We start from the raw sequence: 57,671 nt of genomic DNA on the forward strand, positions 1-57,671 counted from the left end.
GGCTTGCCGAAGACGAGCGCCGCGATACCGCCTGACCGGTTTCGCAACAGTCACTCAGAGGAGGCCGGCGTCGCGCACCTTCATGGCGACCTGCACGCGGTTGTCGGTCCCCAGCTTGGCGAAGATCCGGGTGACGTTCGCCTTCACGGTCGCGACGCTCATGTGCAGGCAGGCGGCGATCTCGGCGTTCGAGCTGCCGCGGGCCAGCTCGGTCGCGACCTCGCGCTCGCGCTCGGTGAGCCGGTCGATCTCCCGCCGCGCCTCCGGACTCGGTGACCCCTGTCCGCCCGCGGCCGCGGCGATCACCTGCCGTGCGACGCTCGGCGAGAGCACCGGCTCGCCCCGCGCCACGGCGCGGACCGCCTCGATCATCTTCGGTGGAGGCGTGTCCTTCAGCAGAAAGCCGTCGGCGCCGAGCCGCAGCGCCGACAGCACCATGTCGTCGGCGTCGAAGGTGGTGAGCACCAGGATCCGCGGCGGGTCCGGCCGGGCCAGCAGCAGCCCGGTGGTGGTCAGCCCGTCCTGCCCGGGCATCCGGATGTCCATCAGCACGACGTCGGGGGCGAGATCGCGGATCACCTCCATGGCGTGCAGACCGTCCCGGGCCTCGCCGACGATCTCCAGGTCGGGTTCGCCGCCGAGGATGAGCCGCAGCCCGGTCCGGACCATCGGGTCGTCGTCCACGAGCACCAGTCGGATCATGACGTCAAGCCTGCCACGGCAACCGGACATCGAGGACGAACAACCCGTTGTGTACGGAGTGCCGGAGAGTGCCGCCGGCCATCCGGGTCCGCTCGGCCAGGCCCACCAGGCCGAGCCTCCCGCCGGGGCCCGCGGGCGCGCCGGACGGCACCGGATTGCTCACCCGGATGCGCAGGCCGTGCCCCGGCCGCCCGCCGAGCTCGGCCGTCACCCGGCTGCCCGGGGCGTGCTTGCGCGCGTTGGTCAGGGCCTCCTGCACGATCCGGTACGCGTGGCGGCCGGTCTGCGCCGGGAGCAGCTCCCGGCCGTCCACGGTGTCGGCCACCTCGACCCGCTGACCGGCCGCGCGCACCTCGCCGAACAGGGTCTCCAGGTCGTCCAGGCCGGGCTGCGGAGGCTCCGGGGAGCCGTCGCGGCGGAGCGTGCCCAGCACGGTGCGGAGCTCGTTCAGCGACTGGTGCGCGTTCTGCTGGATCGCCAGGGCGACCTCCCGGGTCTCCTCGGCGGTGAGGTCCTTCCGGTACGCCAGGCCGCCGGCCAGCATCGACAGCAGGGAGATCCGGTGGGCCAGGACGTCGTGCATCTCCTGGGCGATCTTCACCCGCTCCGCGAGTCTGGCCTGCTCGATCCGCTGCGCCTGCTCGCGCCGCGCGGCCAGCGCCGTCTCCCGCCGGGAGGCGGCCAGGTCGCGGCGGCCGCGCAGGTACAGGCCGAGGACGGTCAGCGCGCCGAGGATGACGGTTCCGGTCGTCACGGAGATGACGGTCGCCTGGTCGTGCACGCCGCCCCAGGCGGTGGCGTACACGACCAGGCCCGCCCAGGACACGGCCGCGACCACGGCGATCCGGCGCCACCGGCGGTGCGTGCACAGGGACACGTACGCGACGTAGGCGGGGCCGACCGCCGTGGCGGAGAAGGCGGTGAGCAGGGCGGTGGCCAGGGCGACCGGCCACGGGTGGCGGCGGTGCCACCCCATCAGGACCAGTCCGGCCAGGCCGAGCCCCACGTCGGCCAGCGCCGCCGCCAGCCGGCCGGGGTCCTGGTGGGCGAGCACGACCCGGATGAGGCCGTGGAACAGCATCGGCGGCGCGGCGCACAGGTACGGCAGCGCGACGCCGAACCGGTCCAGGGGCGGCTGGTCCTCCGTACGGTCGTGCACGTCCCACAGCCTAGGAGCGGCCGGACGGGTCCCATAGCGACCAGGGTCGACCTCCGGAGCGACCAGGGTCGACTTCCGGGTGGCCGCAGGTCGACGGCCGGGGCGCCGGACCGCGCCCCGCGGCCGGTGGTCCTCGACCCCGGTCCGATGACCGGCGGCGCCGCGTCCGGTGGACTGGACGCATGATCGAATTCAACCGGGTCGGCAAGTCCTACGGAGGCGTGCGGGCACTCGACGACGTGTCCTTCACCGTCGGGGCGGGGAGCATCACCGGTTTCCTCGGGCCCAACGGCGCGGGCAAGTCCACGGCCATGCGCGTCCTGGCCGGGCTCTCCCGGCCGTCCTCGGGCGCGGCCACCGTGCTGGGCCGGCCGTACGCCGAGCTGGACCGGCCGGGCTCCCAGGTCGGCGTGCTGCTCGACGCGAGCGCCCAGCATCCCGGCCGCACCGGGCGGGAGGTCCTGACCCTGGGCGCGATGATGCTCGGCCTGCCGGCGTCACGGGTCGACGAGGTGCTCGACCTGGTCGGGCTGACAGGGCAGGAGGCCCGGCGCAGGGTCGGCGGCTACTCGCTGGGGATGAGGCAGCGGCTCGGCGTCGGGCACGCGCTCCTCGGCCGTCCCCGGGTGCTCGTCCTGGACGAGCCCGCCAACGGTCTCGACCCGCAGGGCATCCGGTGGATGCGCGGGCTGCTCCGCGGCCTCGCCGAGGCGGGCTGCGCGATCCTGCTCAGCTCGCACCTGCTGCACGAGGTCGAGCAGGTCGCCGACCGCATCGTGATGATCGGCCGCGGCCGCGTCCTCGCCCAGGGCACCCTCGCCGAGCTCGGCCGGGGCCGCAGCCTCGAACAGCTCTTCCTCGACCTGACCGCGACCACCGATCGGAGCCCGGCATGACCGCCACCGCGACGCCCGGCATGACCGCCGCCCCGACCCCGTTCCACCGGCTGCTGGCGGTCGAGGCCCGCAAACTCGTCGACACCCGCAGCGGCAAGGCCCTGGTCCTGGTCCTGGCCGGACTGGTCCCGGCGGCCGTGGCCGCGCGCGGCGCCGTCTCCGGCCCGGAACTGCAGGCCCTGGTCAACGCCGCCGGGATCGGGCCCGGGACCCTGCTGCCCGTGCTCGGCATCCTCACGGTGACCGGCGAGTGGAGCCACCGGACCGCCCTGACCACCTTCACGCTCGAACCCCGGCGCGGGCGCGTGCTGGCGGCCAAGTTCCTGCCCGCACTGGCCGCGGCCGTGGCGGCCTGCGTGCTCGCCGTACTGGCCGCGGTGCCGGCGACCGCCGTCACCGCCGCGGTCCAGGGCGTTCCGGCCGTCTGGGAGGTCGATCCCGCCGCCCTGCTGGGCTGGGCCGGGGTGCAGGTCCTCATGGTCGCGGAGGGACTGGGCATGGGCGTGCTGCTGCTGAACGCGCCGGCCGCGATCGTGATCTGCCTGGCCTCACCGATGGTGTGGGCCGTGGTCGGCAGGCTCGGCAGCGCCGGCGCGACCCTGGCGGAGTGGTTCGACCTGAACACCACCACCGGGCCCCTGATGTCCGGCGACCTGTCCGGAGGCGGAGCCGCCCGGCTGGCCGTGTCGGTGCTCGTCTGGATCGCCGTCCCGATGGCGGCCGGCGCGGTGCGGGTGATCCGCGGGGAGGTGCGCTGACGGGGACACCGGCCTGTCCGGGGCCTTCCGGCCGCGTCCCCGGCCCCGTGTCCCGGCGGATCGCGGACCCGGTGCGGGGACGGGGCCGGTGCGAAAACGGAACCGGGCGGCGCCTGGTGGGAGCCGCCCGGCGAGAAGGGATGTGGTCCCGGGCGGCGCCTCGTGGGAGCCGCCCGGGACCGTGCCGGTTCAGTGCCGGTTCAGTGCCGGTTCAGTGCCGGCTGAGTTCTGGTCGAGTGCCGGTTCAGCGCCGGTTCAGCGCCGGCCGATGGAGAACCAGTAGAAGCCGTGACCCGGCAGGGTGAGCAGGTACGGCAGCTCGCCGATGACGGGGAAGGGCACCCCGCCGCGGGCCTCGACCGGGGTCATGCCCTCGAAGCGCCGCAGGTCCAGCTGGACCGGCTGCGGGTACTTCGACAGGTTGTTGACGCAGAGCATCACGTCGTCGGCGTCCTCGCGCAGGAAGGTCAGCACCGCGGGGTTGTCCGACCACAGCTCGATGTACTCGCCGGTGCCGAAGACCGGGTGATGCTTGCGGATCCGCAGCATGTTCCGGGTGAAGTGCAGCAGCGACGAGCCGCTCTTCTGCTGCGCCTCCACGTTGACCGCCTGGTAGCCGTAGATCGGGTCCATGACGGCCGGGAGGTAGAGCCGGCCCGGGTCGGCGGTGGAGAAGCCCGCGTTGCGGTCCGGGCTCCACTGCATCGGGGTGCGGACCGCGTCGCGGTCCTCCAGCCAGATGTTGTCGCCCATGCCGATCTCGTCGCCGTAGTACATGACCGGCGAGCCCGGCAGGGAGAGCAGCAGCGCGGTGAACAGCTCGATCTGGTCGCGCTCGTTCTCCAGCAGCGGGGCCAGGCGGCGCCGGATGCCGAGGTAGGCCCGCATGCGCGGGTCCTTGGCGTACTCGGCGTGCATGTAGTCGCGCTCTTCCTCGGTGACCGTCTCCAGGGTCAGCTCGTCGTGGTTGCGCAGGAAGATGCCCCACTGGGCGCTGTCCGGGAGCTTCGGCGTCCGCGACATGATCTCGGAGATCGGCTCGCGGCTGCCCCGCCGCACCGCCATGAAGATGCGCGGCATCAGCGGGAAGTGGAACGCCATGTGGCACTCGTCGCCGCCGACGGCCGGGTCGCCGAAGTACTCGACCACGTCCTCGGGCCAGCCGTTGGCCTCGGCCAGCAGCACCCGGTCCGGGTAGAGGCGGTCCACCTCGGCGCGGACCTTCTTCAGGTAGGCGTGGGTCTCCGGCAGGCCGGAGCAGGTGGTGCCCTCGCGCTCGAACAGGTACGGCACCGCGTCCAGCCGGAAGCCGTCGATGCCCAGGTCCAGCCAGAACCGCAGCACCTCCAGCATGGCCTCCTGGACCGCCGGGTTCTCGTAGTTGAGGTCCGGCTGGTGGTGGAAGAAGCGGTGCCAGTAGTACTGCCTGCGGACCGGGTCGTAGGTCCAGTTGGACTCCTCGGCGCCGACGAAGATGATCGGCGCGTCGGGGTAGCCGGTCGGGTCGTCGGACCAGACGTAGAAGTCCCCGTAGGGGCCCTCGGGGTCGTGCCGGGAGGCCTGGAACCACGGGTGCCGGTCGCTGGTGTGGTTCATCACCAGGTCGGTGATGACCCGCAGGCCCCGCTTGTGGGCCTCCTCCACCAGCTCCACGAAGTCGGCCAGGTCGCCGAAGTCGGGGAGGATCTTCATGTAGTCGGAGATGTCGTAGCCGCCGTCGCGGAGCGGCGACTCGTACAGCGGGAGCAGCCACAGGCAGTCCACGCCGAGCCACTGGAGGTAGTCCAGCTTCTCGATCAGGCCGCGGATGTCTCCGGTGCCGTCTCCGTTGGAGTCCTTGAACCCCCGGACCAGCACCTCGTAGAAGACGGCTCGCTTGTACCACTGCGGATCGGCGGACACGAAGTCCTCGGAGACCGAATCCGGGCAGGGGGATGCGTTCATCATGTACTCGCTCACAATGAGGAAGGGCAGGACGAAGTCACCGGGTGCCCCGGCTGAATGATGTTTGGTGACCGCGCCGGCGGGAGCCGTCATCCCCACGAGCTCCATGCCCCCGGCCGGACCGAATTCGTGGTTCGGTGCCGGCCGTTGTAGCGCTTTCTGCGGCGAACACTACCAGCCGAGTGGATCGTGGGAAGCCCGATCGGAATCTCCGTCCGGACCGCCGGCCCGGAACCCGTGCCGAAGCCACGTAATCGCCCTGTCACCTGGTGTTTTCGCCGGTGAAACGCCGCAGGTGGACCGGTCCCGGCGGGTCCGGCCCGCCGATCGGATGGCGGGGACCTGTCCCGCCGACACGGCGCGGTATCCCCCGCACCCGGAAGCACTCATTGCCGTGTGTGTTCTTCCGCCTTCGTAGGGTAAAGCAGTATGGGAGTGTTGCTCCATGGGTACGGCGAGCCATATGAAAACGACTGTCGATATTTCCGACGGCCTGCTCCATGAAGCCCGGCGGCTCGCCCGGAGTGAGGGGACCACGCTGCGTGCTCTGGTCGAGGAGGGATTGCGCTCCGTCCTCGCCCGTCGTGCGGAGAAGGAGGGGTACACGCTGCCCGACGCCTCCGTGGGCGGGCAGGGCCTGCAACCGCAGCTCCGCGACGCCTCCTGGGAGGACGTGCGGGCACTGGTCTACGGTGATCGCCTGTGATCGCGGTCGACACGAACATCCTGGTCCACGCCCATCGCAGGGACAGCGAGTTCCACGCTCGCGCCGTGCCGAAGGTGAAGGCGCTGGCCGAGGGCCGGGCGGCGTGGGCGATCCCCTGGCCGTGCGTTCACGAGTTCTTCTCGGTCGCGACCCACCCGCGGGTGTACGCCCCGCCCAGCAGCACGGCGGATGCGATCGGTCAGATCGACGCCTGGCTGGGATCGCCGTCCCTCGTGCTCCTCGGCGAGGCGGAGAGCCACTGGCAGGTGCTCCGGAAGTCGCTGGAGGCGGGAAAGGTGACCGGTCCGCTGGTCCATGACGCGCGAATCGCCGCACTCTGCGCGGCGCACGGGGTCCGTGAGCTGTGGAGCATGGACCGGGACTTCAGCCGCTTTCCGGAACTGACCGTCCGCAACCCGCTCCGAGACTGAACCCGGGACGGGCCGGTCGCCGACCGAGGCTCATGTCGACCTTTCGATCCCGCGATCACCGCGCAACCTCCTTTTCCGCAGTATCCGGAGATTGTGCGGTGACCACGGCGGTGAAGCCTCAAGCCGGAACGGCGTGAAACATCATCGGAATGTCAGCAGGGGTCGGCGTGCTTGGGAGTGGCCGCGCCGGACAGGCGCACCGTCCCGGGCTTGTGGATGACAATCTTCTTCATCTGAGACTCCTTCGAACGCGAGAAATGATCATCGGCGATCGCCTGGAGAATAGTCTTTTAAAAGATCGTAGATGTCAATAGATGGAGATCCCCGAATGCGGGGAGCGGGTGGTCCTCAGAGGCCGGGTCGCGCGGTGACGGTGGCCAAGAAATCGGCGACCCGCTCCTGTTCCGGAACGCCGAGCGCACGATAGGCGCCGAGCGCCCATTCCAGCTCCGCGACGGCCGCGCCGGTGTCATCCGCGATGCGCGCGAGGCACCGGCCGATGCCTTCCGCCGCCCGTGCCTCCTCATGCCGGCTACCGGTCTCGCGAGCGAGACCGCGCGCCTCCTCATAAACCGCCATCGCATTCCGCGGTGTGTTCTCTCCGTCCAGGTACACCCGGCCGAGCCGGTTGAGCGCTTCGATCCGGCCGAGCCGGTCACCGGTTTCGGTGAATATCGCCAGGGCCTGCCGGAGCGTGTTCACCGCGGTCTCGTGGTCGCCGGTCAGATGGTGGACGAAGCCGAGTTCGCGCAGAGAGTCGGCTTCGCCGACCCGGTAGGGGAGCGCGCGGGCCAGCTCCAGCGCCTCGGCGGCGGCGGTCCTCGCGGCGGACGGCGCGCCGGTGAGGTACCGGACCACCGCCAGGCAGTTGAGCGCGTTCACCTGCCCCATCCGGTTCCCGAGTTCCCGGTAGAGGTCCAGGGACCGCGTCAGAGCGGCGGTGGCGGCGAGCTGGTCGCCGGTCAGCTGAAGTGTCACTCCGATGTTCTTCACCGTGTTCGCCTCGCCGAGCTGGTCACCCAGTTCTACGAAGAGAGCGAGTGCCGAGTCCAGATGACTTCTGGCGGCCGGGTAGTCGCCGGTCAGGTAGAGCACGAAACCGAGATTCTTGACGGCTTTGGCTTCTCCATGCCTATCATCTAGCTCGCGGAAGACGGCGAGTGCGCTGCCGAACGCTTCAATGGAGCCGGCGCAGTCGCCGGTGAGGTGCCGTACGGTGCCCAAGCTGTCGAGCGCTTCGGCTTCCCCCAGCCGATTTCCCGTTTCGCGATAGATGCCGATGGCGGAAAGTAGTTCGTCGGCCGCGAGCAGTGAATCACCAGTCGTGTAGCGAACGAGGGAGAGTTCGGTGAGCGCGTCCGCCTCACCGGCCCGATCATCTGCTTCCCGGAAAAGCGCCAGGGCCCGGGTGAGCGTCTCTCCGGAGAGTTTCAACTCTCCCGTCTTCCGCTGAGCGGCGCCGCTGTCCACGAGAGAGCGGGCGTATGAGCGCTTTGCATTTATTTCCATCTTGTCCTCGAGATTAACCGGTGGACGGGAATTGGATTCTAGCGATATGGTCCTCCATTTTGTAGGCTGAGTGATCTTCGGTGACGAAAGGTGATACCGCATGCCCGCAGCGCGGTCGCTCTGGCGGCATCGGGACTTCATGCTGCTCTGGGGCGGCCAGTCGGTCAGCATGTCCGGGACGGAGCTGAGCGCCCTGGCTCTGCCATTCGTCGCCATGACGGTGCTCTCGGCCTCGCCGCTCCAGGTCAGCCTGCTGAGCGCGGTCGGCTATCTCCCCCATCTGGTCGCCTCGCTACCGGTCGGCGCATGGTTGGAACGGCGGCGGCGGCGTGTGCTGATGGTGTGGTGCAACCTCTGCCAGGCCGTGGTGCTCGGGTCGGTCCCCCTCGCTGCGGCGGCCGGCGTGCTGAGCTTCACCCAGCTGTGCGTGGTGGCGCTGGCGGCGGCGCTGCTCGCGGTGGTCTTCGACACGGCGTACCAGAGCTACCTGCCGACCCTGCTCCGCGGCGACCAGCTGGTGGAGGGGCACGGCAAACTGGGCGTGTCGATGTCGTTCGCCACTGTCGCCGGGCAGGGCGGCGCCGGAGCCCTGATCACCCTGATCGGAGCCGCCCGGGCGGTGGCGGTGGACGCGATCTCGTACTTGGTCAGTGCGGTCTCCCTGATGCTGATCAGGACTCCCGAGCCGCCTCCGCCGCCGAGGCCGGCCGGTTCCCGGCTTCGCACGGACATGGCCGAGGGCCTGCGGTACGTGTTCGGTGACCCGTTGATGCGTCCCGTGGTCATCGCCAACGCCTTCGTGTCGGCCGCCATCGGCGGGGTGTGGGCGCTGTGGATCGTGTACGTCCACCGCGACCTGAACTGGACCGCAGCCGAGACCGGCGCCTGCATGGCGATCAGCGCTGCGGGAGGGATCGCCGGGGGACTGCTCGCCAGGCGTCTGGCCGACCGGCTGGGGCTCCCCCGCCTCATGCTGCTCGCGGTGACCGGGTACGCGCTCGACCTTGTCCCCACCCTGGTCGCCGGGCCGGGGACCGGAGGGTATCTGCTGGTCACGGTCGGTCACTGCCTGGCCATCGCCGTGCAGATGCTCTACATCACCGCCAACCGCAGCTTCCGCCAGCTCATCTGCCCGCCCGGGCTCATGGGCCGGATGAACGCCACCTCCCGCTGGCTGGCGCTGGGCTGCAAACCGCTGTTCGCCCTGCTCTTCGGCCTGCTGGCCACCTGGCTCGGTCTCTGGACGGCCCTCGCCGCCGGAGCACTGCTCTTCTCTGTTCCCACCGTCGTCATGGTCGCCTCGCCGCTGCGGTCGCTCCGCGAGGTGCCCGTCCACCCCGAACACGTTCTCCGCTCCTAGGAGGGAATCCACGATGCTGCTCTCGGTCGATGCCGACGGACGCTCGCGCGGCGTCTACCCGGTCGCCGCCGCCCTGGCGCACGCCCTGGTGCCCGCCGCGATGGAACGCCACCCCGAGCTGGTCACCGCGCACGACGTGGAGCTCCGTGCCGTCGCCCCGGACCTGGGCGTCCCGGCTCGCCGCCGGTCCATCGCCGCGCAGCTCTCCAGGCCCGAGCGGATCCTGGTGCCGGGCTCCCGGCACACCCTGCGCATCGCCAACGGCCTGGCGGAGTTCGTCCGCGACCACCTGACGGCCGTCGGGGGTGCGGTGACCCTGGCCGTCGGGAACATCGACCGCGCCGACGCCACCGACCGGGAGTTCCTCGAGGTCGCCGGAAGGCGGGTGGACGGGAGCCTGCTCAGGGTCATCGAGGGCGGGCCGGTGCCGTACGAGCCCCTCACCCCGGCCGAGCACGACGGGCGAGCCGACGAACTGGAGGCGTCCGGGTCGATCCGCCCGCAGTTCGGAGAGATCGCCTTCCACCGGGAGCGGGGGAGCGATCGTGGGCTCGCGGTGAAGGCGCTGCGGGAGGCCATGAGCCGCTGCCTCATGGAGGGCTTCCACCACGCCGCCGCGGATCGCGGGGAGCGCGCGCTGGAGTTGCTCACTCCTGATACGGACCTGGACGTCTGGTGGCGGACCGCGTACGGCACGGCACTGGCCTACTCGGCGATCGACCGAGAGGAGGAGGCGCGGGCGCTGCTCGACGAAGCGCGCAGAAGGGGCGTCGAGCCGAAGGCCCGCGCGACGGCGGCCTACGCCACCGCGATGCTGCTGGTGCGCCATCACCTCCCCGCCCGCCGGGACCCGGAGGAGGCGATGGCGTGGATCAACGAGGCGGTCACCATCACCTCGCTCCTGCCCGACCGGCGTGAACGGGCCTTCCACCTGAGCTTCGACCTCAACGGCGCCGCCCTGGTGCAGCTGCGCCGCGGCAGACTTCCGGACGCGCTCGAACTGGTCCAGGAGGCGGTCGAACTCGCCGAACGCGACCTGGAGGAGGGAGAGCACCCGATCCACCGCTTGGTGCTGAGAGCCAACCGGGGGAGTCTCCTGGCGATGGTGGGAGAACCGGGGAAGGCGCTGAGCGACCTGGACGCGGCGATCGCCGCAGACCCGGGGTACCCCGACTACTACATCGACCGCGGCAACCTCCTGCACCGGCTGGGACGGACCGCCGAGGCCGTGGCCGACTACGAGACCGCGGCGCGGGTGGGGCTGCCCTTCCCCGAGCCCTACTACAACCGTGCCGAGATCCGCTTCGAGGAGGGCGACCTCGGCGGAGCGCTCGCCGATCTCGACTACGTCCTCGAACTCGATCCGGGCTTCGTCGACGCCTACGCCAACCGGGCCGGGATCCGGGCGGCACACGGCGATCACGAGGGGGCGCGGGCCGACGCTGTACGCGGTCTCGAGCTGGATCCGCGCAACGTCCACCTGCTGTCGGCGCTCGGACAGGCGGAGACCGCCGCGGGCCGCCACGCGGAGGCCCGCAGGGCCTTCGACGCCGCCCTGGAGATCGACCCCCATGCCACGGCGACCCTGGCCAGCCGAGGCGCGCTCGCCTACGAGTCCGGCGATCTCGAAGCCGCGCTCGCCGATCTGAGCTGTGCCATCGACCTGGAGGAGAACCCCGCCTATCTGTTCAACAGGGCCATGGTGCTCCGCGACCTTCGCAGGATCGGGACCGCCCGGCGCGATCTGGTACGCGCCGCCGCGCTGGATCCGGATGATGAGGACATACGACGGGAACTGGACAGGCTTCGGACGGTATGAAGGGAGGACCGCCGTGCTCGGTGATCCGCTGCTGCCCGAGGCCGTCGCTCGCGCGCTGGGGCAATACCGGGCGCTGCGCGACCGGCACGGGGTGTGCTGGGGAGAGGAGCTCATCCCGTACGTCGGGGAGGTGCGCACCAGCGAGTACCTGATGGGAGGTCACGACTACTGGAGCGCCTGTTTCGCCCAGCTGGGCGGTGCCGCACGCCGCGACCTGGACGCGCGCATGGGCGAGCTGGACCTGGACCGGGTGGTGCGCGACGCGCTGGCCGGTGACGTGCCGGACAACCTGGCGGTCCTGCGCCTCACCCCGGACGGCGCCGTGCTCCGGGCCGTGACCGCGGTCGTGCTCGACGACACGCCGCTGGAGACGACGCTGCTGCTGGACTCCGGCAGGGACGGGCCGGTCACGGTCCTCGTCGACGGCACGCCGTACGAGGTGGCGCCGCACGGGGCGCGGCTGGTCGGGATCGACGCCGCCGCCCGGGTGGTCGTCGAGGGGGAGCGGGTGGACCTGGGCGTGCTCAGCCGGCGCGCGGACCGGGCGAGGATCAGGCTGCGCGCGGGCTTCCCGTGCCGGTGGAGCGTGACCGGGGCGAACGGGCAGGGCTGGTACCCGCCCGGGGCGCCGCGCGCGCTCGACCACCACCGCAGGCCGTACTTCCACGGCGACGACCTGCTGCTGGACGTGCCCGCCGAGCAGATCACCGTGGCGGTGACGCGGGGCATGGAGTACACCACCGCCGAGCTCGCGCTCCGGCCCGCGCCCGGGGAGGAGCGGCTGGTGGAGCTGCGTCCCGAGCGGCTCTACGACGCCGCGGCCCGCGGCTGGTACGGCGGAGACCTGCACGTGCACCTCAACTGGATGGGCGACGAGCCCGCGGCGCCCGCCCGGGCCGCGGCCGTCCAGCACGGTGAGGACCTGCACGTGCTGAACCTGGTGGCGGGCAACGTCGCGGGGGAGCGCGTCTACGACCGGGAGGCGCTGGCGCACTGGGCGGGCGAGGACCTGCCCTGGTCGGACGAGCGGCACCTGGCCAGGTTCGGCGTGGAGTACCGCAACGACCTGCTCGGGCACGTCACGGCGTTCGGGCTGTCCGCTCCGCCCGGGCGTTTCCACTCCGGGTTCGCCGGCGGGCCCGACGCCGAGCCCAACAGCGCGGCGCTGGAGGAACTGCGGAGGCTGGGCGCCGTCACCGGCTACGGGCACCCCTTCCACACCGACCTGGCGGAGGACGACCCACCGGAGCGGGGCGTGGCGGCCGGGCGGAACTGCTCGGCGCGCGAGATCGTCGCCGACGCCGCGCTCGGACTGGTGGACGCGCTCGACGTGCTCAACCACTCGTCCATCCGGGCCACGGCGGTGGTCTACCGGCACCTGGTCGGAGCCGGCTGCCGCCTGGCCGTCACGGCCGGCAGCGACTCGGTGCTGTCCATCTCGCGTCGCGGCACCGCCTCCAGCCCGGCGGGCTGGCAGCGGGTGTACGCCCGCGTCGAGGGCCCGCTCACCGCGGAGTCCTTCGCCGAGGCGGTCCGCCGGGGGCGGACCTTCGCCACCACCGGCCCCTGGCTGTGGCTCTCGGTCGACGGGCACGGGCCGGGCGACACGCTGGAGCTCGCCGCGGGCGACCGGGTCCGGATCCGGGCCGGGGTGATCGGGCCCGAGGCGGAGCGGCTGGAGATCCGCACCGGCGACGGCGTCCTCGCGTGCGGTCCGCCGGACGGGCTGACCGCCGAACTGGTGGTGCGCGAGCCGACGTACGTGGTCGCGGTCGCCACCGGGGGACCGCATCCGCGGTCGTGCCATCCGTCCGGCGCCTACGCCCACACCAGCCCCGTCTACCTCGACGTGGCGGGCGCGCACGTGGCCAGGCGGGCCGACCTGGAATGGTGCCTGGGCTGGCTGGACCGGCTCGGGACCCTGCTCCGGGAGGACGGCCGGTTCGCCTCCGACGAGCAGTACCGGGCCCACCTCGACCTGTACCGCCGGGCCGGGGAGGTCTACCGCTCACGGCTCGGACACCGGTAGCCGCACCCGCCGGCGGCATCGGACACGCCGCCTCCGCGGACGGTCATTTCCAAGCGCGGTCAGCGGCCGGAGCAGGTCTCCCGCCTGCGCCGTTGGTAGGCCAGCGTGGCCAGTCCCAGCCCGATGCCCCACGGCAGCCAGAGCAGCGCGGGGGCGCCGCTGCCCGTGACGGGCAGTCCGTCGAGGACGATCTGCCGGTACGGCGCCATCCCGGCCGTGATCACGGCGACGGTCACGACCGCGGCGGGGACCACGGCCGGTGCCACGGGCACGCGCCGGCCGCCCAGGTAGGGTACCCACTCCGGCAGAACCGTGCCCCAGCGCATGGACAGCCCGAGGGTGAGCAGCGCACCGGCCGCGGCGGACAGGGGAAGGCCGTACACGACCAGCGGCCCGAGCGCCTTCGCCTCCAGGTCGGCCAGCAGGTCGTGGATGAAACGCCGGTCCACGCCCAGCGGAATGCCGAGGACCCACACCGCCCGTTGCACCGCGTACGGCAGTGGCGCGACCACCGCCACCGCGGTCGCCCAGCGGCCGATCCGGGCCCAGCGCGCCGCCGCACCCGGCGCGGCGTGCGGCCGGTCGCACCGCGGGCACCGGGGGCCGCTCAGCAGCGACGCCGCCGTACCGGCGAGCAGCGCCCCGCCGAGAGCGCACAGCAGCTGGTTCACCACCGGCCAGTCCACGAGGCCGACGTATCCCTGCAGCCCGTAGGCCATGCTCTGGAGCACCCGGACGTCGGGCACCACCAGCAGCAGCGGGGCCGCCGCCGCCAGGAGCACCGCGGCCGCCGCCCGGCGCGGGATCCGGCGCGTCTGCAGCGATCGCCCGCCCAGCGCGGCGACCAGGCCGGCCGCGCAGCCGAGGGCGATGACGAGGCCGGTCGGTCCCGGCTCGGCGGCGGCCAGCCAGCTCCCCATGTCCTCGGCCCTGGGGTCGCCGACGCCGAGAGGGAAGCCGGCACCGCCGGACGCCCAGTACACGGCGAGGGTGCCGTAGGCCAGGCACCACAGGGCGGCCGCGTAGGGGAGCAGTCCCCCCAGCCGCTCCAGCACGCGGCCGCCTCGCCGCGCGGTCACCACCTCGGCCGCGGTCATCGGCGTCCTCCGAGCCGGGATCCGAGCGGAGCGCCGGGACGGCACGCCCCGTGGGGCGGATGCGAACGGGTCATGTCTTCTCCTGAGGTCTGCCGCCGCCCCTGTGAGCGGCACGCATTCCGGAGAGTCGCAGCCGTCCCGGTGGCCGCGGTATCCGCCGATCGGCAGATGTGGGCCGCGCCGGGCACGCTCTATGGTGGGTCCGTGATCGACAGTGGCGTCACCGGTGAGCCGGAGCGAGGGGGCGTCGAACGCCTCGCCACGCGCGTGCTCCTGACCGCCGCCCCGCTGGCCGCCGCCCTCGCCCTGGCCTTGGCGCTGCACCCCGGCGCGGGCCCGCTGCTGACGGTGCCCGCCACTTCGGCGCTGGGCGCGCTGGGCGTGCTGGTCGCCGGGGGGCCGCGCGTCCGGCGGATCATCGGTACGGCGGTCGGTGCGGTCTGCCTCGTCACGATCGTCTGCGTCACCGTGTGGTTCACCGGCTCGCCCTCGGGCCCCGGCGGTTCGTGGCCGCTGCTGCACGCCATGGCGCTGACGGTCATGGCGGCCCTGGTGTGCCGGTGGTCGCCGGTCCGGGAAGTCGCCGCCGCGGGCACGCTGTCCGTGCTCGCCTCGGCGGCCCTCGGCCTCCCGATCACGGGCCCGCCGCGGGGGATCTGGTGGGAGCCCATCGCGGTCTGCGCGTTCTGGTCGCTCCCCGCGGTCGTGGGCGCCGGGGCCGGCGGTTACCTGCGCTGGCTGGACGCGCGCAGGGTCCAGGCGGTACGGCAGGCCCGCCGGGCGCAACGCGTCCAGCTCGCCGGCGACCTGCACGACTTCGTGGCCCACGACGTCAGCGCCATGGTCGTCCAGGCCCAGGCCGCCCAGGTGCTGCTCCGCGGGGATCCCGACGAGGCCGCGAGGGTGCTGCGGCGGATCGAGTCGGACGGCACCCGCGCGCTCGCCTCGATGGACCGGACGATCCGGATGCTGCGCGAACTGGAGTACAGCGCGGGCACCGGCCGTACGACGTCGCCCGGCGCGAGCGAACTGCCCGAGCTGATCGCGCGCTACGCGGGCAGCGGCGCGGGCCCGATCGAGCTGGACATGGCCCCGGGACTGGACCGGGCACTCCACCAGGAGGCGAGCACGGCCGTTTACCGCGTGGTGGTCGAGGCGCTCACGAACGTGCGCCGGCACGCCCGCCCCGGCTGCTCGGTCACCGTCGAGCTGACCGGGTCCGCGGGAGCCGGCGTCGTGCTCACCGTCACCGACCAGGCGGGCGACTCCGACCGGCTCCCGCGTGACCTCACAGGACGGCGCCGCGGCGGAGTGGGCCTGGCCGGTCTGGCCGAGCGGATCGAGGCGCTCGGCGGCGTCTTCACCGCCGGGCCCGTCCCTCCGGCGGGCTGGCGGGTCCGCGCCGAGCTTCCCGCCGCTCACCTGGAGCCGGTGCCATGACGATCCGGGTGCTCATCGCCGACGACCAGGAGCAGGTCAGGTTCGGGTTCCGCACCATTCTGGGGGCCGCTCCGGACATCGAGGTGGTCGGCCAGGCCGCCGACGGCGTGGAGGCCTTGGAGCTGGCCGGACGGCTCCGGCCCGACGTGGTGATCGCCGACATCCGGATGCCGCGGATGGACGGGCTGGAACTGACCCGGCTCCTCTGCTCCCCCGACACGCCGGTGGGCGCGCGAGTGGTCGTGGTCACCACCTACGACCTGGACGCCTACGTGCACACCGCGCTGCGCCACGGCGCCTGCGGCTTCCTGCTCAAGCACTCGGGTTCCGGGCTGCTGGTCGAGGCGGTACGCGCTGCGATGACCGGTGACGCGCTGATCAGCCCGTCGGTGACGGTCCGGCTGCTGCGCGAGCTGTCCGGACGGCACGAGGAGCCGGGCCGGGCGCAGCCGCTGACCGACCGGGAGCTGGACATCGTCTCCCTGGTCGCCGACGGCCGGACCAACGCGGAGATCGGCGCCGAGCTGTACATCACCGCCGGGACCGTCAAGACCCATCTCGCCCACATCCAGCGCAAGCTCGGCGTGCGCAACCGGGTCGGCATCGCCGCGTGGGCCTGGGAGACGGGCCATCGGCAGCCCGGGCACTGACCGGCTCCGGTCCAGTCGCGCAGCCGGCGCCGGCGGGTCACTCCCAGGGCGGGGTGAGGTCGCCGGCCCGGTCGGCGCGCTCGTCCAGCCAGGCGCCGAACAGGACCAGGCTCCGCACCCAGAACCGGTCGTTCCAGCCGTTGAAGCGGGCCAGCGCGTCCGGACCCTCGGCGACCACGGCGTGCAGGTGCTCCGAGAGCAGCGACGGCACGGCCTGCGCGACCCGGGTCAGCATGGCGTGGCCGTAGCCGCGGGCCGGCGCGGCGGCCGAGCGGAGCGGGACCCGCTGGAGCGGCTGCTTGACCACGTTGGTCGAGGGCAGCGCGGCCACGCGGGGGTTGGCGGCGTACAGGACCTCCCGGTAGAACCGGCCCTTGTCCTTGCGGGCGACGCCCACCGAGAGCGCGGCGTCGAAGAAGTCCGGATGCGTGAACGGCGCCGCGAACGAGACCTCGGGGCCGACCAGGTTGACGGGGGAGCGGGCGATGCCCCGGGCGGTGCGGGTGTGCAGCACCGACAGCGGCAGCTCGGCCCGGTGGCCGTTGAGCATGGAGGTCGACTGGGCGAACGCGGTGCGGACCGAGTCGGAGATCCACTCCGCCGCCCGCTCCGACAGGAACGGCGCCGAGGGCGCGCCCAGCGCGAGCGAGCCGAGCAGCGCGGCCTTGCGCTCGGCCTCCGTGGAGGCCTCCAGCGCGGCCCCGCTGACCATGAAGTTCTTCAGCAGCGGCCCGCCGGCCAGGCCGTCCACCAGGGTCCGCCCGGCGCGGTGCACCTCGCGGGCGAACGGGGCGTACCAGGCGTGGTGCGGGGTGAGGAACTCCAGCCTGCGGGCGACGGCCAGCGCGTCGGCGGGGTAGGCGGCGGGGTCCTGGGGGATCACCCGGTGCCGCACGCCGAGCTCGCGGGTGATCGCGCGGGCGAAGGCGATGTCGGTGTCGGTGCCGTCGTCCGGGCTGGTCGTCCACGACTCCACGTCCGCGCCCCGGGCCACCGCCACCGAGCAGAGCAGCCGCGAGTCGTATCCGCCGCTGACCGGCACCAGCAGCGGCCGGGAGTCGAACTCCTTGTAGACCTCGTGCAGGATCTCCAGGATCTCCCCGGCGCTGCGGCCCGCCTCGAACGGCTCCTCGCGCAGCCAGCGGGGCAGCCGCCGCTCGACCGCGATCCGCCCCGACCGCTTGCCGAGGACCAGCGCGCTGCTCCCGGCCAGCCGCTTGACCTGCGCGTACGGGGTGTCGTCGCGGAGCGGGAAGGTGAGCTGGACGATCGCCGCCCAGGCGTCCCAGTCGACCTCGTACGGCGTGCGCGCCAGTGCCAGCAGCGGCTCCAGCAGCGAGGAGAAGTAGACGGCCCCGCCGACGGAGACGTAGTAGACGTCCACCAGTCCCAGGCCGCCGGCGTGCAGTGTGACCCGGTCGCCGTCGTCGATCAGGCCGGGCGTCTCGTAGGTCTCGGCCACGGTGATCCACGGCGCGGGCCCGGACGGCCGGCGCTCCCCCCAGGCGAACGCCCAGGTGCCCGAGTCCGTCCGCGCCGAGTCCTCGCGTGCGGCGTCCGGGCGCGCCGGGTCCCCGCCTCCGGCGGCCTCCCGCCCGGCGCCCCCCTGCCCGGCGTCCTGCGGTCCGGTGCTCCCGCGCCCGGGCTCGGGACCCCGGTGGTAGGGCGGCAGCGGCGCGGAGCTGAACAGCGCCGCCTCGGCGGTCCGCAGCGCCGGCCGCACCCGCGGCCCGGCCTCGCGCAGGGCGGCCAGGACGGCCTCGTCGAGCCGGCCGACGCCGCCGCAGACGTACGGCCTCACATTGAACGTCGGCCACTGCACCGTGCTGACTCCTCTGTGTCGGGATTGACCAAAGGGTATCCTTTCGCCCGGCTCAGGAATCGGAGGACGACGTGGCGAGCGAGCGACTCGAGAGCACGCGGCAGGCGTTGCGGGAGGCCATGGCCCAGGCGGAGCGGGCCGCGGAGCTGGCCCGCCTGCTCGACGCGGCCCAGGCGAGGATCGCCGACGCCGAGCGCGCGGTCGGGGAGCTGCGCGACGTCCGGGAGCGGCTGGCCGAGGCGGAGGAACGGCTGGCCGAGGCCAGGACCGCGGAGGCGGCGCTGCGCAGGGAGCTGGCCGAGCAGCGCTACCAGACCGAGGTGGCCCGGTGGAAGCTCTCGTCGGTGCAGGTGGCGCGCTGGTCCCGGATCGGTGACGCGATCAAGACCGGCAAGAGCAACCCGGTGCGGCTGGCCCGCGGCCTGCGCGGCGCCGCCAGGCCCGCCCAGCGCCCGGCCGCGCCCAAGCGGCAGCCGGTCCCCGAGCCCCGCGACCAGGCCAGGCCGGCGCCCCCCGGCGCGGCCTTCCAGGCCACCACGTCCACCAGGACGCTGGACGGCGCGTCGTTCCGGCTCAAGCCCTTCCGCGTCCCCACCGGCCCGAACACCCGCCCGCACCTGACCGCCGCCGTCGTCGCCGACCCGCACGCCGAGGCCCTGCTGCGCTACGAGTGGCGGCAGACCACCGGGTTCACCCCCCGGGACTTCGCCCGCGTGCTGGCCGCCGAGGTGCCGCACCTGCTGCTGGTGGAGTCGGTCACGCAGGGGCCCTGGGCCGAGGAGCTGCGCGAGCCCGGTGAGGGACTGCGTGCGCTGCTGGCCTGGTGCGCCGAGCGGGGCATCCGCACGGTCTTCTGGCACACCGGGGGAGAGGTCGCCGAGCTGGCCGCCGCGGCCGGGCTGTTCGAGCACATCGTCACCGCGCGGACGGCGTCGGTCCAGGAGTGGGGCGCCGTGCTGGCCACGGCGGAGCCGCAGCCCGGCCGCCGGGCGCCCTCCCTGGGCCTGCTGCCGTTCGCGGTCCAGCCGCGGGTGCACAACCCCCTGCCGCTGGCCTCCGGCCGGTTCGACCGGGTGCTCTCCCTGGAGGAGCTGCTCCCCGGCCACCTGTCCTACCCGGACGTGCTCACCTCCTACCGCTGGCCGAAGGCCGTGGACTGCCCGCCCGGCACCGAGACGTGGCGGCTGGCCGAGCTGGCCGCCTGCGGCACGCCGATCGGCGCGCCCGAGGGCGGTGAGCCCGACAGGCGCAGGGCGCACGCCGCGCTCCGGCAGGCCTACGCCTCCGGCACGATGACCGACAAGGTGGACGACCTGCTCGACGCGGTCGGCCTGCCGAGCGCCCGGCCGACCCTGGGCATCTCGGTGATCATGCTCGACCGGGGCGACCCCGAGCGCGCGCTGGCCCTCCTCACGCCGCAGCAGGGCGTCGTCCAGCTGGTGCTGCTCTCGCAGTCCGGGGACGAGGAGGCGGCCGAGGAGGCGGAGCGGCGCGCCCGCGCCGTGCTGGACGGGCACGTGGGCGTGGTGGTCCGCCGCGCAGACCCGGGGCTCACCACCGGCGCCCTGCTCGACCGGGCCCTGGACCTGTGCGAGGGCGACCTGGTGGCCGTCATGGACGCCCGGGACTCCTACGGCGAGCACTATCTGACCGACCTCGCCCGGGTCTTCACGTTCACCACCGCCGACATCGCCGGCAAGGCGGCCTACCACGCCCACCTGCGCGACGTCGGCGCGACCGTGCTGCGCCGTCCCGACGCCGAGTACTCCTACCTGCCCGAGGTGACCGGGGCCACCCTGCTGGGCCGCAGGAACGTGCTGCGTTCCCTCGGCTTCGCCGACCTGTCCGAGGGCTGGGACGAGGTCCTGATGCGGCAGTGCCGCACCGACGGGGTCAAGGTCTTCTCCGCCGACCGCTACGGGTACGTCTGCCTCCGTGACCACGACGCCGACCTGCTCGGCTCGGCCCGGCTGGTCGAGTACGGCCCCGCCGAGCCGCACGCGCTGGTCTGATCGTGACGCCCGGCCGGCTCGCCGAGGTGCTCGGGGCGCCGCCGGTCCCGCGGGGGACGTGGGAGCGGGAGGCGCTGTACGTCTCGACGGCCGCACTGCGCCACGGGGAGCGGGCCGGTGAGCGGGCGGCGGAGCTGGCCCTGCGGCTGCGCGCGCTGCCGGGGATCGAGGAGGTCCGGGTACGGCCCGGCGGGTTCCTGGAGATCGTGGTGGCCGTCCCCGGCGAGCTGGCCGGGGAGGCCGGTGCGGCCCTTCCCGGCGCGGCCCCGCCCGGCGGGGTCCTGCCGGGGACGCCGTGGTCGCCGGGCACCTGGGACAACCCCGGGTTCGTCGTCGGCTACGCGCACGCGCGGGCGGTCGCCGTACGGCGCTGGGCGGCGGAGCTGGGCGTGGCGGGGGCGTTCCGGCCGGAGCTCCTGGCGGACCGGTGGGACCGGGCGGTGCTCAGGGCGCTGGCCGAGGCGCCGGGCAGGCGGGTGAGCCGGGATCCCGGGTGGGCGGCCTACGCCGAGCGGCTGGCCCTGGCCTACCACGACGCGTTCGAGCGGGCTCCGGCGCTGCCGCGGGGGGACGAGGCGGCGTCGGCGCTGCACGTGGCGCGGGTGCGGCTGGCGGGGGCCGTGCGGGAGGCGCTGGCGGAGGCGATGGCGGAGGTCGGAGTGATTCCACCCGATAGATTGTGATTAATCATCCGAAAACATACTGAGGAGAACTGGTGAGCGGTCCGCGCGACTGGTCCCCTCACGGCGCGTCGCGGCCCGGCGTGGTCCGGCGGACGCTGCCCGTCCTCCTCGTCTTCGCCCTCCTGCTCGGCGCGCTGTTCTACCTGCGCGACGACCTGCGGGAGCTGATCAGGACCGCGCCCGGATCGGCCCGCTCGGCCGTGGCCACGCACCTGCTCTACGAGAAGACCGGCCCGGTCGGCGGCCGCTGCCCCGGCCTGCCGAAGGACCTCGACGCCGACCCGGACACGACCCTGAACATCCTGGCGGGCTGCCTGGACCGCATGTGGAGCGCGACCCTGGAACCGGCCGGCTTCGACTACGAGCCGCCCGCGGAGATGCGGCTGGTCGCCGCCCCGGAGGAGGCGGCCTGCGGGATCGACGACTTCGACTGGGCCGGCATCTACTGCTCGGGGGAGCGCATCGTCAACGTCCTGGTGGAGGACGACGGCGAGGAGCGCGACGCCTTCCCGATGATGTTCACCCTCGCCCACGAGTACGCCCACCACGTCCAGCAGATCACCGGGATCGCCGACCAGAACGGCTCGGAGGTCTTCGACGAGGCGTGGTCCCGGCGGCTGGAGCTGCAGGCCGACTGCCTGGCCGCGGCGGCGCTGCGCAACGTGCACCCGTACCTGCTGAACGACCTGCGCCGCGGCGCGGCCGCGGAGCCGGACGAGGCGGACGCCGGCGCGGACGCGGCCCGCCAGTCGCACGGCTCCGGCGCCAGCGGCGCCCGCTGGATGCTCCGCGGGCAGCAGAAGGGCACGCTCGCCGGGTGCAACACCTGGAAGGCCCCGGCCGAAGAGGTCTCCTGAAGCCCCCGGATCCGCCCGGGACGCCAAAATCTGCGGCGAGAACGGATGAACGCCTGAAAAGTTCGCGTATCCGCGGACGATTCCGTCTCGACAGGTGAGCAGGCGTCTCATCCGGATCAGCGGGTCCGATAGCCTCTTTTGGGTGAGTCGATTCGTCCACCCCGCCGGTGACCGGCACGCCGAGATCCTTCCCGAGGACCGCCCGCCGCAGGCGCCCGCCGACCTCAACACGCTCGACCCGACGATCTGGCCGCGAACGTCCAGCCGCGCCGACGGCTCGATCACGATCGGCGGCGTGGACGTCAGGGACCTGGCCGAGCAGTACGGCACGCCGCTCTACGTGGTGGACGAGGAGGACTTCCGCTCCCGCTGCCGCGAATACCGGTCCGCGTTCGAGGGCGGTGAGGTCCACTACGCGGGCAAGGCGTTCCTGTGCCGCGAGGCCGCCCGCTGGGTCATGCAGGAGGGCCTGGGCCTCGACGTGTGCAGCGCGGGCGAGCTCGCCGTCGCGCTGAGCGTCGGCTTCCCGCCCGAGCGGATCACGATGCACGGCAACAACAAGTCGCCCGCCGAGCTGGAGCGGGCCGTCCAGGCCGGCGTCGGGCACATCGTGGTCGACTCCTACGAGGAGATCGCCCGGCTGGGCTTCCTCGCCGAGCGGCACGGCGTGCGGCCCAAGGTCCTGATCCGGGTCACCGTGGGCGTGGAGGCGCACACCCACGAGTTCATCGCCACCGCCCACGACGACCAGAAGTTCGGCCTCTCGCTGAGCAGCGGCGCGGCCGCCGAGGCCGCCCGCCGGATCCTCGCCCTGCCCCAGCTGGAGCTGGTGGGCCTGCACTCCCACATCGGGTCGCAGATCACCGACACCGCCGGGTTCGAGGTGGCCGCGACCCGCCTGGCCAAGCTCATGGTGCAGATCCAGCAGGAGCACGGCGTCGTCCTGCCCGAGCTCGACCTCGGCGGCGGGTACGGCGTCGCCTACGTCGAGGGCGACGAGACGCTCGACGTCAAGGAGATCGCCGACAGCCTGCGCGAGATCGTCGCCAGGGTGGCGCAGGCCGCGCACCTGCCGGTCCCCCGGCTCACGGTCGAGCCGGGCCGGTCCATCGCGGCGATCGCGGGGGTGACCCTCTACGAGGTCGGCACGATCAAGGACGTCGAGGGCCTGCGCACCTATGTCAGCGTCGACGGCGGCATGAGCGACAACGTGCGCACCGCCCTCTACGGCGCCGACTACACCGCCCGCCTGGCCTCCCGGGCGAGCGACGCGGCGCCGATGCTCTCGCGCCTGGTCGGCAAGCACTGCGAGAGCGGCGACATGGTGGTCCGCGACCTGTGGCTGCCGCAGGACCTCGCCCCCGGCGACCTGGTCGCCGTGGCCGGGACCGGCGCCTACTGCCGCTCGCTGGCCAGCAACTACAACTACCTCCCCAAGCCGGCCGTGGTAGCGGTCGCGGGCGGGGCGTCCCGTGTGATCGTCCAGCGGGAGACCGAGGACGACTTGCTGAGAGGACAGCTGTGAACCAGGTTCCCGGGAAGAAACTGAAGGTCGCGCTGCTCGGCTGCGGCGTGGTCGGCTCCCAGGTGATCCGGCTGATGCGGGAGCAGGCCGGCGACCTCGCCGCCCGGATCGGCGCGCCGCTGGAGCTGGCGGGCGTGGCCGTACGCCGGCCGGGCCGGGCGCGGGACGTCGACGTGGACCCCGCGCTGATCACCACCGACGCCGAGGCCCTGGTGACGCGCGACGACGTGGACGTCGTGGTCGAGGTGATCGGCGGCATCGAGCCGGCGCGCTCGCTCATCCTCGCCGCGATGGGGGCCGGCAAGTCGGTCGTCACCGCGAACAAGGCGCTGCTCGCCGAGGACGGCGCGACGGTCCACGCCGCGGCCCGGGCCGGCGGCGCCGACCTGTACTTCGAGGCGGCCGTCGCGGGCGCGATCCCGCTGATCCGGCCGCTGCGCGAGTCCCTGGCCGGGGACCACGTGCACCGGGTGCTCGGCATCGTCAACGGCACCACGAACTACATCCTCGACAAGATGGACTCCTCGGGCGCCTCGTTCTCCGACGCGCTGGAGGAGGCCCAGGCCCTGGGCTACGCCGAGGCCGACCCCACCGCCGACGTCGAGGGCTTCGACGCCGCGGCCAAGGCCGCGATCCTGGCCGGGATCGCGTTCCACAGCCGGGTCACCGCCGCGGACGTGCACCGCGAGGGCATCACCGAGATCAGCGCGGCGGACGTGGCCAGCGCCAGGGAGATGGGCTACGTCATCAAACTGCTGGCGATCTGCGCCCGCTCGGAGGACGGCCGTTCCTTCGGCGTCCGGGTGCACCCGGCGATGATCCCCCGGACCCATCCGCTGGCCGGGGTCCGCGAGGCCTACAACGCGGTCTTCGTCGAGGCGGAGTCCGCCGGGCAGCTGATGTTCTACGGCGCGGGCGCCGGCGGCGCGCCGACGGCCAGCGCGGTGCTCGGCGACATCGTGGCGGTGGGCCGCAACCTGCTGGCCGGCACGCGCGGCCCGGAGGAGTCGACCTACGCCGACCTGACGGTCCACCCGATGGGCGAGACCGTCACGCGCTACCACGTCTCCCTGGACGTCGCCGACAAGCCGGGCGTGCTCGCCCGGGTCGCCGACATGTTCGCCAAACAGGACGTATCCATCCAGACCGTCCGGCAGGAGGGGCTCGGCGCCGACGCCCAGCTCGTCCTGGTCACGCACCGGGCCAGCGACGCCGCCCTGTCGGCGACGATCGAGGGCCTGCGGGAGCTCGACATCGTCCGCGACGTGGTGAGCGTCATGCGGGTCGAGGGCGAGGACGCCTCCTAGCCGTCCCGCCCGGGACGCCTCCGGCGGGCCCGTATCCGGACACTCCGGTGTCCGGATACGGGCCCGTCCGCGTGTGGGGAAGGCCGGCCGTTCCGGCAGGGGAGAGATGCCTGGCATTCAACTGGAGATCACACGAGTGTTTGGTAGATAAACGGCATATGAAGTGCCATATGTCGGTATGGTGATTTCCTATGTCCTCCGTTCCTTTCCTATCGGGCCGGTTCGGGACCCTGCCCGGATCGTTCATCCGCCTTCCCCTCCCCGGAAGGAACACCGCATCATGAAGACCCCCGTATACCTGGCAGGGGCCCTGGCAGCGCTGACCCTGCTCGTCCCCCTGGCCGCCCCCGCCCAGGCGGCCGCCCCGAAGAAGGCGAAGAAGCCGCAGACGGTCGTCGCCCTCACCTTCGACGACGGCGACGCCACACAGGCGGAGGCCGCCCGTATGCTCCAGAACCACGGCATGCGGGGCACGTTCTACGTCAACAGCGGCACCATCGGGCAGGAGGGCAAGCTCACCGAGAGCCAGCTCACCGCGCTGGCCAAGGCCGGCCACGAGATCGGCGGGCACTCGGTGGACCACGTACGGCTCAACGGGCTTCTGCCGGACCGGCAGCGCGAGCAGATCTGCGGTGACCGCCGGGCCCTGATGGAGATGGGCCACGAGGTCAGCACCTTCGCCTACCCGTTCGGCGCGGTGGACGGCGACGCCAGGCAGACGGCCAAGGAGTGCGGCTACGCCGCGGCCCGCGGGGTCAGCGGCCTGCGCGCGGTGACCTGTGCCACCTGCTCCACGCCCGCCGCCGAGAGCCTTCCCCCGGCGAACCGCTGGAACATCCGCGGCGCGGGCTCGGTGCTCGACAGTACGTCGGTGCGGCATCTGAAGCAGCAGGTGCTCAACGCGGAGAAGGCCGGGGGCGGCCTGGTGCCCGTCATCTTCCATGTGGTCTGCGACGACTGCGGCCAGTACTCGATCGCGCCGGAGCGGCTGGAGGAGTTCCTCGTCTGGCTGGAGAAGCGCAGGAGCCGCGGCACGGTGGTCAGGACCGTGGCGCAGGCGGTCGGCGCCAAGCCGGGACCGCTGCCGGAGGACTGACCCGGGACGGGGCGGGCCTGCGCCACGTCCCGTCCCGTCCGGGCGCGGATGGGCGGATGAACGCGATGTCCTACATCGATGAACTCTCTGCAATGGCTGTGAGTTTCCTGAGTGAACCGCTCTGACCTCAGGGAGTGCCGGGCCGTGATTTGCCAGGCGGAACCTTGCGCCTTTACAGTAATTGACCGTTTTTACGTCACATAAAGATGGTCGGTCCTCTGGAGGCCGGACCGGCCGGAGCGTGTGCCCACAGTGAAGAGTCGCCCAGTCCCAGTCCCAGTCGAAGTGGTCGGTCCCTTGACGAAGTCGCACTGCAGCGAGACACCGGAGGGAGAACAGCCCGCGGCCGCCGTCGTGCCCACCGCCGGAGAGCCCGCCGCCCGGCAGGACGGGCGGCGCAGGGAGGGGCCGACACCCGAGGGCTTCCCCCGGACGCCGTCGGAGGAGATCGCGGACCTGCGCTGGACGGGCGGCCGGTGGAGCGTGGAGGGCGGCTCACCCGCCGACGCGGAGGGCGGCTCACCCGCCGACGTGAGGGAGCACCTGGCGCTGCGCGTCCGCTGGCCCGCGCAGACCGTTGACCTGGCAGGGCTGATCGACCTGGCCGCGGCCGGGGCGCCGCTGCACGCCGAGGAGGTTCCCGGCTGGGTGGATCGCGCCGACCCCGCCCTCGCCGAGCTGCTCACCGTCGGCGACTGGCTCACCGAGCCCCGGCAGGGTACGCCCTCCTGTACGGCCGACCTGCGCCGTGAGGAGCACAGCGTGCGGCTGCGCCGCCACGGGCTCGCGCGCCGCGGCGCGGTACCGGCGGAGACACCGGCGGTCAGCGTCGTGATGGCCAGCATGCGCCCGCACCTGCTCCAGGACGCACTCGGCCAGATCGCCCGGCAGCGCGGGGTGGAGACCGAGGTCCTGCTGGGCCTGCACGGCGTCCCCGCCTCCCACGAGGCGGTACGGTCCGCGATCGCGGCCTGCCCGCTGCCGGTCACGGTGATCGAGGCCGACTCCGCGGCGACGCTCGGGGAGGTGCTCGGCCTCGCCGCCGCCGCGGCCGGCGGCCGGTACGTCACCAAGTGGGACGACGACGACTGGTACGGCCCCGATCACCTGGCCGACCTCCTGCTCGCCCGGTCGTACTCCGGAGCGGACATCATCGGGACGGCGGCCGAGTTCTTCTACCTGGAACCCCTGAACGTGACGGTCCGCCGTACCGACTACGCCGGCGAGGTCTGGTCCGACCACGTGGCCGGGGGCACGATCCTGCTGGAGCGCGACCGCTTCCGCGAGACCGGAGGTTTCCCCGCCCTGCCCCGGGGGGTGGACGCAGCCTTCCTGAAGGCCGCCCACGCCGCCGGGGCGCTCATCTACCGCACCCACGGCCTGGGGTACATGCTGCGCCGCCAGGTGAGCGACCGGCACACCTGGCGCCTCCCGCTCGCCCACTTCCTGAGAGTCGCCTCCCACCAGTGGCGGGGGCGGCGCCCCAGCAGGATCCTCACCCCATGACGACCCCGAGCAGGTGCACCGACATGATCCCCCGGATCAGGGGCAACGACTACCGCGCCCTCACCCTGCCCGAGCTCGGCGCCTGGACGCCGTCGCTGCGGGTCAGCGTCGTCATCCCCGCCTACGGCGGCCAGGACAAGCTCGACCTGGTGCTGGCCGGGCTGGAGCGTCAGACCTACCCCGCGGACCTCACCGAGGTCATCGTGGTGGACAACGGCAGCACGCCGCCCCTGCGGCTGCCCGCGCTCCGGCCGGAGAACACCCGGCTGCTGGTCTGCGCCACCCCGGGCCGGGCCCACGCGCGCAACGCCGGGCTCCGCGAGGCGACCGGCGACGTGGTCCACTGGCTGGATTCCGACGTGGTCCTGGACCGGCGCTCCGTCGAGGCCCACATGCGCTGGCACCACGCGGCGCCGTACCTGTCGGTGACCGGCTACATCCGCTTCAGCCCGGCCCCGCTGCCCACGCCGGAGGCCGTGGCCGGCGCCGCCGACCTCGCCGAGATCTTCGAGCCCGCCGAGCCGCACGCCTGGCTGGTGAAGATGATCGACGACACCGACGGCCTCACCAGGAGGCCGAGCCGCCCGTTCGGGCTGCACGTGGGCGGAGCCACCTCGGTCAGCGCCGCCCTGCTGGAGCGGGCCGGGCCGATGGACACCGATCTCATCCTCGGCCAGGACACCGAGATGGGCTACCGGCTGGCCCAGGCGGGCGCGGTCTTCGTCCCCGAGCCGGAGGCGCGGGCCTTCCACCTGGGACCGACCATGCGCATGCGGGAGAAGGACCCGATCGACCGGGTCAGCTACGCGTTCATCGCCGACCGCATTCCCACCTACCGCTGGCTCCGCCTTCACCCGGCCCGCCAGTGGAAGGTCCCTTACGTCGAGGTGGTCGTCGGCTCCCCGGAGACCGGGAAGGACGCCTTCTCCTACGACGACGTCCGCGCCACGGTCGACGCGGTGCTCGCCGGCACCGTCCCCGACATCGCGGTCACCATCGAAGGCCCCTGGGACCGCGTCAGGGACGAGGGACGGGCCCCGCTCACCAACCCCGACCTGGACCTGGTGCTCACCCGGGGCCACTACGCCCACGAGCCCCGGGTGCGGACGGCGCCCGCGTCGTGGGGCGCGGTGCCGTACCGGCTCCGGCTGCCCGCGGGATGGGTGCCGGAGGATGACGCCCTGGCCCGCCTGATCGACCTGGCCAAGCAGGGGGAGTACGGCCTGCTGTCGGTGCTGCTGGAGGAGGACGCGCCGGACGGCTCCGGCGGCGGGTTCGTCACGGCCCGGCTGGAGCGCACCGCGGCCTTCGCCCGCGCGGCGATCGTCCGCGCGCCCGGGGAGGACCTCGACGATGCGGTGGAGGACGTCTCCGGCACGCTCTGGGTGGACGCCGAGACCGCGGGGTTCTCCCGCGAGGCACTTCCCCCGGTGAGCCGCCGCAGGGCCCACCGGGACCGGCTCAAGGCCGAGGAGCAGGTCCGGCACACCGAGCGGGTGCAGGCCCGGATGGTCGAGTGGCGCGAGGAGGCCGCCCGCTGGCGCAGGAGCACCGTGGAGCTGCGGCGCGAGGTCGCGTCCCTGCGCAGGGAACTGGCGGCCTCCCGCAAGACCCAGGCGATCCCCCGGCGGCAGGACGTCCGCTACCGCCTGCTGATGTCGGTGAAGCGGGCGATCGACCGCCGCCGGTGACGCCGGAAGCGCCCTATTCCTCCCGAATTGCGGCGCGCAGCCGGGAGAGCAGCGTGCGCGGCCTTCGCGGATCCGGGGCGGCGGGAGCAGCGCCCTCGCGTGGTGCGAGCCCGGCGGCCTCGCCGTCGCCCGCGTCCTTTGACGCGCCCTTCGCCATGCCCTTCGCCGGATTCTCGGCGGGGTCCGCTTGCACGGTCGGCCAGAACCGCGCCCGATCGCCCTTCCCCACCCCGTGGGTGGCCTCGATCGAGGCGGCCACGTCATCCGCGCCGAGCAGCCGGGCCCGGCCCAGCGCCTCGGTACGCGCCAGCACCGCCGAACCGTCGCCGGGCAGGTCGACGACCAGCATGCCGTACCGCTCCCGCTGCAGCACCCCGATCATCTGCTCCAGGGTCGCCGGGCCCAGCGGGACCGAGACCGGGCCGGTGTAGCGGAACGGGATCGGCTCCGGCGTGGCGGCGACCTCGGTCGCGAACCGCACCCGCCCGTCGTGGGAGAAGTGCTCGCGCATCAGCCGCAGGTCGAAGGCCAAGTCGTCGAGCACCGGGCGCCGCCCGCCGGTCTCCGGCCACGGCGCCACCAGCGTCACCACCACGTCGCCGAGAGATCCCGACAGGGCCGCGCCCACCGCCTCGCGCACCTGCTCGGGGGCGGAGCCGTCCACCCGCAGCACCACCTCGGCGTACGGCACCAGCCAGCGCCGCCCCCTGTCCTTGCGCAGATCCCGGCGGAGCGGGATCCGATGGGCGAGGTAGGGAGCGACCACGCGCACCGCCCGGTCCGGGTCGAGGCGCTGCGCGGGCAGCCCGAGGTGCACCGCCTGGGCGGCCATGTCGGGGACGAACACCACGCCGTGCTGGGCCAGCCGGTAGGCGAACTCGGTGTCCTCCCCCCGCAGCACGGCGGGGTCGAGTCCGCCCACGGCGTGGAAGATCTCCCGCCGCATCGACACGGTCGGACCGGTGCACACGTGGTACGGGTTGCGACTGGCCCGCAGGCCGTCGAGACGGGCGATGGTCTGCTCGGTGGAGCTGGGCAGCGCCGCGGACAGGTCGAAGACGTCTCCGAGGGAGTCCGTGCGCACCGCCTCGTGGACCCGCTCGGGTGTCACCGGCGGCTCCTCGATGAACTTCTTGGCGCCGATGGCGACCACATGGTCACTCAGGTGGTGCCAGCGGGCCAGCGCCTCGATGTGCTCGCGGCAGACGACCATGTCGGAGTCCAGCCGCTGCAGCACGAGGCCGTCCGCCCGGGCCGCCCCGGAGTTGACCGCGTGCGCGATGCCCCACTTCCCGGGGTCCGCCGCGATGATCCGGGTGTCCGCCGGGGCGATCTCCGGCAGCCGCAGCGGCGGCTCGCTGCCGTCGTCGACGACGATCACCTCCATGAGGTGGTCCGGGTAGCTCTGCGCCGCCAGGGCCGCGAGGACCAGGTCGAGCCGGTGCTGCCCGCCGCGCGCGGGAATGACCACGCTCACCGGGAGGGACGGCTCCCAGCCGCCGAGCCCGGGGGGCTCCAGAGGCGAGTAGTCGTTGTGCCGGATCAAGGGCGGGCCGGCCGCCGCTCCACCCGTCATGACAGCTGCACTCCTTGTCGGATCGTCCGGGGTTCCGCCTGTCAAACCCTGTCGACCCTACCCGCCGCTCCCCGGTGCCGCCCCGGGAGAGGCCGCGTCGAGAGGGCGGTTGTCCACTTGGTGGACGCGGAATCCCGGGGGCCTGGCGGTTGCCCGTAGACTCGTTGCCCAACACCGCAGGTAGGGCGCGCGCGGCGGAACCGCGCGCGGGAGGAGCAATCATGACCAGGGCATGGCGTGGCCTCATCGAGGAATACCGTGACCGTCTTCCGGTCACCGGCGAGACGCCCGTCGTGACGCTCCTGGAGGGCGGCACGCCGCTCGTCCCGGCGCACCGGGTCTCGGCGCTGACCGGCTGCGAGGTCTACCTGAAGGTCGAGGGGCTGAACCCGACGGGCAGCTTCAAGGACCGCGGCATGACCATGGCCATCAGCAAGGCCGTCGAGGACGGCGCGAAGGCCGTGATCTGCGCCTCCACCGGCAACACCAGCGCCTCCGCCGCGGCCTACGCCGTCCGCGCGGGCCTGACCTGCGCGGTGCTCGTGCCCCGAGGAAAGATCGCCATGGGCAAGCTGGCGCAGGCGCTGGTCCACGGGGCGCGGCTGCTGCAGGTCGAGGGCTCCTTCGACGACTGCCTGGAGATGACCAGGAAGCTCTCGGAGAACTACCCGATCGCGCTGGTCAACTCGGTGAACCCGTTCCGGCTGCAGGGGCAGAAGACCGCGGCCTTCGAGATCGTGGACGCCCTCGGCGACGCGCCCGACGTCCACTGCATCCCGGTCGGCAACGCCGGCAACATCTCCGCCTACTGGATGGGCTACACCGAGTACGCCGCCGACGGCGTCGCCACCAGGACGCCCCGGATGTTCGGCTTCCAGGCCAGCGGGTCGGCACCGATCGTCAACGGCGCCCCGGTGACCCACCCGCACACGATCGCCACCGCGATCCGCATCGGCAACCCCGCATCCTGGAAGCTCGCCGAGGCCGCGCGGGACGAGTCCGGCGGCGTCATCCAGGCCGTCACGGACCGCCAGATCGCGGCCGCCTACAAGCTCCTGGCGCAGGAGGAGGGCGTGTTCGTCGAGCTCGCCTCCGCGGCCAGCGTGGCCGGTCTGCTCCAGGCCTGCCAGCAGGGGCTGGTCGAGCCCGGCCTGCGCATCGTCTGCACGGTGACGGGCAACGGGCTCAAGGACCCCGACTGGGCCATCTCCGGCGCGCCCACCCCGATCACGATCCCGATCGACGCCCACGCCGCCGCGAGCGCCCTCGAACTCGCCTGATCCCACCGGCTCCTCGACAAGGGAACGCATGACCGACAGCACGGTGGTCGTCCGGGTTCCGGCGACCTCGGCCAACCTCGGCCCCGGATTCGACACGCTGGGGTTGGCCCTGGCCCTCCATGACGAGGTGGAGGCCACTCTCTACGAACCCTCCTCAGGCGGCTCGGCCGAGACCGCCGAAGTCTCCGTCGAGGGTGAGGGCGCGGGCGAGGTCCCCCTCGACGGCCGCCATCTCATCGTCGCGACGATGAGGAGGACCTTCGACAGGATGGGCCTGCCCCGCCCCTCCGGCATCCGGCTGCGCTGCGTCAACCGGATCCCGCACGCGCGCGGGCTGGGCTCGTCCTCCGCGGCGATCTGCGCCGGGATCCTCGCCGCGCGGGCGCTGGCCGCCGAGCCGTACGCCGCCGCTCCGCGTCCGGACGGGACGGCGCCGGCCGCGCCGCCGAGCCCGCCGGAGTTCACCGACGACGACGTGTTCGCCCTCGCCACCGAGATCGAGGGGCACCCCGACAACGTGGGACCCTGCCTGGCCGGCGGGCTCACGGTCGCGTGGACGGAACCGTCGGGCGTTCCGCGTATGGCGAAACTGCTCCCGCACGCCGACGTGCGGCCCGTGGTCCTCGTCCCGGAGCACCGCCTGTCCACGGAGACGGCCCGGGGGCTGCTGCCCGCGAGCGTGCCGCACGCCGACGCGTCGGCGAACGCCGGGCGGGCCGCGCTGCTGGTCGCGGCGCTGACCGGGCGGCCGGAGCGCGAACTGCTGCTGGCCGGGACGGAGGACCGGCTGCACCAGGGCTACCGGGCCCCCGCGATGCCGCGGACGGCGGATCTGGTGGCGCGGCTGCGCGCGCTCGGGATCCCCGCGGTCGTCTCGGGCGCGGGTCCCACGGTCCTTGCGTTTTCCACGGGGGATAAGCAGGATTTGATCGCACCAGAAGTGGGTAATGACTGGCACATCCGGCCACTGGATGTCGAAACCCGCGGTGCGTGCGTTGTTTCTCCCGAGACACGTTGATGCCTCTTCGGCCTTCAGGGAATAGCTGTGTGCGCTGGTGATGTTAGGCTGATAGCCGCACCAGATGCCCCCGTGCTGGGTGCGTGCTTGTCAGCCACACATCGTTGCCTCACGTCCCGTTCCACGAGGCGTGAACGCCGCAGTGGCTTCCCCGAATCCGCCGCCTCCGAATGGTCCACATTCGAGCGGGGCAAGGAGAGGCGGCGTTTTAGGGGACATGCGCGTTCGAAACACCTCGACATCTGGTTGCCGGTAGCAATCCGGGGGGTGTCCTCCGTGCCTCACCGTCGGCGGGTCTCGATGGCGAGGGTGCGGATGTGCCCTTCTCCGACAGTGGCGACGGCCCTCCCGGGCCGTCGAGGATCGCAACAGGATCGCAACAGGATCGCGACAGGACCACAACGTGCAACCTGACCCGGTCTGTCCCACCGGATCGATCGCACCACCGGGACGATTGGCTGATCATGGCCACGCCCGACCCCTGGGAAGGACCCATTAGTGAGCGACACCACCGAACTCCTCTCCGACGCGAACGGCGCACAGCCCGCGGCCGGCGACACCCCCACCCGCGCCGCGGCGAAGTCGCCGCGTCGTCGCTCCGGCACCGGCCTGTCCGCCATGGTGCTGCCCGAGCTTCAGGCCATGGCCTCCGGCCTCGGCATCAGCGGGACCGGGCGGATGCGCAAGAGCCAGCTGATCGCGGCCATTCAGGAGAAGCAGGGCGTGACGGCGGAGAGCGCCGCCGCGCCCGCCGCCCCCACGGCTCCGGCTCCCGCCGCCGCGGAACCGGCCGCCGAGCGCCCCGCGCGCAGCCGCAGGGAACGTTCCCGCGCCTCCGCCGCCCCGGCCGAGCCCGTGGCCGAGCAGCCCGTCACCGCGCCCGAGCCGGTGGCCGCCGCCGCTCCCGCGGTGGAGGCGCCGGCCGAGACCGGTCAGACCGAGGGCCGCGCCGAGCGCGGCGAGAGCCGCCGTGAGCGCGGCGAGCGCCGCGGCCGTGAGCGCGGCGAGCGCGGTGAGCGTGGCGAGGGCCGCCGTGAGCGCGGCGAGAGCCGCGGTGACCAGCGCGGTGAAGGCCGCGGTGACCAGCGCGCCGCCGACGCGGGGCAGGGCCGCGGTGAGCGCGGTGAGCGTGGAGACCGCGTCGAGCGTGGAGACCGCGTCGAGCGCGAGCAGCGCGGCGAGCGCGGCGGTGACCAGAACCGCGGCCCGCAGGGCCGCACCGACCAGCACGGCATCGGCGAGGACGACGACCGCCGCGGGCGCCGCGGCCGGTTCCGGGAGCGCAACCGCCGCGGTCGCGACCGCTTCGAGGGCGGCGGCGAGCCCGTGGTCGGCGAGGACGACGTCCTCATCCCGATCGCCGGCATCCTGGACATCCTCGACAACTACGCGTTCGTCCGGACCAGCGGCTACCTGCCCGGTTCGAACGACGTCTACGTGTCGTTGGCCCAGATCCGCCGCAACGGCCTGCGCAAGGGCGACGTCGTCACCGGCGCCGTCCGCCAGCCGCGCGACGGCGAGCGCCGGGAGAAGTTCAACGCGCTCGTCCGCCTCGACACGGTCAACGGCATGGACCCGGAGCAGGCCCGCCAGCGGCCCGACTTCAACAAGCTCACGCCGCTCTACCCGCAGGAGCGCCTGCGTCTGGAGACCGAGCCGAACATCCTGACGACCCGGATCATCGACATGGTGGCCCCGATCGGCAAGGGCCAGCGCGGTCTCATCGTCTCCCCGCCCAAGGCGGGCAAGACGATGGTGCTCCAGGCGATCGCCAACGCGATCACCCGGAACAACCCCGAGTGCCACCTGATGGTCGTCCTCGTCGACGAGCGTCCGGAAGAGGTCACCGACATGCAGCGGTCGGTGAAGGGCGAGGTCATCCACTCGACCTTCGACCGTCCCGCCGAGGACCACACCACGGTCGCCGAGCTCGCCATCGAGCGCGCCAAGCGACTGGTGGAGCTGGGCCACGACGTCGTCGTGCTGCTCGACTCGATCACCCGCCTGGGCCGGGCCTACAACCTCGCGGCCCCGGCCTCGGGCCGGATCCTGTCCGGTGGTGTCGACTCCACGGCGCTTTACCCGCCGAAGCGCTTCTTCGGCGCCGCCCGCAACATCGAGAACGGCGGCTCGCTGACGATCCTGGCCACCGCGCTGGTCGAGACCGGCTCCAAGATGGACGAGGTCATCTTCGAGGAGTTCAAGGGCACCGGCAACGCCGAGCTCAAGCTCAACCGGGCCCTCGCGGACAAGCGGATCTTCCCCGCGGTGGACGTCGACGCGTCCGGCACCCGCAAGGAGGAGATCCTGATGGGCAAGGACGAGCTGCAGATCGTCTGGAAGCTGCGGCGGGTGCTGCACGCGCTGGACATGCAGCAGGCTCTGGAGCTCCTCCTGGAGAAGATGAAGGAGACCAAGTCCAACGCGGAGTTCCTGCTCCAGGTGCAGAAGACGACGGTCAGCTCCGACCGCGACTGACGCCGTACGGCCGGCGCCCCGGACCCCGAGAGCGGGGGCCGGGGCGTCCGGCGTCCGGAGCCCTTCTCCGGCCCTTCCGCGGCTCCTCCTCCCGGGGAGGGCGGGCGCGGGGAGGGCGGGGGAATGTCCGGTGGCCTGGGATGGTTGAAGGATCTGGCACACTGGTAGCCGAACCGCAGCGGTTCCGGTTCCCGCCCACTCGCACCTCAGTGTGTTCTCCCCGCCTCCGCGGGGGTGGACCCTGGCGACCCGGCGACCGCGCCTTGGAGAGGACGACAGTCATGAAGCCCGACATTCACCCGGAGTACGTCACCACCCAGGTGACCTGCACCTGCGGCAACACCTTCACCACCCGCAGCACCGCCAAGAACGGCGCGATCCACGCCGACGTGTGCTCGGCCTGCCACCCGTTCTACACGGGCAAGCAGAAGATCCTGGACACCGGCGGCCGGGTCGCCCGCTTCGAGAAGCGCTTCGGCAAGAAGACCACGGGCAAGTAGCCCAGCTCCCGACGCCGGCTCGGAACCACCCACCGCTCGCGGAGGGTGCGCCCGGGTCGGCGTTCGTGGTGAAGCGGCGGGCTTTCCCGGCGGCCTTCCACGGCCGAGGGCTTTCCAAAGGAAGAAGGACGTGCGGTGAACCTCGACGAGCTGCTCAGTGAGTACGCGGAGCTGGAACTCAAGCTCGGCGACCCCACCGTGCACGCGCACCCGACGCAGGCGCGCACGTTCGGCAGGCGCTACGCCGAACTGACCCCGATCATCAACACCCACCGCGAGCTCGAGGGCGTCCGGAGCGATCTGGCCACGGCCAGGGAGCTGGCGTCCGAGGACGAGGCCTTCGCCGAGGAGGCCAAGGAGCTCGAGGCGAGGATCCCCGAGCTGGAGGAGAGGCTCCGCCACCTGCTCGTCCCGCGCGATCCCAACGATGACAAGGACATCATCATGGAGATCAAGGCGGGCGAGGGCGGCGAGGAGTCGGCGCTGTTCGCCGGCGACCTCCTGCGGATGTACCTCCGCTACGCCGAGCGGGTCGGCTGGAAGACCGAGATCATCGACATGACCCACTCCGACCTGGGCGGCTACAAGGACGTCACGGTCGCGGTGAAGGCCAGGGGCGACGAGGGCGTCTGGTCCAGGCTGAAGTTCGAGGGCGGCGTGCACCGCGTGCAGCGCGTGCCGGTCACCGAGTCGCAGGGCCGCATCCACACCAGCGCGGCGGGCGTCCTGGTCTACCCGGAGGCCGAGGAGGTCGACGTCCAGATCGACCCGAACGACCTGCGCATCGACGTCTACCGCTCCAGCGGCCCCGGCGGCCAGAGCGTCAACACCACCGACTCGGCGGTGCGCATCACGCACATCCCGACCGGGGTGGTCGCCTCCTGCCAGAACGAGAAGAGCCAGCTCCAGAACAAGGAGTCGGCCATGCGCATCCTCCGGGCCCGCCTGCAGGCCATCGCCGAGGAGGAGGCCAACGCCGCCGCGATGGCCGAGCGCAAGTCGCAGATCCGCACGGTCGACCGCTCCGAGCGCATCCGCACCTACAACTTCCCCGAGAACCGCATCTCCGACCACCGCACCGGCTTCAAGGCCTACAACCTCGACCAGGTGCTGGACGGGGACCTGTCGGCCGTCATCCAGTCCCTGCTCGACGCCGAGATGGCGGAGAAGCTCGCCGCCCACGCCTAGAACCCCCGCCATGACCTTTCTGCTGGACGAGATCGCCCTCGCCACCGCCCGGCTCGCCGAGGCAGGTGTGCCGTCGCCGCGCACCGACGCCGAGGAGATCGCCGCCTATGTCCACGGCGTACGGCGCAGCGAGCTGCACACCGTGGCCGACGCGGACTTCGACGCGCTGTTCTGGGAGGGCGTCGCCCGGCGCGAGGCCCGCGAGCCTCTCCAGCACATCACCGGGCGGGCGTACTTCCGCTACCTGTCCCTGGAGGTCGGGCCCGGCGTCTTCGTGCCGCGCCCGGAGACCGAGGTGATGACGGGCTGGGCCATCGAGCGGCTGCAGGAGATGGACGTCGCCTCCCCGGTCGTGGTGGACCTCGGCACCGGCTCCGGCGCGATCGCGCTGTCCATCGCCCAGGAGGTCGCCCTGGCCACCGTGCACGCGGTCGAGGTCGACCCGGACGCCTACCGGTGGGCCAAGCGCAACATCCTGGAGCAGGGCCAGGGCCGGGTGCAGCTGCACCCCGAGGACCTCGCCGACGCGCTGCCCGAGCTGAACGGCCAGGTGGACCTGGTGGTGTCCAACCCGCCCTACATCCCGCCGGGTGCGATCCCGCGCGACCCCGAGGTGCGCGACTACGACCCGCACCGCGCCCTGTTCGGCTCAGGGCGCGACGGCCTCGACGAGGTCAGGGCGGTGGAGCGGACCGCGCGCAGGCTGCTCCGGCCGGGCGGGTTCGTCGCCGTGGAGCACGCCGACGAGCAGGGCACCCCGGTCTATCTGATCTTCTCCGAGGAGAACGGCTGGCGCGACGTGCGCAGCCGGCAGGACCTCGCCCGCAGGGACCGCTTCGTCACCGCTCGTTTCGGCCAGGAGTAGGATCCCGGCCGGGAACAGGAAGGAACGCCGTGAGCAGACGCTATGACTGCGCCGACGCCGAGCAGAGGGCGGCGGGCCTGACCGACGCGGCATCGGCCGTACGGCGCGGCGAGCTGGTGGTGCTCCCGACGGACACCGTCTACGGCATCGGCGCCGACGCCTTCACCCCGTCCGCGGTGAACCTCCTGCTGGAGGCCAAGGGACGCGGCCGGGACATGCCGGTGCCCGTCCTCGTCGGCACCGTGCGCGCGGCGAACGCGCTGGTGGAGAACCTGGGGCCGTACGGCCAGGACCTCGTCGACTCCTTCTGGCCCGGCCCGCTCACGCTCATCTGCCGGGTCAACCGGTCGCTCTCGTGGGACCTGGGCGAGACCAAGGGCACCGTCGCGCTCCGGATGCCGCTGCACGCGGTCGCCCTGGACCTGCTCAAGGACACCGGCCCGATGGCCGTCTCCAGCGCCAACCGCTCCGGCGCCCCCGCCGCGACCACGGCGGAGGAGGCCGAGAAGCAGCTCGGCGACGCGGTCTCGGTCTATCTCGACGGAGGGCCCTGCGCGGACTCGGTCCCGTCCACGATCCTCGACCTGACCACGGCCGTGCCCCGGCTGCTGCGCCGCGGGGCCGTACCGGTGGAGAAGCTGCGCGAGGTGATCGGCTACGTGGCGACCGACGCGGGCCCGGAATCCGAGGCCTGACCGGGGTCCGCGGCCCGGCCGGCCCGGGACCTGACCCGGTCCACGTCCTGAGGAAGCCGCATCCGCCCCCGGCCCGCGTTCCGGCCGGTCCGGGAGGCCGTCCGGGGCGGGGGGGTCAGCGCACCGTGTCCACCGCGTTGCCGCTGTCGTGCTCCCGGACGTAGTCGTCGATGCGGTCGTCCTGGATCGCCGCGCTGAGCGCGCGGACCTCGGGCATGTCCAGCAGGACGACGCTCTGGCGGCTCCTCGTGCCGGTGCCCTCCACCGGCATCGTGACGTAGTCGAGGGAGTCGAGACCGGCCAGGTCGAGCATCCGGGACCTGAGCATGCCCGTGGTGACCCCCGCGTCGACGCTGAAGGCCTTGGTCAGGGCGCGCAGCAGGTCGTTGACCTTGACGGGGTTGGTGAGCGTCTCGGCGCTGAGCACCTTGTCGGCGATGGAGCTCAGCAGCGCCTGCTGGCGCTTGATCCGGTCGAGGTCGCCTCCCGGGAGGTTGGCGCGCTGACGGACGAAGAGCAGGGCCTCCTCCCCGCCGAGGTGCTGTACGCCGGCCTTCCAGGTGACCTTGCGGTAGGGGTCGTAGACCGTCTCGGCGATGTCGACGTCGACCCCGCCGATCGCGTCGACGGCCGCGGCGAACCCCCGGAAGTCGATCGCGGCGTAGTGGTCGATCCGGACGCCGGTGAGTTTCTCGACGGTCCTGATCAGCAGGGCGGGACCGCCCCAGGAGAAGGCGGCGTTGATCTTCGCCTTGCCCTTCCCCGGGACGGTGACCCACGAGTCCCGGGGGATGGAGACCACGGAGACGAGGTTGCGGCCCTCGGAGAGGTGGATCAGCATGATCGTGTCGGTGCGCTGCTGCCCCGGCCGCCAGAGCTCCCCGCGCGCGTCCTCGCCGGTCGTCGTCTCCTCGGAGCGGGTGTCGGTCCCGACCAGCAGCCAGTTCTCCCCGACGCCGGGCTCGGGCGGGGGCCGTTCGGCCTCGTCGGTGGGCAGCGCGCCGGGCAGGCGGGTGATGTCACCGTCGAGGCTCACCTGGAACGCGTAGAGCGCACCGGCGCCGCAGACGCCCATCAGGACCACGGCGGCGCCGATGATCAGTAGCAGCCGGCGGGCGCGACGCATCGAGCTGACCCCTATCGAATCCGGTACATCCCGGTATGCACGCATATCGCCGTGCGACCTGCCGACACCCTACGGCCAGGAGGCGCCGCAGGGCACCACCGGCGGGCGGATCCGCCAGGACCGCGGCCCGCGTCCATGATTGATACCGGCTGATTATCACCGTGACGCGGGAGCGTCCTCCCGGTACCGTGAATTCGGCCGCCAACTCCCCGGGAGACGCCCATGGGCAAGTTCGACGGAATGGACCCCGCGCTGGTCCGTGACCTGCTCGCCGAGGTGAAGCGGGCCGCCGAGCAGATGCGGACGGTCGAGAGCCGGGTGACCCGCCTGATGAGCGGGGCCGGTCTGTCCTCGCAGTCCGCCCACCGCCCGGTCCAGGTCGCCGACGAGTGCGACACGATGGTCCGGGACGTCTCGGCCCGCGTCGCGCTGCTGGAGAAGAAGGTCAGGCAGGACGCGGATCCCACGCCCGGCCCGAAGGCCGCCGGCCCGGAGTCCGGGACGCCCGAGGCGCGGACCCCGGCTCCGCAGCGGCCGGAGCAGGACGAGCCCAGGGCGGGGACGCCGGGGTCGGAGGAACCGAAGACGGGCGGCACGCCCGCTCCGGAGGCACCGGGACAGAAGCCGGAGGAGCCGAAGACGGGGACACCGGCTCCGGAGACGTCGAAGCAGGATCCGCCGAAGGCCGAGGCACCCAGGACCGAGTCGGCCCCGCAGACGCCCAGGACCGAGGACCTGAAGCCCGCCGTACCGGAGAGCGGGGGGAACCCCCGCTGGGACGGCTCGCAGGCGGGTGACCAGCCGAGGGCGGAGGCGCCGCGGACGGAGGCCCCGGAGTCCGGCACCGGGCCCGGCACCGACTCCAGGGGCGAAGGCGACTTCAAGGGGGAGAGCGGCTCCAAGGGCGACGACAGGTCGATCCGGATCGAGGATCCGCCCCGCGACGCGCCCCGGACGCAGCCCGACTCCACACCCGACCTCAAGCCCGAGGCCGACTCCAAGGGCGACGACAGGTCGCCGCGGGGCGGGGACCCCGCACCCGGCGCGCCGGGCGCGGACGACGTCCGGGACGCGAAGCCGGACACCGGCTCGAAGGGGGACGAGCGTTCGCCCCGGGGCGACGGCGGCGGGCCCGAGATCCGTGTTCCGGACGGCGGCACGGGAACGGACTCGGGTACTGGAACGGACCCCGGCACGGGAACGGACTCGGGCACGGGATCCGGCGCGGGCGACGTGCCGGACACGAGGCAGAAGGACCACCCCGACGACATCGACCAGAGCGGCGCGCTCAAACCGCAGGTCGTCGAGGTGGACGGGGTGAAGGTGCTGCAGATCCCGCTCGACCCGCCCTCCGCCGAGCAGGTGGAGGCGCTGCTGGAGAAGATCGAGGACGTCGCGCCCATGGACATGCCGTCCGTCGAGGGCGTCTCGCAGTACGCCGACACGCGGCCCGGCCAGGTCGAGCCGCACGGGCCCCTCCCGTCCGCGAAGCCCGACGTCCCCCTCCTCGACACCGTCGGGCCCGCCGAGGACCAGACCGTCCAGCCGCCGGGTACGGGCGGGGAGACGGGTGACCGGTCGACGGGCACGAAGGAGGCGCCGGACGGCTCCGGCGGTTCGGGAGGCTCGGGGACGTCCGGCGGTCCGGGAGGCTCGGGGACGTCCGGTGGTTCGGACGGAGCGGGAGGCTCGGGCGGGGCGGAGGACTCCGGGGCCCGGGAGAGGGCGGACGGTTCCGGCGGGACGGGAGGTGCCGGGACGCCCGGCGGTTCCCTCCCGGACGGGGGCGCCGACGCCGCGCCCCGGTGGACGACGACCGGCGACGTGGTCTCCGTCCGGGTCGACCTGCCCGATCTGGAGGCGATCAGGACGCTCGCCGACAACGCGCGGGCGATCGAACCGCTGGAGATGCCCGGAGTGCAGGTCCCCGACGGCGAGACGTGGGGTGAGGGGGCCTGGGCGGCCATGGAGGTCGGGCCGGACGGTTCCCCGGGAGAGGCGGGCCCACAGGACCCGCGCAGGCCCGTCCCGCCGCCCGGCGGCGGCTCGTCAGGCGGACAGTCGGTGTAAGGAGTCCTGGAAATGTACGCAGACCCGCCCGCCCCGCAGCCGCTCCAGCCGGGGGAGACCCCGCCGTCGGGGGGGACCTCGGGCGTGCCGGCGCCGGGCGCCGCCGCGGCCTGGGAGTTCAACCCCGACTACCAGCGCCTGATCGTGCTGTGGGGGCAGGTCGTGCCCCTGCTGGACACGCTGGACGCCTCACTCGACAAGGCGTACCGGATGGGCCGGAGCCGCGACGTCTGGGACGCACCCGTCGGGGAGCGCTACGTGAAGGACCTGACCGAGTGGAAGGCCCGCCTCGGCCAGTACCGCCAGGCGATCCTCACCTCGATCAGCGACCAGGCGGCCGACACGCCCCGCTGGATACCGGTCGACGCCGGCGCGCCGCACGCGTTCTCCTGACGGGCCGGCGCCGGCCTCCGCGCGTCCCGCCGGGCCCCGTCCGCGTCGCGGCGGCGCGCCGTCCCGGGCGGCCGGGCCGGGAACCGGAGGGGGTCGTCGGCCTCGGGGCAGGTCGGGGCCGGGGAGGACGCTTCACGGCGGGCTTCTCCGGGAAGGGGAAGCACGGTGACACGGTGACCGGGCGGCGGCGCGCAACGCCGCGGCCGGCATGGGGAAAGCCACCGATCACCGGCGCCCGAGCCGCTGAACGGAGTGAGTCGATGAGCTCTGTGCCCTACTACGGCCCCGACTACGGTCTCCTGCTCCGCCGAGATCCCGAGATGGCGGAGGTCCTCCTCGGCGAGCTGGAGCGGCTGCGCGGCGGCCTCCAGCTGATCGCCAGCGAGAATCTCGCCTCGCCCGCGGTCCTGGCCGCGCTCGGCTCCACCCTCACCAACAAGTACGCCGAGGGATACCCCGGGCGGCGCTACTACGGGGGGTGCGAGGTCGTCGACCGGGCCGAGGGACTCGCGATCGACCGGGCCAGGCGGCTGTTCGGGGCCGACCACGTCAACGTGCAGCCGCACTCGGGCAGCTCGGCCAACCTCGCGGCGTACGCGGCGCTGCTCCAGCCGGGCGACGGCGTGCTGGCGATGGCGCTGCCGCACGGGGGGCACCTCACCCACGGATCGAAGGTCAACTTCTCCGGGCGGTGGTTCGACGTCACGGAGTACGGCGTGCGGCGCGACACCGAGCTGATCGACTACGACGAGGTCAGGGAACTGGCCCTGCGGCACCGGCCGAAGGTGATCATCTGCGGCGCCACGGCCTACCCCCGGAAGATCGACTTCGCGGCCTTCCGGGGGATCGCCGACGAGGCCGGCGCGTGGCTGCTCGCCGACGTGGCCCACACGGTCGGGCTGATGGCGGGAGGGGCGCTGCCGTCCGCGGTGCCGTACGCCGACGTGGTCACCTTCACCACGCACAAGGCGCTGCGCGGGCCGCGGGGCGGGGGGATCATGTGCACGGCCGAGCTGGCGGCGCGGATCGACCGGGCGGTGTTCCCGTTCACCCAGGGCGGTCCGCTCATGCACGCGGTGGCGGCCAAGGCGGTGGCCTTCGGCGAGGCGCTCCGGCCGGAGTTCGCCGACTACGCGCGGCGCGTCGTGGAGAACGCGCAGGTGCTGGCCGAGGGGCTGGCGGCGGAGGGCATGCGGCCGGTCTCCGGAGGCACGGACAGCCACCTGGCCCTGATCGACCTGCGGGGGTTCGCGGCCTCCGGCGCGGTGGCCGAGCAGCGGTGCGCCGACGCCGGCATCACGCTGAACCGGAACGCGATCCCCTACGACCCGGAGCCGCCCACCGTGACGTCCGGCATCAGGCTGGGGACCCCCTGCGCGACCACGCAGGGGATGGGGACGGAGGAGATGAAGGAGGTGGCCTCGCTGGTGGCGGAGGCCGTCCGCAGCCCCGACTCCGCGGGGGAGGTCAGGGCGCGCGTCCGTGAGCTGACGAGTGCATATCCGGCATATCCCAGCGAATTGTGAGTTGCTCTGTGCCGTTTTCCGGTCACAAGCGGCCGGACTATCCGCGAAACTAGGTCCGTGCGCGAATATCTGTTGATGGCGTTGGTGGCGGCCGCGGTGACCTACCTCCTGGTCCCCGGGGTCCGGGTCTTCGCCATCCGCATCGGCGCGATGCCCGAGGTCCGCGACCGGGACGTGCACACCACCCCGACGCCGCGGCTCGGCGGCCTGGCCATGTACGGCGGGCTGGTGGCGGGCCTGCTGGTCGCCCGGAGCCTGCCGTACGCCGGAGGGCGGCTGGCGGACGCGGAGGTGGCCGACGGGAACGTGGTGCTGGCCCTGATCCTGGCGGGCGGCCTGATCACGCTGACGGGCTTCCTGGACGACTGGTGGGGCATGGACGCCTTCATCAAGCTGGCCGGGCAGATCGGGGCGGCCGGCGTGCTGGTCGCCTTCGGGGTCAGCCTCCCCTGGCTGCCGCTCCCCAGCGACATGGGCGGCGCCTACGTGCTCGGCTCGACGCTGGGACCGGTGATCACGATCATGATCGTGGTGGTCATGATCAACGCGGTCAACTTCGTCGACGGGCTGGACGGGCTGGCGGCCGGGATCGTCGGCATCGCCGCGATGGCGACGTGGACCTACTCCATCATCCTGTCCACCGACAACGGGGACACCACCATCAACGTCACCGCGGCGGTCGCCTCGGTGCTCATCGGGGTGTGCCTGGGCTTCCTGCCGCACAACTTCCATCCTGCGAAGATCTTCATGGGCGACACCGGGGCCATGCTGATCGGCCTGGTCCTCGCCTCCACCATGATCACGATCACGCCGCTGGACTCCAGCACCATCAACGACTTCCCGGTCGTGCTGCCGCTGCTGATCCCGATCGCGATCCTGGTGCTGCCGCTGCTCGACCTGATCATGGCGGTGATCCGGCGCACCTCCAACGGGCTCTCGCCGTTCGCCCCCGACCGGGGTCACCTGCACCACCGGCTGCTGGACATCGGCCACTCGCACCGCAGCAGCGTCCTGATCATGTACGCCTGGACGGTCCTGTTCGCCTTCGCCGTCGTGGCGATGTCCGTCGTCGGCGTTCCGCTGCTGCTGTTCCTGCTCACCGTGCTGCTGGCCATCGGCGGACTGGCGCTGGTGGCGCTGCCGCGCTGGCGCTCGCGCCGGAACGGGAGCGGCAGGGGGGCGCACGCCGCCGGGCGCCGCGCCCGCCCGGACGAGGGGCCCGCGGAGCAGGTCGCCAGGGCCGTCCCGGCGCCGCCCGCCGCGCAGGAGACCTGGACGCCCCCCGCGCCCGCGCCCGCGCCCGTGGCCTTCCCGCAGCCGCTGGCCGCCCCGGTCGCCCCCGAGGGGGTCCCGCGGTTCCCGGCCGCCCCGGCGGTCCCCGAGGCGTCCCCGCGGTCTCCGGCTGCTCCGGCGGCCGGTCCGGTGCCCTCCCCGCAGCCGCCGCGGTCTCCGCAGTCCCCGCGGTCTCCGCAGTCCCCGCGGTCTCCGCAGTCCCCGCGGTCTCCGCAGTCCCCGCGGTCTCCGGCCGCCCCGGCGGTCCCTCCGGCGGCCGAGCCGGGCGACGACACGGCGGTGCTCTCGATCGTCCCCGACCTTCCGGGGCCGTCACGGTCCGCCACCCGGGGTCCGGCGGCGAGGTTTCCCAATCCCTGAGACGACCTGGTCGGTACCGGCTGGAAACCTCTAGATCGTTTACTTGAAACGGCAGGTAAAGGCGCTCTTCCAAGAGCTTGTGATAGCTTTCACTAGCAGGTGTTCGGCAGTCCGAGCCTGCTAGGTAGCAATCGCTCGCTTGATAACAGCCACCTGGAGTGCCGATGCAGGCCAACGACGTGCGCGTCCTGAAAGGGGCCGCGATACCCACCGCGGTCGTGGGCGCGGTGGTCATCGGCGCCGCCGCCCTGCTCGCCGGCGGCGCCGGGGCTCTGGGCGCCGCGATCGGCCTCGCGACCGTCGCGGTCTTCTTCACGGTCGGCCTGGTCGCGGTCTCCTACGCGAGCCGGGTCTCCCCGGCGGTGATGATGGTCGCCGCGGTCACCACCTACGCGGTGAAGGTTCTGGTCATCATGGCGCTCCTGAAGACGTTCGAGGACGCCACGGCGTTCGAGCCGGTGGCCTTCGGCTGGTCGGCGATCGTCTGCACCGTCGTCTGGACCGCCGGCGAGATGCGCGGCTTCGTGAAGACGAAGATGCTCTACGTCGATCCCGGCTCGCCGGGTCCGCGGGCGGGTTGATCGCGATGAGGCGTATTATGGCCACGACCGGGTCCGATATGACTAGTCAACAGCCCGACTGCTATTGTCATGCCCGCGATGAGCGAACAAGAACGCAGGCCGGAGGACGACGGCCGCGACTTCGCCAACGCCGCCTGGTCAATCCCCAGCTACATCCTTTCCGGGATCATCCTGTACGGCGGCGGGGGCTGGTTGCTGAGCCGCTGGACCGGCGTGGCGGTGTTCACCCCGATCGGAGTGATCGTCGGTGTCGTTCTCGCCATCTACCTGGTCTACCGGAAGTACGGTCGCTGACCTCACGCGGCGGTCGCCTCGCGGAGGAAGCAGTCTTGATCCATTACCACGTTGAAGGGAACGCCGCGTGAAGGCGCTGACGGTCCTCGCCGCCGACGAGTTCAAGGCCCCAGGGCTTGAACTGTTCGAACTTCCGCCGATCATCTCGGGCGTGACCTGGTTCACGAAGCCTGTCCTGCTCGCACTGCTGAGCTCGCTCGTGGTCGTGCTCTTCTGCTGGTCGGCCTTCGGCAACCCGAAGCTGGTGCCCCGGGGCATCCAGAACGTCGGCGAGTACGGCTACATGTTCGTCCGCGACCAGGTCGCCCGGCCCTTCCTGGGCAAGGACGCCGACCGGTGGATGGGACTGCTGCTCAGCCTGTTCTTCATGGTCTGGGTCTGGAACCTGATGGGCGTCATCCCGTTCCTCCAGTTCCCGGTGGCCTCGCACATCGCCTTCCCGATCGTGCTCGCGGGCACCGTGTACCTGATCAAGATCTACCTGGGAATGAAGCACCAGGGGCCGATCGGCTACTTCAAGAACATGATGTTCCCGCCGGGCCTGCCCAAGGGCATCTACGTGCTGCTCGCGCCGATCGAGCTGCTCTCGAACATGATCGTGGCGCCTTTCACCCACGCGGTGCGACTGTTCGCCAACATGTTCGCCGGCCACATCATCCTGGCCTTCTTCAGCGCGGTCGGTTTCTGGTTCCTCTTCGAGAAGCTCACCCCGCTCGGCGCGCCGGTCGGCATCGTCAGCGTCGTCATGGCCATCGCGATGACCGGGCTGGAGCTCTTCATCCAGTTCCTGCAGGCCTTCCTGTTCGCGCTGCTCGCCGCGATGTACATCGGCAACTCGTTGCACGCCGAGCACTAAGACCCTTCCCCCTCCAGTCCAGACCGGTGGAATCCCGTTCACCGGCCATCCCGAAAAGGAAACAAAAATGGGCATCCTCGCTGAGGTCTCCGGCAACATCGGCTCGATCGGTTACGGCCTGGCCACCCTCGGCCCCGGCATCGGCGTCGGCCTCATCTTCGGCAACGGCCTGCAGGCCATCGCCCGCCAGCCCGAGGCCTACGGCCTGATCCGCCAGAACATGCTCCTCGGCTTCGTCCTCGTCGAGGCGCTCGCGCTGATCGGCCTTGTCGCGCCGTTCATCTACGGCTGATCGAAAACCCCTGACGGAAGGCTGCATCGATGACAATCGCAGCTAAGCTCCTCGCGGCCGAGGGCAGCAGCCCGATCATGCCGCACCTGTACGAGCTGGTCGTCGGCGGCTTCGCGTTCTTCGCCGTCCTCTTCGTCGTCGGCAAGATCCTCACCCCTCGGATCCAGAAGACCCTGGCCGAGCGGACCGAGGCGATCGAGGGCGGGATCCAGAAGGCGCAGGACGCCCAGGCCGAGGCCCAGGCGCTGCTCGCGCAGTACAAGGAACAGCTCGCCGAGGCGCGTCACGAGGCTTCCCGCCTGCGTGAGGAGGCTCGCGAGCAGGGTGCGCAGATCAAGGCCGAGCTCCGCGAGGAGGCGCAGGCCGAGGCCCGCCGCCTCATCGAGGCCGCGCACGTCCAGATCGAGGCCGACCGCCAGCAGGCGTTCGCCCAGCTCCGCGCCGAGCTCGGTCGCCTGTCGATCGATCTCGCGGGCCGCATCGTCGGTGAGTCCCTCGAGGACGAGGCGCGCCAGCGCCGCACCGTCGACCGGTTCCTGGAGGAGCTCGAGTCGAGCAACGCGGCGGTCCGCTGATGATGAGAGGGCTGAGCAGGGCCTCGCTGGCCGAGGTCGAGGAGCGCTTCAACGCCGTGGCGGGAAGCGCGGACCTCGGCACGCTGGCCGATGAGCTCTTCGCGATCGCCGACCTGTTCGACCGCGAGCACGGGCTCCGCCGGAGCATGTCCGACGTCGCCCGTCCGGCGGCGCAGAAGGCCCAGATCCTCCGGGTCCTGCTGGAGGGCAAGGTCGGCGCCGCCGCGCTGGAGACGGCCGTCGCGGCCGTCTCCGCCAAGTGGGCGCGCGCCGGCGACCTGGCCGACGCGGTGGAGCGGCTCGGCGTCATCGCCGCCTCGGCCGAGGCCGAGGCGCAGGGCAGGCTCGACGACGTCGAGGACGAGCTGTTCCGGTTCGGGCGCATCGTCGCCTCGAACCTCGACCTGCACCGGACGCTGGCCAACCCGGCCGTGCCCGAGCAGGGCAAGCGCGAACTGCTCGGCTCGCTCCTCGGCGGCAGGGCCACCCCCACCACCATCCGCCTGGTGACCCAACTCGTGGTGCATCCGCGAGGACGTAGCCTGGATGGTGGGCTGGAGGAGTTCGGTCACCTGGTCTCCGCACAGCGGCAGCGTCTCGTCGCGGTGGTGCGCAGCGCCGTCGCGCTCTCCGAGGAGCAGAAGCAGCGGCTGGCCACGTGGCTGCGCACCTCCTACGGCCACGACGTTCACCTGAACGTCGAGGTGGATCCGCGAGTGCTCGGTGGGTTCTCCGTCCGCATCGGGGACGACCTCATCGACACCACCATCGCGGGACGAATCGAAGAAGTCCGCCGCCGGTTGGCCGGCTAGGCGAATAGGGAGACTGAAGAGAGATGGCGGAGCTTACGATCCGGCCGGACGAGATCCGGGACGCGCTTGAGCGCTTCGTCCAGGCGTACGAGCCGGAAGGCGCCGCGCGTGAGGAGATCGGGACCGTCGTCGACTGCGGCGACGGCATCGCCCATGTCTCCGGCCTTCCCTCGGCGATGGCGAACGAGCTGCTCGAGTTCGAGGACGGCACGCGTGGTCTGGCACTGAACCTGGACGTCCGGGAGATCGGTGCCGTTATCCTGGGCGACTTCAGCAACATCGAGGAGGGCCAGTCGGTCCGCCGGACGGGCGAGGTCCTGTCCGTGCCGGTCGGTGACGCCTTCCTCGGCCGAGTGGTCGACCCGCTGGGCAACCCGATGGACGGCAAGGGCGCCATCGAGTCCGAGGCGCTGCGCGCCCTCGAGCTCCAGGCCCCCTCGGTCGTCCAGCGCCAGCCGGTCAAGGAGCCGCTGCAGACCGGTCTCAAGGCGGTCGACGCCATGACGCCGATCGGTCGCGGCCAGCGTCAGCTGATCATCGGTGACCGCGGCACGGGCAAGACCGCCATCGCCGTGGACACCATCCTCAACCAGCGGGAGAACTGGCTCTCCGGCGACCCGGACAAGCAGGTCCGCTGCGTCTACGTCGCCGTCGGCCAGAAGGGCTCGACGATCGCCCAGGTCAAGGGCCGCCTCGAGGAGGCGGGCGCGATGGAGTACACCACCATCGTCGCCGCCCCGGCGTCCGACCCGGCCGGTTTCAAGTACCTCGCGCCCTACACCGGTTCGGCCATCGGCCAGCACTGGATGTACCAGGGCAAGCACGTCCTCATCGTCTTCGACGACCTGACCAAGCAGGCCGACGCCTACCGCGCCGTCTCGCTGCTGCTGCGCCGCCCGCCGGGCCGCGAGGCCTTCCCCGGCGACGTCTTCTACTTGCACTCGCGTCTGCTGGAGCGCTGCGCCAAGCTCTCCGCCGACATGGGCGGCGGCTCGATGACCGGTCTGCCGGTCATCGAGACCAAGGGCAACGACGTCTCGGCGTTCATCCCGACCAACGTCATCTCCATCACCGACGGTCAGTGCTTCCTCGAGACCGACCTGTTCAACTCGGGTGTGCGCCCGGCCATCAACGTCGGTGTCTCGGTCTCCCGAGTCGGCGGCTCGGCCCAGATCAAGGCGATGAAGAAGGTCGCCGGCACGCTGCGCCTGTCGCTGTCGCAGTACCGCGACCTGGAGGCCTTCGCCTCCTTCGCCTCCGACCTGGACGCGGCCTCCCGCGCCCAGCTGGAGCGCGGCCAGCGCCTGGTCGAGCTGCTCAAGCAGTCCCAGTACAGCCCGTTCCCGGTGGAGAAGCAGGTCGTCTCCGTGTGGGCCGGCACCACCGGTGAGCTCGACGACGTCCCGGTCGAGGACATCCGCCGCTTCGAGGCGGACTTCCTCGACTACCTGGGCCGTGAGCACAAGGGCGTCTTCGACGCGATCCGCGAGACCAAGGACTTGTCGGACGACACGGTCACGACCCTCAAGGACGCGATCGCCCAGTTCAAGAAGGGCTTCGAGACCTCTTCGGGCGAGCTGCTGGTCAACGACGAGCCGGTCGCGGCGCTCGGCGCCGACCAGGTCGGCCAGGAGAAGATCACCAAGCACGTCCGCGCGGACGAGAAGAAGTAGCCGATGGGTGCCCAGCTAAGACTGCTGCGGCGGCGGATCAAGTCGGTAAAGTCCACCGCCAAGATCACGCGTGCCCAGGAGCTCATCGCTTCGTCGCGCATCGTGAAGGCGCAGCAGCGGATGCAGGCGGCTGAGCCGTACGAGCGCGAGATCACCCGCGCCGTCTCGGGCGTCGTCAGCAACACCGCCAGCGTCGACCACCCGCTGACCACGGCGAAGGAGCAGCCGCGCAGGGCGGCCGTGCTCATCGTGACCAGCGACCGCGGATTCGCCGGCGGCTTCAACGCGAACATCCTGCGTGAGGCCGAGGCGCTCGGCGGCCTGCTGCGGGGCAAGGGCATCGAGCCCGTGCCGTACGTGGTGGGGCGCAAGGGCATCGCCTGGCACAGCTTCCGCGGCCGGGAGATGGGCGGCCAGTGGGGCGGGTTCTCCGACAACCCCTCCTACGGCAACGCCAAGGAGATCGCGGGTGCGCTCATCGCGGCGTTCTCGGACGAGGACGGGATCGACGAGATCCACGTCGTCTCGACCGAGTTCATCTCCATGCTGACGCAGGAGGTGGCGGTCAAGCGGATCCTGCCGCTCGAGGTCGTGGAGACCACCGAGAAGCCGGAGACGCCGCTGCCGTACTTCGAGTTCGAGCCCACCGCGGCCGACGTGCTCGACTCGCTGCTCCCGCGCTACGTGGAGTCGCGCATCTTCGCCACGCTGCTCCAGTCCGCGGCCTCGGAGCACGCCGCGCGCCGCCGGGCCATGAAGTCGGCGACCGACAACGCCAACGAGCTCATCCGCGTGTTCACCATGCAGATGAACCAGGCTCGCCAGGCCGAGATCACCCAGGAAATCAGCGAGATCGTCGGTGGCGCCAACGCGCTGGCTGACGCCGCAGCGGGGAAAGAGTGAAATGACTGCAGAGACTGTGGAGAACGTCGCGACCGGTGTGGGCCGCGTCGCCCGAGTCACCGGTCCCGTCGTCGACGTGGAGTTCCCCGTCGAGGCGATGCCCGACATCTACAACGCCCTGAACGTCGACGTCACCGTCGGCGGCGAGACCAAGACCCTGACCATGGAGGTTGCCCAGCACCTGGGTGACAACCTGGTCCGGGCCATCTCGATGCAGCCCACCGACGGCCTGGTCCGCGGTGCGGCGGTCTCCGACTCCGGCGCGCCGATCTCGGTGCCGGTCGGCGACGTCGTCAAGGGCCACGTGTGGAACGCGCTCGGCGAGTCCCTGGACGTGCCGACCGCCTCCCTGAAGGTCACCGAGAAGTGGGGCATCCACCGCCCCTCCCCGGCCTTCGACACCCTCGAGTCGCGCACCGAGATGCTGCCCACCGGCATCAAGGTCATCGACCTGCTCACGCCGTACGTCAAGGGCGGCAAGATCGGTCTGTTCGGCGGCGCGGGCGTCGGCAAGACCGTTCTGATCCAGGAGATGATCCGCCGCGTCGCGCTGAAGTTCTCCGGAACCTCGTGCTTCGCGGGCGTCGGCGAGCGCACCCGTGAGGGCAACGACCTCTGGCTGGAGATGGAGGAGGCGGGCGTCCTCAAGGACACCGCCCTCGTCTTCGGCCAGATGGACGAGCCGCCGGGCACGCGTCTGCGCGTCGCGCTCTCCGCCCTCACCATGGCGGAGTACTTCCGGGACGTGCAGAAGCAGGACGTGCTCCTGTTCATCGACAACATCTTCCGGTTCACCCAGGCCGGCTCCGAGGTGTCCACCCTGCTCGGCCGCATGCCGTCCGCGGTGGGCTACCAGCCGACCCTGGCCGACGAGATGGGCGTGCTCCAGGAGCGCATCACCTCGACCCGCGGTCACTCGATCACCTCCATGCAGGCGATCTACGTCCCCGCGGACGACATCACCGACCCGGCCCCGCACAACGCGTTCGCGCACCTCGACGCGCAGACCGTGCTCTCGCGGCCGATCTCGGAGAAGGGCATCTACCCCGCGGTGGACCCGCTCGACTCCAGCTCCCGGATCCTCGACCCGCAGATCATCGGTGAGGAGCACTACCGGGTGGCCCAGGAGACCAAGCGGATCCTGCAGAAGTACAAGGAGCTGCAGGACATCATCGCGATCCTCGGCATCGACGAGCTCTCCGAGGAGGACAAGGTCACGGTCAACCGGGCCCGCCGCATCGAGCGCTTCCTCTCCCACCCGATGTACGCCGCCGAGGCGTTCACCGGCCAGCCGGGTGAGTTCGTGCCGCTGGACGAGACCATCGCGTCCTTCAAGGGCCTGTGCGCCGGCGAGTACGACCACCTGCCCGAGCAGGCGTTCTTCATGGTCGGTGGCATCGAGCAGGCCATCGCCAAGGCCAAGGAACTCGCCCGCTAGTCGCCTTAGGCGTCGGTACGGCCGTGCGCCGTACCGGCGCCTGGTTCGAAAGGAACTGAGGAGAAAGTGGCGAAGCTGCGAGTAGGCGTCGTCTCACCGGAGCGGGAGATCTGGTCCGGCGAGGCAGACATGGTGATCGCCAAGACCGTCGACGGCGAGATCGGCATCATGCCCAGGCACACGCCGGTGCTCGGCGTCCTCGTCGAGGGCGGCGTGCTGACGGTGAAGCGCGGCGGTGGCGAGCCCGACCTCGTCGCCGCGGTCCACGGGGGGTTCCTCTCGGTGGCGGACAACGAGGTCTCGATCCTGGCCGAGGTGGCCGAGCTCGGTTCCGAGGTCGACGTCGCCAGGGCCAAGAACGCCCTGGACCGCGCCCAGGCCTCGGTCGAGGCCGAGATGGCGGAGTCGGACGCCGCCGCGCTGAAGCGAGCCCGGGCCCGGTTGCGCGCGGCAGGCGAGGAAGTCGGATAAGTTCTGCTTCTGAGCGGTGCTGGTTCTGGGGGCGGCGGACATGATGGCGCGTGACGTACTCATCGTGGCGGCGCTGCTCGTCGCCCTCCTGCTCGTCCGAGCCCTGGTCCTGATCCGTTCCCGGGGCTCGGTGCTGTGCTGTCTGCGCCCGATGCCGGGTGAGCGGGGCTGGCGGGTGGGAGTCGCCCGCTACGCGGAAGGTCGCCTCAAGTGGATTCCGCTCATAGGTCTGCTGCCGAGGCCGCGCCACGTGATCGTGAGGCGCGGCCTCGTGGTTTCCGGACGCCGGAAGGTCGGCCCCGGTGAGTTCTTCGGGTTCCTGGAGGGTGTGACCGCCCTGGAGTGCCGGAGCGGCGAGTTCGGCTTCGAGCTGGCCATGGGCTACCGGGCGCTGACCGGGTTCGTCGCCTGGCTGGAGTCCGCCCCGCCCGGCGCCCACCTCGACGTCGCCTGACGCCGGCCTGACCGGCCCCGGCGCCCGCCCCGACGGCCTCCCCGGCCCGCCCCTTCCCGGTACGGCCCCGCGCGCCCCGATGACCCCGTCCTCTTCCCGGTACGGCCCGGCGCGCGCCTCGGCGCCGCCCGGCCCGCACCGGAGCGGAAGGTCAGCGGGTGCCGCCGGGCTTCCAGAGGATCTCGTCGCCGCCCGCCGCGATGCGGCAGAGGATGAACATCAGGTCGCTGAGCCGGTTGAGGTACGTCGCGGTGAGCGGGTTGACGTCCTCGTGGGCCTCCAGGGCCGACCAGACGGTGCGCTCGGCCCGCCGGACGACGGTCCGGGCGACGTGCAGCTGGGCGACGGCCGGAGTGCCGCCGGGGAGGATGAAGCTGCGCAGCGGCTTGAGGCGCTCGTTGAACTCGTCGCAGCGGGCCTCCAGCCACTCGACGTAGGACGCCTCGACGCGCAGCGGGGGGAACTCGGGGTTCTCCGTGACCGGGGTGCACAGGTCGGCGCCGACGTCGAACAGCTCGTTCTGGATCCGGGTGAGGACCGCGGCGACGTCGTCGTCGAGCGCCCCGTACGACAGGGCCACGCCCAGCGCCGCGTTGGCCTCCTCAACGTCCGCGTAGGCGGCCAGGCGGGGATCGGTCTTGCGGGTGCGGCTCATGTCGCCGAGCGCGGTGGTGCCGTCGTCTCCGGTACGGGTGTAGATCTTGGACAGCACCACGGGGTTGTCTCTGTCGGCTCGCGTCATGGATGCCAGCGTATCGGGCAGAAAAACCCCATGTTCTATCGCATAGCGGACAATATGATTTAGCGATGTCTTCTGGTTCTTACCTGCGATTTCCCCATTTGTCCGGCGAGCTGCTGACGTTCGTCGCCGACGACGACGTCTGGGCGGCTCCCGCGGACGGCGGCCGGGCGTGGCGCCTCTCCTCCGACCGGGCCCCGGCAGGACATCCCCGCCTCTCGCCCGACGCCACGAAGGTCGCCTGGACGAGCGTCCGCGACGGGGATCCGGAGGTGTTCCTGGCCGATCTGGAGACCGGCTCCGCCGAGCGGCTGACCTACTGGGGCGACGTCCGGACCCGCACCCGCGGCTGGACCCCGGACGGCAGGGTCCTGGCGATCAGCTCGACCGGCCAGCCGTTCGCCTCGCAGACCTGGGCCTACGCCCTGGACGGCGGGCGGGCCGAGCGCCTGCCGTACGGCCCGGTCACCGACCTGGCGGTCGCCGGGGACCCCGGCGGCTCCGCAGATGCGGGGAGCGCCGGAGACACCGGGAGCGCCGGGAGCGCCGGGAGCGCCGGGAGCACGGTGGCGCTGCTCACCGCGGCGCTGGCCCGCGACCCGGGGACCTGGAAGCGCTACCGCGGCGGTACGGCGGGCCGCCTGTGGATCCGGCGCGGGGACGGCGACTTCACCCGGCTGCTCGCCGACGTGGACGGCCACTTCGCGAACCCGATGCTCGTCGGCGGGCGCCTGGTCTTCCTCTCCGACCACGAGGGCGTCGGGAACCTCTACTCGGTGGCGGTGGACGGCACCGGCCTGCGCCGGCACACCGACCACGACGTCTTCTACGCCCGGCACGCCACCACCGACGGGACCCGGATCGTCTACCAGAACGCCGGGGACCTCTACGTCCTGGACGGCCTGGACGCCGAGACCCGCAGGCTCGACGTCCGGCTCGCCTCCCCGGCCCGGGGGCGGCAGCCGCGGACGCTGAACGCCCGGTGGCTGCAGGACCTGGCCGTGGACGCGACCGGGCGGGCCAGCGCGGTGGAGATCCGGGGCACGGTGCACTGGCTGACCCACCGGGACGGCCCGGCCCGGCAGCTCAGCTCCTCGCTCGCGGCGGGCCGGCCCCGGATCTTGGGCACCGGCCAGGTGGTGTGGGTCTTCGACGACGGCGGGACGCAGGGCCTGGAGATCGGCCCGGCCGGAGGCGGGGAGAGCCGCAGGATCGCCGCCGGCAAACTGGGCGAGGTCGGCGACCTGGCCGTCGCGCCCGACGGCCGCACGATCGCGGCGGCGGCCAGGGACGGCCGGCTGCTCCTGGTCGACGTGGCCTCCGGAGAGGTCGTCGAGCTGGCCCGGGCCAACGGGGAGATCGACGGCATGGCCTGGTCGCCGGACTCGGCCTGGCTCGCCTGGTCGCACCCGGAGGCCACGCCGCTGCGCCGGATCCGGCTGGCCCGGGTGGTGGACCGGGCCGTGCACGACGTGACCGACGGCCGCTTCGTGGACGTCTCGCCCGCCTTCACCGGCGACCACCTGGCGTTCCTGTCGCGCCGCGGCTTCGACCCGGTCTACGACGCGCACTCCTTCGACATGTCCTTCCCGTACGGCTACCGCCCCTACCTGGTGCCGCTGGCGGCCTCCACCCCGTCGCCGTTCGCGCCCAGCGTGGACGGGCGGCCGGTGGGCGAGCCGGAGGACGACGACAAGAAGGACAAGAAGGAGGACGCCGCCGTCACCGTGGACGTGGAGGGGATCGCCGCCCGGGTGGTCCAGGTGCCCGTGCCCGAGGGGCGCTACTCGGCGCTGCGCGCGGTCAAGGGCGGGTTCGTCTGGCTGCGCGAGCCGCTGGCCGGGGAGCTCGGCGAGGACCGGGGGGACCTCGACGGCGAGCCCCCCAGGCCCGCGCTGGACCGCTACGACCTGGCCAAGCGCACGTGCGAGGAGATCGTCGACAAGCTCGACTGGTACCGGGTGAGCGGTGACGGCACCCGCCTCGTGGTCTCCGACAAGGGCACGCTCACGGTCCGCCCGGTCGACGGCAAGGGCGACGAGGCGACCGTGGACCTCTCGCGGATCCGGATCACCGTCGACCCGGTGGCCTACCGCCGGCACGCCTACGCCCAGCTGGGCCGCCGGATGCGGGCGGACTTCTGGGTGGAGGACATGGCGGACGTCGACTGGGAGGGCGTGCTGGAGGAGTACCGGCCGCTGGTGGACCGGGTCTCCACCGACGACGACTTCGCCGACCTGCTCTGGGAGGTGGTCGGGGAGCTCGGCAGCTCGCACGCGTACGTCATGCCCGCGCCCTGGGGGACCCCGGCCGCGGGGCCGGTCGGCCTGCTCGGCGCGGACCTGTCCAGGAACGCCGAGGGCCGCTGGCAGGTGGACCGGGTGCTGCCCGGCGAGTCGTCGGACGTGCACGCCCGCTCCCCGCTGGCCGCGCCGGGCGTGGGAGTGCAGCCGGGGGAGACGCTGCTGGCGGTCGACGGCCGCCCGGTGCCGCCGGAGGGCCCGGACCGGCTCCTGGTGGGCGCCGCGGACAAGCCGGTCGAGCTGACGCTGGGCGGCGGCCGGCGGGTGGCGGTCACCCCGCTCCTCGACGACCGGCGGCTGCGCTACCAGGACTGGGTGGCGGGCCGGCGGGCGCACGTGCGCGAGCTGGGCGGCGGACGGCTGGGCTACCTGCACATCCCGGACATGGTCGCCGAGGGCTGGGCGCAGTTCCACCGCGACCTGCGCCGGGAGATGGCCTTCGAGGGGCTCGTGGTGGACGTGCGGGGCAACCGCGGCGGCCACACCTCCGAGCTGGTCATCGAGAAGCTGCTGCGCCGGGTGATCGGCTGGGACATGCCCCGGGGCCTGGCGCCGATCACCTACCCCGAGGAGGCCCCGCGCGGGCCGCTCGTCGCGGTCACCGACCACAACGCCGGGTCCGACGGCGACATCGTCACCGCCGCCTTCAAGATCCACGAACTGGGCCCGGTGGTCGGCACCCGGACCTGGGGCGGCGTCATCGGCATCGAGGACGACCACCCCCTGGTCGACGGGACCTCCGTCACCGTACCCCGGTACTCGTTCTGGTTCGAAGGGCTCGGCTGGGGCGTGGAGAACCACGGCGTGGACCCGGACGTCGAGGTGGACATCACCCCGGACGACTGGGCGGCCGGGCGGGACCCGCAGATCGAGGAGGCCGTACGGCTGGCGCTGGCCGCCCTGGCCGAGCGTC

The 57,671-nt window shown here is 72.4% G+C and carries 49 protein-coding genes (1 of these 49 running past the window's edge); 40 read left to right on the forward strand and 9 right to left on the reverse strand.

Annotated elements, in window-relative coordinates; translation table 11 throughout:
- Positions 1-54 precede the first annotated feature (54 nt).
- Entirely contained in the window at positions 55-702 is a 648-nt protein-coding gene (locus IEZ07_RS17955; protein WP_191895811.1) for a response regulator, read from the reverse strand.
- A gap of 4 nt (positions 703-706) precedes the next feature.
- Complete coding sequence (locus IEZ07_RS17960) at positions 707-1,861, reverse strand: sensor histidine kinase (RefSeq protein WP_191895812.1); 1,155 nt, start codon at positions 1,859-1,861, stop codon at positions 707-709.
- 182 nt (positions 1,862-2,043) lie between these two features.
- Between IEZ07_RS17960 and IEZ07_RS17965 the strand changes: the two genes are divergently transcribed.
- Positions 2,044-2,757 carry an ABC transporter ATP-binding protein gene (locus tag IEZ07_RS17965; protein ID WP_191895813.1) on the forward strand — a complete coding sequence of 238 codons (714 nt, stop codon included), beginning with the start codon at positions 2,044-2,046 and terminating at the stop codon, positions 2,755-2,757.
- Positions 2,754-3,515, forward strand: a complete 762-nt coding sequence (locus tag IEZ07_RS17970; RefSeq protein ID WP_191895814.1) for an ABC transporter permease — start codon at positions 2,754-2,756, stop codon at positions 3,513-3,515. The genes IEZ07_RS17965 and IEZ07_RS17970 overlap by 4 nt, the downstream gene beginning before the upstream one ends.
- 255 nt (positions 3,516-3,770) lie before the next feature.
- On the opposite strand, the gene treS is transcribed toward IEZ07_RS17970, so the two are convergent.
- The gene (gene treS / locus IEZ07_RS17975; RefSeq protein WP_191895986.1) at positions 3,771-5,459 is read right to left on the reverse strand and encodes a maltose alpha-D-glucosyltransferase; all 1,689 of its coding nucleotides are present in this window, start codon (positions 5,457-5,459) and stop codon (positions 3,771-3,773) included.
- Positions 5,460-5,922: 463 nt separating this feature from the next.
- Here treS and IEZ07_RS17980 point away from each other — a divergent pair, with 463 nt between their 5' ends.
- Positions 5,923-6,165 (forward strand): type II toxin-antitoxin system VapB family antitoxin, encoded by a 243-nt coding sequence (locus IEZ07_RS17980; protein WP_204054426.1) that lies wholly within the window; start codon positions 5,923-5,925, stop codon positions 6,163-6,165.
- The gene (locus tag IEZ07_RS17985) at positions 6,162-6,596 is read left to right on the forward strand and encodes a type II toxin-antitoxin system VapC family toxin (protein WP_191895816.1); all 435 of its coding nucleotides are present in this window, start codon (positions 6,162-6,164) and stop codon (positions 6,594-6,596) included. The genes IEZ07_RS17980 and IEZ07_RS17985 overlap by 4 nt, the downstream gene beginning before the upstream one ends.
- A 348-nt stretch (positions 6,597-6,944) precedes the next feature.
- On the opposite strand, the gene IEZ07_RS17990 is transcribed toward IEZ07_RS17985, so the two are convergent.
- Complete coding sequence (locus IEZ07_RS17990; RefSeq protein WP_191895817.1) at positions 6,945-8,066, reverse strand: tetratricopeptide repeat protein; 1,122 nt, start codon at positions 8,064-8,066, stop codon at positions 6,945-6,947.
- Positions 8,067-8,205: 139 nt separating this feature from the next.
- Between IEZ07_RS17990 and IEZ07_RS17995 the strand changes: the two genes are divergently transcribed.
- The 3 genes from IEZ07_RS17995 to IEZ07_RS18005 are packed head-to-tail and all read left to right on the forward strand — an operon-like array spanning position 8,206 to position 13,313.
- Complete coding sequence (locus tag IEZ07_RS17995; protein WP_191895818.1) at positions 8,206-9,465, forward strand: MFS transporter; 1,260 nt, start codon at positions 8,206-8,208, stop codon at positions 9,463-9,465.
- 13 nt (positions 9,466-9,478) lie between these two features.
- Complete coding sequence (locus IEZ07_RS18000) at positions 9,479-11,284, forward strand: tetratricopeptide repeat protein (protein WP_191895819.1); 1,806 nt, start codon at positions 9,479-9,481, stop codon at positions 11,282-11,284.
- A gap of 13 nt (positions 11,285-11,297) precedes the next feature.
- Positions 11,298-13,313, forward strand: a complete 2,016-nt coding sequence (locus IEZ07_RS18005; protein WP_239320160.1) for a CehA/McbA family metallohydrolase — start codon at positions 11,298-11,300, stop codon at positions 13,311-13,313.
- A 59-nt stretch (positions 13,314-13,372) separates the two neighbouring features.
- Here the strand turns inward: IEZ07_RS18005 and IEZ07_RS18010 are convergent, their stop codons facing one another.
- On the reverse strand, positions 13,373-14,410 hold the full coding sequence (locus tag IEZ07_RS18010) for a hypothetical protein (RefSeq protein WP_191895820.1): 1,038 nt from the start codon (positions 14,408-14,410) through the stop codon (positions 13,373-13,375).
- Positions 14,411-14,614: 204 nt separating this feature from the next.
- Here IEZ07_RS18010 and IEZ07_RS18015 point away from each other — a divergent pair, with 204 nt between their 5' ends.
- A complete protein-coding gene (locus tag IEZ07_RS18015; protein WP_191895821.1) occupies positions 14,615-15,850 on the forward strand; it encodes a sensor histidine kinase in 1,236 nt (411 codons plus the stop codon).
- Positions 15,847-16,500 (forward strand): response regulator, encoded by a 654-nt coding sequence (locus tag IEZ07_RS18020; RefSeq protein ID WP_191895822.1) that lies wholly within the window; start codon positions 15,847-15,849, stop codon positions 16,498-16,500. Before IEZ07_RS18015 ends, IEZ07_RS18020 begins: the two co-directional genes overlap by 4 nt.
- A gap of 37 nt (positions 16,501-16,537) precedes the next feature.
- On the opposite strand, the gene IEZ07_RS18025 is transcribed toward IEZ07_RS18020, so the two are convergent.
- Complete coding sequence (locus IEZ07_RS18025) at positions 16,538-18,322, reverse strand: asparagine synthetase B family protein (RefSeq protein WP_239320157.1); 1,785 nt, start codon at positions 18,320-18,322, stop codon at positions 16,538-16,540.
- Positions 18,323-18,393: 71 nt separating this feature from the next.
- On the opposite strand from IEZ07_RS18025, the gene IEZ07_RS18030 reads away from it, so the two are divergent.
- From IEZ07_RS18030 to IEZ07_RS18065, 8 genes are all read left to right on the forward strand, one after another.
- Positions 18,394-20,334, forward strand: coding sequence for a hypothetical protein (locus IEZ07_RS18030; RefSeq protein ID WP_239320154.1), 1,941 nt, complete (start codon positions 18,394-18,396; stop codon positions 20,332-20,334).
- A gap of 2 nt (positions 20,335-20,336) precedes the next feature.
- Positions 20,337-21,017: a DALR anticodon-binding domain-containing protein gene (locus IEZ07_RS18035; protein ID WP_191895823.1), complete on the forward strand. Its 681-nt coding sequence runs from the start codon at positions 20,337-20,339 to the stop codon at positions 21,015-21,017.
- A gap of 32 nt (positions 21,018-21,049) precedes the next feature.
- A complete protein-coding gene (locus IEZ07_RS18040; RefSeq protein ID WP_191895824.1) occupies positions 21,050-21,874 on the forward strand; it encodes a neutral zinc metallopeptidase in 825 nt (274 codons plus the stop codon).
- A gap of 142 nt (positions 21,875-22,016) precedes the next feature.
- Positions 22,017-23,399 carry a diaminopimelate decarboxylase gene (gene lysA, locus IEZ07_RS18045; protein ID WP_068894802.1) on the forward strand — a complete coding sequence of 461 codons (1,383 nt, stop codon included), beginning with the start codon at positions 22,017-22,019 and terminating at the stop codon, positions 23,397-23,399.
- Complete coding sequence (locus tag IEZ07_RS18050) at positions 23,396-24,706, forward strand: homoserine dehydrogenase (protein WP_191895825.1); 1,311 nt, start codon at positions 23,396-23,398, stop codon at positions 24,704-24,706. The genes lysA and IEZ07_RS18050 overlap by 4 nt, the downstream gene beginning before the upstream one ends.
- 280 nt (positions 24,707-24,986) lie before the next feature.
- Positions 24,987-25,802: a polysaccharide deacetylase family protein gene (locus tag IEZ07_RS18055; RefSeq protein ID WP_191895826.1), complete on the forward strand. Its 816-nt coding sequence runs from the start codon at positions 24,987-24,989 to the stop codon at positions 25,800-25,802.
- 297 nt (positions 25,803-26,099) lie between these two features.
- Positions 26,100-27,308 (forward strand): family 2 glycosyl transferase, encoded by a 1,209-nt coding sequence (locus IEZ07_RS18060; RefSeq protein WP_239320151.1) that lies wholly within the window; start codon positions 26,100-26,102, stop codon positions 27,306-27,308.
- Positions 27,305-28,999: a glycosyltransferase family 2 protein gene (locus IEZ07_RS18065; protein ID WP_239320148.1), complete on the forward strand. Its 1,695-nt coding sequence runs from the start codon at positions 27,305-27,307 to the stop codon at positions 28,997-28,999. Before IEZ07_RS18060 ends, IEZ07_RS18065 begins: the two co-directional genes overlap by 4 nt.
- Before the next feature lie 13 nt (positions 29,000-29,012).
- On the opposite strand, the gene IEZ07_RS18070 is transcribed toward IEZ07_RS18065, so the two are convergent.
- Positions 29,013-30,575, reverse strand: coding sequence for a glycosyltransferase (locus IEZ07_RS18070; protein WP_191895827.1), 1,563 nt, complete (start codon positions 30,573-30,575; stop codon positions 29,013-29,015).
- Between the two features lie 221 nt (positions 30,576-30,796).
- Between IEZ07_RS18070 and thrC the strand changes: the two genes are divergently transcribed.
- The 7 genes from thrC (at position 30,797) to IEZ07_RS18105 (ending at position 38,599) form a co-directional block, all read left to right on the forward strand.
- The gene (gene thrC, locus IEZ07_RS18075; RefSeq protein ID WP_068894815.1) at positions 30,797-31,855 is read left to right on the forward strand and encodes a threonine synthase; all 1,059 of its coding nucleotides are present in this window, start codon (positions 30,797-30,799) and stop codon (positions 31,853-31,855) included.
- A gap of 28 nt (positions 31,856-31,883) precedes the next feature.
- Positions 31,884-32,873, forward strand: a complete 990-nt coding sequence (locus IEZ07_RS18080; RefSeq protein WP_191895828.1) for a homoserine kinase — start codon at positions 31,884-31,886, stop codon at positions 32,871-32,873.
- Positions 32,874-33,371: 498 nt separating this feature from the next.
- Positions 33,372-35,351, forward strand: a complete 1,980-nt coding sequence (rho, locus tag IEZ07_RS18085) for a transcription termination factor Rho (RefSeq protein ID WP_191895829.1) — start codon at positions 33,372-33,374, stop codon at positions 35,349-35,351.
- A gap of 281 nt (positions 35,352-35,632) precedes the next feature.
- Positions 35,633-35,851 carry a 50S ribosomal protein L31 gene (gene rpmE / locus IEZ07_RS18090; protein ID WP_191895830.1) on the forward strand — a complete coding sequence of 73 codons (219 nt, stop codon included), beginning with the start codon at positions 35,633-35,635 and terminating at the stop codon, positions 35,849-35,851.
- Between the two features lie 135 nt (positions 35,852-35,986).
- Complete coding sequence (gene prfA / locus IEZ07_RS18095) at positions 35,987-37,039, forward strand: peptide chain release factor 1 (RefSeq protein WP_068894821.1); 1,053 nt, start codon at positions 35,987-35,989, stop codon at positions 37,037-37,039.
- 10 nt (positions 37,040-37,049) lie between these two features.
- The gene (gene prmC / locus IEZ07_RS18100) at positions 37,050-37,904 is read left to right on the forward strand and encodes a peptide chain release factor N(5)-glutamine methyltransferase (RefSeq protein ID WP_191895831.1); all 855 of its coding nucleotides are present in this window, start codon (positions 37,050-37,052) and stop codon (positions 37,902-37,904) included.
- Positions 37,905-37,933: 29 nt separating this feature from the next.
- Positions 37,934-38,599, forward strand: coding sequence for an L-threonylcarbamoyladenylate synthase (locus tag IEZ07_RS18105; RefSeq protein ID WP_068894825.1), 666 nt, complete (start codon positions 37,934-37,936; stop codon positions 38,597-38,599).
- Between the two features lie 115 nt (positions 38,600-38,714).
- Here IEZ07_RS18105 and IEZ07_RS18110 read toward each other — a convergent pair whose 3' ends face one another.
- Entirely contained in the window at positions 38,715-39,725 is a 1,011-nt protein-coding gene (locus IEZ07_RS18110) for an LCP family protein (RefSeq protein ID WP_191895832.1), read from the reverse strand.
- Between the two features lie 222 nt (positions 39,726-39,947).
- Between IEZ07_RS18110 and IEZ07_RS18115 the strand changes: the two genes are divergently transcribed.
- From IEZ07_RS18115 to IEZ07_RS18185, 15 genes are all read left to right on the forward strand, one after another.
- Positions 39,948-41,795 carry a hypothetical protein gene (locus IEZ07_RS18115; protein WP_191895833.1) on the forward strand — a complete coding sequence of 616 codons (1,848 nt, stop codon included), beginning with the start codon at positions 39,948-39,950 and terminating at the stop codon, positions 41,793-41,795.
- A gap of 12 nt (positions 41,796-41,807) precedes the next feature.
- The gene (locus tag IEZ07_RS18120) at positions 41,808-42,188 is read left to right on the forward strand and encodes a hypothetical protein (protein ID WP_068894828.1); all 381 of its coding nucleotides are present in this window, start codon (positions 41,808-41,810) and stop codon (positions 42,186-42,188) included.
- Positions 42,189-42,448: 260 nt separating this feature from the next.
- Complete coding sequence (gene glyA, locus IEZ07_RS18125) at positions 42,449-43,714, forward strand: serine hydroxymethyltransferase (protein ID WP_191895834.1); 1,266 nt, start codon at positions 42,449-42,451, stop codon at positions 43,712-43,714.
- A 57-nt stretch (positions 43,715-43,771) separates the two neighbouring features.
- Complete coding sequence (locus tag IEZ07_RS18130) at positions 43,772-45,367, forward strand: glycosyltransferase family 4 protein (protein WP_191895835.1); 1,596 nt, start codon at positions 43,772-43,774, stop codon at positions 45,365-45,367.
- Positions 45,368-45,531: 164 nt separating this feature from the next.
- The gene (locus IEZ07_RS18135) at positions 45,532-45,948 is read left to right on the forward strand and encodes a Cg1360 family ATP-synthase-associated protein (protein ID WP_191895836.1); all 417 of its coding nucleotides are present in this window, start codon (positions 45,532-45,534) and stop codon (positions 45,946-45,948) included.
- Between the two features lie 78 nt (positions 45,949-46,026).
- On the forward strand, positions 46,027-46,242 hold the full coding sequence (locus IEZ07_RS18140; RefSeq protein ID WP_239320145.1) for an AtpZ/AtpI family protein: 216 nt from the start codon (positions 46,027-46,029) through the stop codon (positions 46,240-46,242).
- 67 nt (positions 46,243-46,309) lie between these two features.
- Positions 46,310-47,098 carry a F0F1 ATP synthase subunit A gene (atpB, locus tag IEZ07_RS18145; protein WP_191895838.1) on the forward strand — a complete coding sequence of 263 codons (789 nt, stop codon included), beginning with the start codon at positions 46,310-46,312 and terminating at the stop codon, positions 47,096-47,098.
- Between the two features lie 67 nt (positions 47,099-47,165).
- Positions 47,166-47,390 (forward strand): ATP synthase F0 subunit C, encoded by a 225-nt coding sequence (atpE, locus tag IEZ07_RS18150; protein ID WP_191895839.1) that lies wholly within the window; start codon positions 47,166-47,168, stop codon positions 47,388-47,390.
- Between the two features lie 29 nt (positions 47,391-47,419).
- The gene (locus tag IEZ07_RS18155) at positions 47,420-47,965 is read left to right on the forward strand and encodes a F0F1 ATP synthase subunit B (protein WP_191895840.1); all 546 of its coding nucleotides are present in this window, start codon (positions 47,420-47,422) and stop codon (positions 47,963-47,965) included.
- Positions 47,965-48,777, forward strand: a complete 813-nt coding sequence (locus tag IEZ07_RS18160) for a F0F1 ATP synthase subunit delta (protein WP_204054425.1) — start codon at positions 47,965-47,967, stop codon at positions 48,775-48,777. The genes IEZ07_RS18155 and IEZ07_RS18160 overlap by 1 nt, the downstream gene beginning before the upstream one ends.
- A gap of 23 nt (positions 48,778-48,800) precedes the next feature.
- On the forward strand, positions 48,801-50,450 hold the full coding sequence (gene atpA / locus IEZ07_RS18165) for a F0F1 ATP synthase subunit alpha (RefSeq protein WP_068894841.1): 1,650 nt from the start codon (positions 48,801-48,803) through the stop codon (positions 50,448-50,450).
- A 3-nt stretch (positions 50,451-50,453) separates the two neighbouring features.
- Positions 50,454-51,353, forward strand: coding sequence for a F0F1 ATP synthase subunit gamma (locus IEZ07_RS18170; RefSeq protein WP_068894843.1), 900 nt, complete (start codon positions 50,454-50,456; stop codon positions 51,351-51,353).
- Between the two features lies 1 nt (position 51,354).
- Positions 51,355-52,791, forward strand: a complete 1,437-nt coding sequence (gene atpD / locus IEZ07_RS18175; RefSeq protein WP_068894845.1) for a F0F1 ATP synthase subunit beta — start codon at positions 51,355-51,357, stop codon at positions 52,789-52,791.
- A 66-nt stretch (positions 52,792-52,857) separates the two neighbouring features.
- Complete coding sequence (locus IEZ07_RS18180) at positions 52,858-53,262, forward strand: F0F1 ATP synthase subunit epsilon (protein ID WP_068894846.1); 405 nt, start codon at positions 52,858-52,860, stop codon at positions 53,260-53,262.
- Between the two features lie 16 nt (positions 53,263-53,278).
- Positions 53,279-53,716 (forward strand): DUF2550 domain-containing protein, encoded by a 438-nt coding sequence (locus tag IEZ07_RS18185; RefSeq protein ID WP_239320142.1) that lies wholly within the window; start codon positions 53,279-53,281, stop codon positions 53,714-53,716.
- A 151-nt stretch (positions 53,717-53,867) separates the two neighbouring features.
- Here the strand turns inward: IEZ07_RS18185 and IEZ07_RS18190 are convergent, their stop codons facing one another.
- The gene (locus IEZ07_RS18190; RefSeq protein ID WP_068894847.1) at positions 53,868-54,458 is read right to left on the reverse strand and encodes a cob(I)yrinic acid a,c-diamide adenosyltransferase; all 591 of its coding nucleotides are present in this window, start codon (positions 54,456-54,458) and stop codon (positions 53,868-53,870) included.
- Between the two features lie 65 nt (positions 54,459-54,523).
- Here IEZ07_RS18190 and IEZ07_RS18195 point away from each other — a divergent pair, with 65 nt between their 5' ends.
- Positions 54,524-57,671: the 5' portion of a S41 family peptidase gene (locus IEZ07_RS18195; protein ID WP_191895841.1), read on the forward strand. Its footprint extends 71 nt past the window's final position; 3,148 of the gene's 3,219 nt are visible here — the first part of the coding sequence; its start codon is at positions 54,524-54,526; its stop codon lies off the right edge, out of view.

It is taken from the genome of Planomonospora parontospora (genome assembly GCA_014647935.1).
Taxonomy (GTDB): domain Bacteria; phylum Actinomycetota; class Actinomycetes; order Streptosporangiales; family Streptosporangiaceae; genus Planomonospora; species Planomonospora parontospora.

Bases quoted from the DNA above. Each gene is read 5' to 3' on its own strand.
- IEZ07_RS17955 (WP_191895811.1), bottom strand. From the start codon at position 702: ATGATCCGACTGGTGCTCGTGGACGACGACCCGATGGTCCGGACCGGG.
- IEZ07_RS17965 (WP_191895813.1), top strand. From the start codon at position 2,044: ATGATCGAATTCAACCGGGTCGGCAAGTCCTACGGAGGCGTGCGGGCA.
- IEZ07_RS17970 (WP_191895814.1), top strand. From the start codon at position 2,754: ATGACCGCCACCGCGACGCCCGGCATGACCGCCGCCCCGACCCCGTTC.
- treS (WP_191895986.1), bottom strand. From the start codon at position 5,459: ATGAACGCATCCCCCTGCCCGGATTCGGTCTCCGAGGACTTCGTGTCC.
- IEZ07_RS17980 (WP_204054426.1), top strand. From the start codon at position 5,923: ATGAAAACGACTGTCGATATTTCCGACGGCCTGCTCCATGAAGCCCGG.
- IEZ07_RS17995 (WP_191895818.1), top strand. From the start codon at position 8,206: ATGCCCGCAGCGCGGTCGCTCTGGCGGCATCGGGACTTCATGCTGCTC.
- IEZ07_RS18000 (WP_191895819.1), top strand. From the start codon at position 9,479: ATGCTGCTCTCGGTCGATGCCGACGGACGCTCGCGCGGCGTCTACCCG.
- IEZ07_RS18010 (WP_191895820.1), bottom strand. From the start codon at position 14,410: ATGACCGCGGCCGAGGTGGTGACCGCGCGGCGAGGCGGCCGCGTGCTG.
- IEZ07_RS18020 (WP_191895822.1), top strand. From the start codon at position 15,847: ATGACGATCCGGGTGCTCATCGCCGACGACCAGGAGCAGGTCAGGTTC.
- IEZ07_RS18055 (WP_191895826.1), top strand. From the start codon at position 24,987: ATGAAGACCCCCGTATACCTGGCAGGGGCCCTGGCAGCGCTGACCCTG.
- IEZ07_RS18065 (WP_239320148.1), top strand. From the start codon at position 27,305: ATGACGACCCCGAGCAGGTGCACCGACATGATCCCCCGGATCAGGGGC.
- IEZ07_RS18070 (WP_191895827.1), bottom strand. From the start codon at position 30,575: ATGACGGGTGGAGCGGCGGCCGGCCCGCCCTTGATCCGGCACAACGAC.
- thrC (WP_068894815.1), top strand. From the start codon at position 30,797: ATGACCAGGGCATGGCGTGGCCTCATCGAGGAATACCGTGACCGTCTT.
- IEZ07_RS18080 (WP_191895828.1), top strand. From the start codon at position 31,884: ATGACCGACAGCACGGTGGTCGTCCGGGTTCCGGCGACCTCGGCCAAC.
- rpmE (WP_191895830.1), top strand. From the start codon at position 35,633: ATGAAGCCCGACATTCACCCGGAGTACGTCACCACCCAGGTGACCTGC.
- prmC (WP_191895831.1), top strand. From the start codon at position 37,050: ATGACCTTTCTGCTGGACGAGATCGCCCTCGCCACCGCCCGGCTCGCC.
- IEZ07_RS18110 (WP_191895832.1), bottom strand. From the start codon at position 39,725: ATGCGTCGCGCCCGCCGGCTGCTACTGATCATCGGCGCCGCCGTGGTC.
- IEZ07_RS18115 (WP_191895833.1), top strand. From the start codon at position 39,948: ATGGGCAAGTTCGACGGAATGGACCCCGCGCTGGTCCGTGACCTGCTC.
- IEZ07_RS18120 (WP_068894828.1), top strand. From the start codon at position 41,808: ATGTACGCAGACCCGCCCGCCCCGCAGCCGCTCCAGCCGGGGGAGACC.
- glyA (WP_191895834.1), top strand. From the start codon at position 42,449: ATGAGCTCTGTGCCCTACTACGGCCCCGACTACGGTCTCCTGCTCCGC.
- IEZ07_RS18135 (WP_191895836.1), top strand. From the start codon at position 45,532: ATGCAGGCCAACGACGTGCGCGTCCTGAAAGGGGCCGCGATACCCACC.
- IEZ07_RS18140 (WP_239320145.1), top strand. From the start codon at position 46,027: ATGAGCGAACAAGAACGCAGGCCGGAGGACGACGGCCGCGACTTCGCC.
- atpE (WP_191895839.1), top strand. From the start codon at position 47,166: ATGGGCATCCTCGCTGAGGTCTCCGGCAACATCGGCTCGATCGGTTAC.
- IEZ07_RS18155 (WP_191895840.1), top strand. From the start codon at position 47,420: ATGACAATCGCAGCTAAGCTCCTCGCGGCCGAGGGCAGCAGCCCGATC.
- IEZ07_RS18160 (WP_204054425.1), top strand. From the start codon at position 47,965: ATGATGAGAGGGCTGAGCAGGGCCTCGCTGGCCGAGGTCGAGGAGCGC.
- atpA (WP_068894841.1), top strand. From the start codon at position 48,801: ATGGCGGAGCTTACGATCCGGCCGGACGAGATCCGGGACGCGCTTGAG.
- IEZ07_RS18170 (WP_068894843.1), top strand. From the start codon at position 50,454: ATGGGTGCCCAGCTAAGACTGCTGCGGCGGCGGATCAAGTCGGTAAAG.
- atpD (WP_068894845.1), top strand. From the start codon at position 51,355: ATGACTGCAGAGACTGTGGAGAACGTCGCGACCGGTGTGGGCCGCGTC.
- IEZ07_RS18190 (WP_068894847.1), bottom strand. From the start codon at position 54,458: ATGACGCGAGCCGACAGAGACAACCCCGTGGTGCTGTCCAAGATCTAC.